The organism is uncultured Microbulbifer sp., from assembly GCF_947498635.1.
GTDB lineage: Bacteria > Pseudomonadota > Gammaproteobacteria > Pseudomonadales > Cellvibrionaceae > Microbulbifer > Microbulbifer echini.
Genome location: NZ_CANMKV010000002.1, coordinates 115,057 through 172,727 on the forward strand (window position 1 = coordinate 115,057; position 57,671 = coordinate 172,727).

Sequence of the window (57,671 nt, forward strand, 5' to 3'; positions counted from 1 at the left end):
GGCAGTTACCCGGATGCCATCGCTTTCGCCGTGCTTTTGATGAATTTTGCCGCACCCACGATCGACAATTACACCCTGCCACGCACCTATGGCCATAAGCGGGCACGTCGCGCCACCGATCTGGAGGAGCACTGATGCTCAAGCAGTCTATGGCCACCAATGCCGTTGTGCTGACCCTGTTCGCCCTGATCACCGCCGGCACTTTGGCAGTGACCCAAATTACCACCCGCGAGCCTATCGAGCGCGCCATACGCGCGGCCTCAGCCAAGGCATTGCTGGAGATCATCCCCCTCGACAGGCACAGTAATGATCTGCTCGTGGACACCTACCCAATCCCCAAGACCTACTGGAGTCAGCTGGGACTTACCCAGGGGGGCGATATCAACTTGGCGCGCGGCAAGGACGGAAAAATTTCAGCGGTTATTGTCCCGGCGATAGCACCAGACGGCTACTCGGGTCCCATCAAAATGTTGGTGGGTATAAACCGCGATGGCACTATTGCCGGTGTGCGGGTGACCAGCCACAGTGAAACCCCTGGGCTCGGCGATAAAGTGGAGTTGAAGAAAAGCGACTGGATACTCCAGTTCGATGGCCTTTCTCTGAAAAACCCTCCTGTCAGTGAATGGAAGGTACAGAAAGACGGCGGTGTCTTCGACCAATTTACCGGCGCTACCATCACTCCACGCGCAGTCGTCAATGAAGTGCGCCAGGTTTTGGAGTATGTCGCAAAAAACCACCAGCAGATTTTCAATGCGCCAGTATCGAAGCGCGCAGTGGAGGTGGAGAACCCCGAAGTAGAGAACACAGATGGGGCCCAGCCCAAAACGGAGCAGAATTGATGGCAACCCCCGCTTACGCAGAAATTACCCACAATGGGCTCTGGAAAAACAACCCCGCACTGGTTCAACTACTGGGGCTCTGCCCATTGCTGGCCGTTACCGGTTCCGTGGTCAACGCGATTGGCCTCGGCCTCGCCACCACTGGCGTCCTCACCTGCTCCAATCTGGCGGTTTCCTTGGTTCGACGACAAATGCCCGACACCGTGCGTTTGCCCGCGTCGGTCATGATCATCGCCACCTTTGTCACCTGTGTCGAACTATTGATGAAGGCTTTCACTTATGAACTCTACTTGGTACTTGGCATTTTTATTCCGTTGATTGTCACCAACTGTGCCATTCTCGGCCGCGCCGATGCTTTTGCCAGTAAAAATCCGGTCCTGCCATCATTGGTGGATGGTTTTATGATGGGGGTCGGCTTCACGGCAGTTTTGATTGTTATTGGCGCCGTACGGGAGATACTTGGCCAAGGCACACTATTTTCCGATATGGATCTACTGTTAGGCCCCATGGCCAAAGATTGGGGACTGCAATTACTGGGAAGTGACTACCCCGGAGTCTTAGTGGCAGTGCTACCTCCCGGAGCATTTTTGGTGGCGGGACTGTTAATCGCAGCAAAGAACGCCATAGATGCGGGCATTGAACGCCGCCGCAGCCAGCAGATCAAAATTGTGTCTGGCACCAAACGCGTGCGGGTTACCGGAAAAATTTCTTAAAACCTCAGCGGCGGCCCTCATTCTAGGCGGCAATTTTTTAGTGTAATGAATGCTAATCGATTGTCGCCGAGCTATTTCGAGAAAACATTCTCTAACGCTGAGTCAAAATACCCTCCGCTTGACGCCTAGTTCTCCATCTCGCAATGCCCTAAATACCCCGCGAAGAAATTTGCACCAATTTAAGGATCTTCGCGCAAGCGAGTCGCCTATAAAGTGCCTAACTGGTGCAACTTTCATGTAATCAAATGTAATAGCTTTATTGCCTCTTTTTGAATTCGTTTGGCTAGAATGGCACGACCGAACAGCTTGCTAGAACAATCGGTGCCAACGCAAAAAGAACAGGGAAACTGCTATGACTGTAGACAACGGAAAGTCTGATCTGGTCTACCACGGCCGCCGCGCACAGCGTGCCGACAGCCGCCTGCGCCGCAAGGCCATTCTCGAGGCCACCCTGCGACTCATCGTAAAAGAAGGGATTCGCGGTATTCGCCACCGCGCCGTAGCCCGCGAAGCCAATGTGCCCCTGGCTGCAACGACCTACTATTTTAAAGACCTTAACGACTTAATCAGTGACTCATTCACTTATTTTGTCGAACAGGGACTGGAAAGTACGCGTCAACTTCAGGAAGAGAGTTTTAGTGCGGCGCGCAATCTATCAGCCCAAGAGCGCGCATCGAGCAGTAGTCACAAGTTATTAGTACAACAGCTGGCGCGCTTTATCCTGACACATGTTCGCAACCAGGCGGAAGATCGAGACCGCCGCCTTGTCGAACTGGCGTTCCGCAACGAGGCGCTGCGCAATGAGCAGTTGACCCGAGCTGTACGCATGTCGAACCATGCAAGAGAGTCACTGATTCAGGAATTCTTCCACCTGCTGGGTATAACCGATGCAGAGGCTGCCGCACAAATCGCTCATGGCACGATCCTAAAGCTTGAGTACGAGATCCTGAGTAGCTCCATTGCTCTGGACTCCCCATTACTCGAGCGCACAGTGACCATGATGGTACGCGGCCTCATTCCCGCAACGGCTACTCAAATTGCCGAGAGCGCTGCTTACGGCTGAAATCTATGCTGCTCTTCAGGCCGCGGCACAGTGACAGCGCACTGTGCCGCTTCCCGACTTCTCCAGTCACCTGAAGCAATTCAACGGCCTAGGAACAGCTCCCCGACATCGCCGCCACCCACTGGCGCAACAGATCTACCCCCTCCTCATGTACCAGACTGCGTCCCAGTTCCGGCATCATTGCCCCAGGGTCTCTGGACTCCACGCGGAAGTTCAAAATAGAGTGGTCAGGCTCTCCCGGTACTATGGCGAACACCCGCCCCCCGCTGCCAGTACCGGCCGCGACCGGAGGTTTGCACAGCCCCAGTTTACGCCTGTCTGTCTCACTGTAGTGAAGCATCAATCCCGAGGTATCCGCCGCACCGGCCGGATTGTGGCAGTGACCGCAATTGATATCGAGGTAGGCTCGCGCCCTATTCTCCAGAGGTTTCGATGTATCGGCGTAACTGGGCAGGCTGGGTAGTAAGGCCAGTTCGGGAACGCCTCTGAGATAGCCTGCTTTCTGCCAATGCGATAATTGATTCTCTGTCCCGCTAGAGTAGGGATAAGTCCTGTTTAGATGGCGCGCTCTGGGCCCGAGTGGCGAAATTTCCTTTCCGGTGAAGTTATCGGCATGACATCCAGCGCATTGATTGGCATCGGGCACGACATAGGTAAATGTGGAAACGTCCCCAGAATCCGCCACAAGCTTGAGGGGCGTGATATCACCGGCAATTTCATAAACCGCCTCTGTCTGCTCCGCGTTCCAAATATACGGTATCGCCTGCCAGCCATTCTCGCGCTTTACCAGGAGGCGGGTCTCCACCAACCGTACCGCCTGCATATCCAGCGCCTCCCCCCAGCGCCCAACGACATAATCACTGGCAAAACTGTCGGTACGGACAACGGTTTCTCCTGCCCCTCTGGGGTAATAAAAAGTCTTGGTAAGCACCGTGCCCACCGGGTAGTCAAACTGCTCTTCAGCATAGTTTGCTGAAGTCCCCATTGGCATCCACACTGTGCGCAATTTATGCGCATAGTCGGTAAAAAGCCCGGTGTTCAATCCATATGGCAGTACCCGATCATTAGGTATAAAAGCGCCGTCAATAATATTGACCAGATTCCAGTCGCTGAGTCTTTCTGGAATGGTATCCATAGAAAACAGGGTGACCGGGGGGCGATGCTTGTCACAGCCACCAAAGAGAAGAGTCACTGCCCCCATTATTAATAGGAAAACACCACCCCAGGAAACGCTATTATTCATTGCGTCCCTCCAAAGTAGCCAGGTGATCGCCCTCCTTGCGCTCCTCAGGTGCCTCGTCAAAATTCAGAACAATTTGGGGCAACTTTTCCAGATGACATAGATGCGCCGAGATATCGGTGGAAATATTCTGGTAATTATTTAAAAAATCTATATTGAGAATACCCGCTTCGGCATTATCAATGCACAATTTCAAGTGCTCTGGCAGAGATCCATCAGACATTTTTTCACGATCGATAACGCCATCCCAAAGTACATCCGGGAGACTTCCCCCCAATCCAAAACGAGCTAGCCTGAGCGCTTTCAGCTCCAAGTGATCCGGTGCCCCCCCCCCGCCAACAAACTCATTATCATAGATATAAATACCCTCAGGGTATGGGTCAAAATCTACTTGTGTGGATTTATCACTGTAATATCCAGCAGTAAAATAACTGCTTATTACAATGTTCGCGGTATCGTTTTCCGCAATCTTATTGTCAAAAATCTCGACTCGATCATTGGAGTTAATAACAATACCCGAACCCGCCGGAACCGCAGCTACCGGGGTTCCTTCATGCCCAAAGTTTTCTACATTATTTTTGAATATTTTATTTTCATAAATACGCGTACTATGCCCGGGCTGCGGCAAATTGGGCATATTAAAAACCAGAATACCACCCGTATTATTGGTGGCCACATTGCCATAAACATCAGCGCCAATCGTATTCTCTATTTCAATACCTGCCACATTAAATTCAGCTCGATTATTACGCACTACCACATTTCGAGACTGCCCCACATAAATTCCCGCATCCGATGCACCAATAGCTACGGAGCCTTCGACCAGAGTATTTTTTGTCTGCACTGGATAAATACCATAGGCCCCATTTTCGGTAGCCGGCCCATTAGTCCACTCAACACGGATATTGCGAACAACAATATTTTCGCCCTCATTGATCTTTAGAGCATCACCCACAGTGTCCTCTATTGCCAGATTCTCAATTGTGAAATTACTCGCATTGACCAACAATCCCTCAGCACCCTGTATCTGATTTTTAAATGAGAGAATGGATTTATCCATGCCCACACCACGAATAGTGACGTCATCCACATTGAGAGAGAGACTGCGATCAATTTTAAATTCCCCCTCTGGGATGAGAATAATGTCACCGGGTTTGGCGGCTATTAGTTGTCTCAGTAGTTTTTTTTGAAATTCGATAGCAGTTTCTGATTGTCTTGACTGTACTGGATTATCCGGGGCACAGGCCGATGTCAGCAATAAAGAGAGAGCTATCCCAGCGTAGGGCAAGTTCTTCATGGTTCACCTTTTTATTTGAATTATTTTCAGTAGCTACTAAATCAAGTCTTGATGGGTACGAGTGTACCAATTAGGTCGTGCAAAAAATCTTCTATGCAAGCTTCTGCATAGTATCCAACCCCTATCCAGCCTTCAAGGCACTATTATTATCTAACGATCGGGAATAAAAGAGAGAGTTCGCGCCTGGCATTTAAAGCCACAAACAAGCTGAAGGAGTCAGCCCGCCGACCAACTTAGGAAAGTGCCATCCAGATGAATTTTCGCAAATTTTTATTCATGTGTTTCTTTCTCTGCAGTGGATCCATATTCGCTCAGAAGGCCCCCACTCAATACACCCTAAAAATTGAAATCGAAACACCAGAAGGCTGGCAATTTCATACCCAACAGATATTTAGCGACCCCAAGTTAGACATTGACTCCAAACCACTTTCGGCCCAAACGTCCCCAAAGAAATATCAAGCAATACGCTGTGACGGGCCTTGGGGAGCAATAAAATATACGGTTTCACTCTCCAGCGGCCCTGGCGTTAAAATTCTACACCGTGAAGACACAATAATTATTAAAGTGATTGAATACTCCGTCGACAGCAAGGATCAAGTTATCGAGACCATGAGCATTCAATGCATAGATACCGAGCCCACACAAATCATGAATTCAGTTGAGGATGTCAAATTCACAATAGATAAAGAAATTACCGAACAGGTTGAACTTAGCAATGGGTATGTCCTTAAATACCATTTTAAACCCGGTTAACCCCACGATATCCCAAGCTAGTTTCTGTCAATTCCTCCACACCTATAAGCACTTAGGGCTGGGGACTGGGGGCTGGGGGCTGGGGGCTGGGGGCTATGCATCGAAAACAATTACCGCCAAGATTATAATACACTCGACAGAGTGCCATAGCTTGACCCAAAGGCTTATTAATTTATCACTAATAATTCAGAGGCAATCTAACCATTAAGAAAGCGGTTAATCGAAGAATAGGCTTTCATACACGTCTCTCTAACTAAGTCTTCGATATTTAAAAATCCATGTATGGCATCTTCGAAGTGTACATTTTCGGCATGTATCCCTAAGGATTTCACCTTTTCATAGTAAATTTTCCCCTCATCACGCAATGGACAAAATTCAGCGGTGATGACCAAGGTTTGTGGAAGATTAGCGGTGAAGTCCATATGCAATGGGGAAGCTGCCTTTCTGCACTGCCCTTCCCTAAAATACTTATCGAAAAACCAAGTACACATATCAGCCTCTAATAAATAGCCAACGCCATTTTCATTATAGGATTCGTATCTGGCGACATAATCAACACAAGGATAAATAAGAATCTGCTTTTCTATATCAATTCCCCGGTCAAACTGGGCCAGGTGTGACACTGAGGCAGAAAGCGAACCGCCTGCAGAGTCTCCTGCCACAGATAACGTTTTTCGATAGTCAACATTCTGTCGATCTAGAGTCGCCCAGATGCCCCTGACAACGGCACAGGCATCTTCAATATTCGCAGGGTAAAGATTTTCTGGTGCTAGACGATATTCCCCAGCCACCACAATGTGCTGTGTATTTATTGCCATTTTTCGACAAATCGGATCATAGGCCTTAACACTGCCTGCCATGTGTCCACCACCATGGAAATACACCAATACCGGAAGCGTTTGACCTGGATTCGGGTTAAAGATACGCACCGGAACGTTATACCCGGCAGTATATATTTCCGCATCCATCACACAATCAATATCAGGAATATCGGTCACAAACTCCTGTATCAGCATCTCCGTCTTTTCCCGAGAGTCAATAACGCTAAAAGGAAAACCTTTTGCGGAACGCGCCAATAGCACTTCGTTACACTCTCGAAGAAATGCGGAGAGACTTGGATTTACCTTTCTCAACTTAAACCCCCAAAGAAAAAATTTAACAATAAAATCCGCCTGAAAAATTCCTAAATAGAGATATGAAACCTCTAACCTTCAGATCAAAAAAAAGATTATCTTATTTCAAACACTATGCACCTCAAAATAACGCAGAACTTTTTAACTATAAATATCAAGAAATATGGAGAGAGGTGCCAGCCACTAAAAAAGCAGCTGGCGCACAAAATACGATAATAATTTTTTTGGATTCAGAGGGGCTTATTTAATGAAAGACAGGAGCAGAGACATAACTCCAGAACAATACGGTGCCCACCATGATCATTACGGCAATGACCAGGGAAACGGTGATAATCGCACTGGCGAAGAGGAAGCCCCGTTCTTCAGAAACGCCCATCACAATTGGAATGCCCAGATAAAGTAAATAAACCGCATAAGCGACGGCCACTGTAGCCAGTAAAATATCCAGCCATAACACGGGGTAGATTCCAGCGATGCCCGCCAAAAAAATAGGCGTCGCGGTAAACCCAGCGACAACCACCCCCTTCATTGGGTGCGTCTCTGCGCCATAGGTTCTAGCCATCCAGTGGATAAAATAGCCAATCGAGACGACAGCCAATACCATCGTAAAATAAAACACCGCGACTAATTCCAGTGCGCTCTGCCCAGTTATTTTTACCGGCGTTCCGCTACCGATACTCCAACCAACTTGAGTTGTACCGAAATACCAGGCGACTGCAGGAAACAGCGCCAAAATAATGACGTAGGGAATTTGCCGGCGAAGTTTTTTCTCGGGAAGGCTACCGATCAGCTCCCACTGCCTGCGGGGCTGCAGCATAAGGCCGAACATATGGGTCAACATTCTGTTTTCCTCAGGTTCTAGAGAGAACTCTGAGTGCGACCTATCTACTCAAATTGATCTTGAAACAGCCGGTCAATAGGAGGGTACCACTAAAAGGCCACCCACAAAGCTCCAGTGCATTTCTTCTTGTTTCGGAATTATTTGTAGGAGCTACAGTCGTTCAAGTCAACCGCAGAGAAGGAATTGGCGGGAATGCTTACATTCTCGTTTCTCGCGGAAACATTTTTTAATGGTACTTTGATACAAATCAACCCGGCCAGAGCGTGGAGGTTCGTGCAGGGAGTATTTAACGCCGTAACCAGCTGCCGATCCGCAGCCGGTTACCTTTATACCTCGGGTACCACTCACCCATCCAGTTAGAAATTTACAGGGTCAACAGGTTGCATCCAGCCAAAATTGTCCTCGGCACGACCCTCTTGAATATCCAGAAGTGCCTCGCGCAACGCTTTAGCCACAGGCCCCGGAGCCTGGTACAGCTCGTGACAGTGCATTTCATCGCCTATCACACTGATAGGACTGATAATGGCCGCAGTGCCGCAGGCAAAGGCCTCGGTGCAGACCCCAGAAGCGATTTGGCTAAGCAATGTATCAATATGGATAGCACCCTCTACCAAGTCGTAACCCAGTTCCCTGGCCAGCTTCAAGAGCGAATTACGAGTGATACCTTCCAGAATGGAACCGGAGAGCGCCGGCGTATGGAGCTTTCCCTCGATCACTGCAAAGAAATTCATTCCCGAGAGCTCATCCACACGGCTGCGATCAGCGGGGTTCAACCAGAGAGATTGGTCGTAGCCACGCTCCTTGAGACGCCCAACGCTGAGTAGCGAGCCGGCATAATTACCGCCCACTTTGGCATCTCCTGTACCCCCCACAGCCGCACGCGCATCCTCACGCTCTACCCAAAGGCGCATATTGCCGGTGTGGTAGGCCTCTGAGGGGCTGGCGATGACATAGAACTCATAGGATGTGCTGGCTGATACCGTTAGGTCCGCCTGAGTACCGATCAGGAAAGGCCGTAAATAAAGTGACTCACCGCGGTTACCTGGTACCAGGTTGGCACAGTACGCAGCGACAGTGCGCACACCATCGAGAAACAGAGATTCGGGCACGGAGGGCATGCACAGCCGCTTGGCAGAATACGCCATACGCGCCGCATTTTTTTCAGGGCGAAACAACGCAATGCTGCCAGCCGCTGTTCGATAAGCCTTCATACCCTCAAAGCACGACTGGGCGTAATGTAGGACCTTTGCCGCTGGATCTATGGTCAGTGGAGCATAAGGAATTAATTCCCCCTGACTCCAGCAGCCGTCCTGACAGACTGCACGAAACATCACAGGGGCCATTGCCGTCCCGAAGCCCAATCTTTCAGGTACTTCATATCCACGCAGACTCACGGCTACTTCGGGGTCGATATAGATGCTCACCGGCACTCTCCTCTCATTCGAATCGGCTGATTATGGCGCCTGACGGTCAGCAATCCAAATGCACCACCCACAGGCCCCATTGCTTTAGTCATTTTCGCCCAATCAGCACCGCTCTCATAGGATGAAAGTCCAGTTAAAGCGCTCCTAGTCCCTTCGCTTCGGGCTCAACGGATCGACACATAAATTTACCCAATAAACTTTTGGCACTTACTTACCGACCTTCAGCACTGTTATTTCTCTGCAGCTGCTAAACCAAAAGGGTGGTCGCAGGCATGCCGGTAACTCTTTCACCGGTTGGTTGAAGTCTCCGTCACAATCCCTCTGATGACAGACTGTGCTGGCTATACTGTTTAATACGCAGCCAGGAGCGCAAAAATAAGCATCCGGATGCGTCTTCTCTGATCGGCCAAAGAGCAAAATCTATCGTGGCCACAGGGTAGTAACAGAACCACATTTCAGGAGAGAGCTTCCACCATATCAGCCGGTTTACCGGCGATCGGGCGGAGACGAGATCCACACCCTGTGTGACGGCTATGGCCTATTGCACAGCTGTGGGCAAAGTAAACCGGAATGGAAGTGGTTCAATCGTGACACAGATAGATACCAGCAATCGCCTTGCTATCGGCTTGATGTTTACAGCCACAGCACTGCTGTGTAACAGCGCCATTGCCGCAGATGACGCCACTGTAAGCCAGCACTCAAAAGCCCCTCCCCAGGCTTTTATTGAAGCTGCCTCCAAACCCCTGAAAAAAACCCGAAGACAACTGCGCCCCTCTGAAGCCGTCGACTATTATCGCGAACGAATCGAAGAACTGGAGGCCGAACATGGCGCATACGGTGTCGGTATTGATGAACAATTACTAGGACTGGCTACCGCATTGCAAAAAGCCGGTGCGCACGACGAAGCCGCCAGCGAATTCCGCCGCGCAATGTTGGTTAACCGGGTGAATGAAGGGCTGTATTCCCTCAGCCAGATCCCAATGATTGAGCGGCTCATCGAAAGCCAGATAGCTCTAAATCAATGGGAGGACGCGAATGACAACCAGCAGTACCTCTATTGGTTGTACGAAAAAAATTACGGCAAAAAAGATCCACGGATGTTACCGGTAATCAACAATTTGAGTCGCTGGCACCTTCAATCCTATGTTGAGAAAAAAGGCGAAACCCTAGTTGAACACCTGATCAGCGCCACCAAACTCTATACCCTCGCTGTCGACATTATCACTAAGAATTTCGGCTCCAATGATCTGCGTCTAGTAGATGCTTTGCGTGGATTAAAGGCCACCAATTATTACTTGGCCAGGTACAAGGGGGAGGCTCAGGCACCCCTTATCGTTAATACCAGCTTTGGCGCAGGGCCCGATACCCATCAACGCAGTACGGTTGATCACTACCGTATGAAAAGTTTCAACACCGGCAAGAAGGCAATCACTCGACTTGTCGATGTTTACCAGAGAAATCCCAAATCGCCACCAGCCGCATCCGCCAAAGCCAAAGTTGAATTGGGTGACTGGTACATGATGTTCAATAAATGGCACTCCGCCCGGCGGACTTACGGTGAGGCTTATCAGGCCCTTTGGGATAACGGCGCATCCAGAGATGAAATTCAGGATATTTTTGGCCGCCCGATAGCTCTTCCCGCACTGCCCATACTGGAATCGGAGAGCAAGGCCCTGGCGAACTCACACATCACCGTTTCCTACGACGTTACCGCGTTTGGCAAAGCCCGCAACATCAAGATCTTACGCTCCTACCCGTCGGACAAGGTACAGGTTCGCTCTAAAGTGCGAAAAATACTTAAACGCGCCAAATTTCGTCCGCGCTTTGAGGATGGTGAGGCGGTAGAAACCCGCGGCATTGTTCAGCGCTTTGTTTTTGATTGAGGTTTTTTCGTCACAGCGATTAACTGGGGTTGTGGAGAGCGCGCAAATAATCAAATAACAACTACTTTTAAATTTCCACACTAGCCATTTTCCGGGCAGCCAGGGAAACGCAGGTATTTTTTCCTGCGCCTCCCCGGCATAACGCCAAGCCCTTAAGGAGAAAAGAGATGACAACTCGGAAAGCGGTACGAAAAAGTCACCGCCAGGGCATTAGCTGGCACACTCTGTTCTCTATCGCTGTATTGGCTTCAGTGGTTGCCGGATGCAAAAGCCAGCAAACCCAATCGCAACCACCGGCAGCGCCATCGATGCCCTCTTCCAGTTCTCAGTCGCAGTCTCAGTCTCAGTCTCAGTCTCAGTCTCAGTCTCAGTCTCAGTCTCAGTCTCAGAGCAGTGCCTCATCAAGCAGCAGTGCACAGAGCTCCAGCCAGTCACAATCAACCAGTAGCAGTAATAGGCAGTCCAGTAGCCGCTCTTCGAGCCAGCCCAGCGCTAATATGCCAACGGCGCAACGCGAATCACAGCAGAATTCCGGTACAGCATCCAGTGAAAAACAGCGCTCCTCCCGCGAGCGCTCAGCCGGCGAAAACATGCCAGAGGCCGATTCTCGCAGCCGCTCCCCCTCCTCCCCTACCTATAGTGATGCGCAGCAATCTGCAGAGGAACAGCGCATGCCGCCAGATCCTTCCTCTGGGGAAGAGGGCACCCCGCCAGAAGATATCGACTTTTCTGAGGAGGAGCAGGCAGCCTCCGCTTCCAGCGCTTCCTCTAGCAGCAGTTCGAATTCCTCAAGTAGCTCAGCCTCCAGCAGCAGTGCCAGCGCCGGGGGACAACCCGGCGACAGCGCCGCGCGCGCAGGTAGTGCCCCCAATGAATCTCCCCGCTCTACCGCGGAGAGAGTGGCTGATTTGGAGGGTCGCTTTGAATCCACCATGGTGAGCTACGACGGCATGATCCTGCGCGAACGCGACTATGTCCGCAACAGGCCAGGATCTACTGCGGGCGAGGCGGAAGAGGAAGCAATGGATGAAGCACCGCCCGGAGAATCGCTGGAAGACTTGATTGAATCCGCCGAAGCCGAAATCCCAGCACCACCGGGAAGCGGATCGCCCAGCGGTGGTGGCCCACAACAGAACAATTCCAGCGGCCAGGTGACAGGCCCCGGCTTACCCGCAAAAGGCCGTCAGGGAGAATACAACCACAGTGGCTCTCCGCCAGTGGTGCCTGCAGATATTCCCAGTGGCACCGATGACGATGTGGTGGCCCGACAAATTCGTGAAGCGGCCACCCGGGAGAGCGACCCGGAGTTGCGAGAGAAACTCTGGGAAGAGTATCGAAAATATAAAAATGCGACGAAGTAGTTATAGAGGACGCATAGATGGCACTTTTAACTCACAGCAATTTTGGCAGTCTGCTGACAACACAACGCGTCATTCTGTTTACGGGAATACTACTCGCAATTCTGTTTAGCGGGTGTACCACGACAGAGGTGCGCACCACGGCATTTACCCCCCTCACAATTGAGGATAAAAATATTGCAGAAGAGCGCCTGCTCGATGTAGGCGTTATTCAGTTTGACCCAGGCATTGAAGGTATTGAAGTCGATGAGGACACTCTGATTTTTCCAGAGTTACGTCAAGCCGAATCCCGATTTATAGCCGTGACCCTAGCCGACTCGCTACAATCAAGCCTCGGCTGGGGCGCTGTGAGGGTGATCCCCTCAGCCCGCACCAATATCGATGTGACTATTTCTGGGAGGATCCTACAGTCCGACGGGGAAACGCTCACAATGGAAGTTACCGTAACGGATTCCCGTGGTCAGCGTTGGTTCACGAAAGAGTATTCTGAGTACGCATCGCACTACGCCTATGATCGCAAGCATCCTACCGAGGGCGATGCCTTCCAGGGAATCTATAATCGGGTTTCCAATGACATGCTCGAATATCGCCAAGGTTTATCCAACGAACAAATTGTCGAGATACGTACAATTTCTGAAATGCGCTTTGCCAGAAGCTTTTCACCAGAGGCATTCAATCGCTACCTGCAGCAAAGCCAGGAGGGTATCTACTCCCTAAGTGCTCTGCCTGCAGAAAATGACCCCATGCTCGAGAGAGTGCGAAAAATTCGTGAGCGCGACTATTTATTTGTAGACACTCTACAGGAGTACTACGGAACCTTTGCTAAAACAATGGAAGTTCCCTATCAGGAATGGCGTGCGCGCAGCTATGAAGAAGTACGGCAAATGCGTGAGCTGAAACGCAAAGCCCGCAACCACACCATTATGGGTGCCGCCGCCATTATCGGCGGCATCGCCGCGGCAGGCGCCGGCGGTGGCAGCGCTCAGGCAGCGGGTCAAGTCGGCATTGGTGCAGGCGGTTACCTGATAAAAAGTGGCTTCGATCGTCGTGCTGACGCCAAGATGCATTTAGAGGCATTGCAAGAATTAGGTGATTCCATGGAGGCGGAAGTAGAGCCACAGATCGTCGAGCTTGAGGACCGCACAGTAACCCTAAGTGGATCGGTTGAAAATCAGTATCGACAGTGGCGAGAAATTTTAAAGGAAATTTACGAAGCTGAAACCGCTTCTTCCGAAACCAAAATATGAAATTTTACGCATTATTGAGGTAAATCCATTCATTTTTACATTTTGCAAACACCCAAGATCTTCACCGGGTAACTGAATAACACGGCGGAACCACTATGCAGCACCGCAATAACGCCAAGGAAGATTCAACTCCAATCGAGCCCGCTGAATTTAGTTTTGGCGGTGAGGGAGCTCGCACACCAACACGTACTGTTCAGCACGCAGAAAAGCGCAACAAAGACAGTTCCTACTGGCCCCTTATACTTGGAACAATTATGTTCAGCGGATTAGTGGGGGTCTTTTGGGGGTTACCACAAATTGTAGAAACGCCAAAATTACAGTCCGATGAAACGGTATCTGCAACAGCGCAGAATAAGCCAGAAGAAAGTCCCATACCGGCTTCTCCTTATTCAGATGCCGAAATCATGCAACAGCGCAGAGATGTGCAAAAAATATTGCAAGACATTCTCGTGCTTAAGGAGGAACTACAGGAGCGTCAAGTAGAAGTGTGGGCTTTTGAGGATTTTTACGCAGCTGAAGATCTAGCCCTTAAAGCCGATAGTATCTATCGCAAACGGCAATTTATGCAGGCCCTGGAAAAATACCAGGAATCTCTGCAAGCATTGGAAACACTGCGTGATAGCATCCCTGAGCGTATAGAGACACACCTCGCGGAAGGCAATCGGGCGCTGGACACAGGGCATCTCGATGCGGCCATTGATGAGTTCAACCTGGTACTGACCATCTCAAGAGATCACCCCAGAGGTCTTAAAGGGCTGGAGCGTTCCGATACATTACCATTAGTCTGGTGGTCGTTTATTCAGGGCAAACAAGCCTATCTGGATTCCGATTTAGATCTAGCAAAATCATCCTTGAAAAAAGCACTGTCTATAGACCCAAAAACTGTCCCAGCCCAGGCTTTGCTGGCAAAGGTAGAGATGGAAATAACGGAGAGGGACTATAAGGAAGCGATGTCCGAGGGCTATGCCGCCATCGCTGACAAGAAATACAACTCCGCCAAACAGTTTTTTAATCAGGCACAAGCATTAAAACCCAAAGCCAAGGCGCCAGTAATTGGCCTAAAGCAGGCACGCAATGGCGTCGAACGGGAAAAAATTAACAAACTATTGAGTTTGGCACGCTCACATGAGGAAAAAGAAGATTGGCACGATGCTCTGAGTAGCTATACAACTTTGCTCAAAAAAGATGGGAGCCTGGTTACTGCCGTAACCGGTAAAGCAAGAGCCTCTGCCAGGGCAAAATTAGATGACCAATTACAAGAACTGCTCAAGGATCCCCTCACCTTAAGCGAAGGCAAACGCAATCATTTTGCTCGCAAGGTACTCGCAGATGCAAGAAAGGTGAAATCACAAACACCGCGCCTGGCCACCCAAATAGAAAACCTGGAAAATGCGCTCACCCAATCCCTGATACCACTTCCCGTGCGCTTTAAATCTGACCGAAGCACCAGTGTCACAATTTACCATGTTGGAAGGCTCGGTAATTTCGACCAGCGCGAAATTGCCTTAAAACCCGGTCGTTATACCGCGGTAGGCACCCGCGAAGGATATCGTGATGTCCGTCGTGAATTTATTGTAAAGCCAGGAAAACCTGTCACAGAAGTTGTTATTCAATGCGCCGAGAAAGTAAACGGCGCTAATAATAGCTAAATGCTCGAACCCATAAGGCGAAAGAAAATCTAATAAACAGATATTCGCATAGGGTCTGTCTTGAAATGAATCATCAGATTCATTCATAGGACAAGAAGTGTTCTGTGACAAACGGCTCGCTGATTGCCGTCTCTCCGGTACCAGCGAGCTAAGCTTTATTGCACACAGAAAAGCATCCACCCAAGCTTTGGTATCCACAACACAATAGAGTGTGATCGGCCGATATCAGGGTTATTGCGATAACTCCATAATGAAACAGCAATAGGGAAGCATAAATGGCAGTAAAAGAGGCAGTACCTGCCCAAGATGAGAAATCTGCAATCGATGACTCCCCACTCATCGAACCTATAGGGTTTACGCCTGTTCAGATCAACTCAACCCGCACGCGCTTATTTTTCACGAGGCGTGCCCTGATGGTGGCGGCCTGTTTATTGTTGAGCCTCTTAGTACTGATCTATTTAGTTATCGCACGCTCCCTTATTTTTGAGACTCAGCCGAATAACGCAGAAATCAGCATCAGTGGTTTTGCCTTGCCACTTGGGGATGGGCACCTGGTATTACCAGGTAACTACAGTTACACCATCAGCGCAGATGGTTACCTTTCCAAAAGTGGCGAGGTGGAAGTCAGTAGTGATGGGCACAGCCGCCACACTGTGACTCTGGAAAAACTTCCCGGCCACCTGCAAGTGGAGACTGATCCGTCCGTACCGGTTAAGGTATTAATCAATGGCAGCGAGGTCCCCAATAAAAACGGACTGGTTGAAAACCTAAGTCCGGGCGGGCTGCGGGTTACCGTACTCTCCGATCGCTACCTGCCTTTTACCCGTGAAATTAAAATTGAAGGGCTTGACAACACTTATCGACTGGCAGCCAATCTCCGCCCGGCCTGGGCCAATATCCGGATTAGCAGTAATCCTCCAGGTGCCACAGTCAGCGCCAATGGAAAAGTGTTAGGCACCACCCCCCTCAATACAGAGCTAGTCCAAGGCGATAGGGTTGTCTCTATTTCCCTACCAGAGCATAAAACTGTCGATGTACCTGTGGCTGTTACTGCGGGTGTGGATCAAACTCTTCCCACGGTGAATCTCGGACCCGCCGATGGTCTGCTACGGGTGGTTACCACCCCCGAGGGCGCGGGCGTTACCGTTGATGGTGAATTTCGTGGTCACACTCCACTGGAGCTCGAGCTGACATCGGGGAAAATTCACCGCTTACGTTTTTTTAAGGATGGCTATGCATCGATTGAGCATACCGTAGATCTATCCGCCGGCATGGAGCGCGACCTCAATGTCAATTTAAACGCAGTGTATGGCAGGGTATACGTAACAAGTGTCCCCTCTGATGCAGAAGTGTACATTGATGGACAGTACGCTGGTAAAAGCGGCCAGACGTTCAACCTCCCCGCCAAAAGTCACAATATTGAGGTACGTAAAAACGGCTATAAAGCCTTCGATACCAAGGTAATACCCAGCGCCAAATTGGAACAGACCGTACGGGCCGTATTATTGACCAGAGAGCAGGCTCGCTGGCAACAGGTTCCCTCTAGTTATCGTCACGGCGCAGGAGGGACCATGAAATTGATGCGACCCAATGCCGTATTTACTATGGGTTCCTCACGTCGTGAACAGGGACGCCGAGCCAATGAGGTAATGCGCCAGGTTTCTCTCAACCGCCCTTTTTATATCGGAGCCACTGAGGTTACCAACCGTGAATTTCGCCGCTTTAAACGCATGCATACCTCTCGACATGTCAACGGGATAAGCCTGGATAATGACAACCTCCCCGTTGTGAGTATCAGCTGGATTGATGCCGCCCTATTCTGCAATTGGCTCAGTGATCGCGATGGCCTAGCACCGGTTTATCTCACCGAGCGTGGACGCATCGTAGGTTTTGATTCTGCGGCAGATGGCTATCGCCTACCCACAGAAGCCGAGTGGGCCTGGTTGGCCCGCTATGATAAAGGCACCATGCGCAAATACCCCTGGGGCAACGAACTCCCTATCGGTGCCAACTCCGGAAACTACGCCGATAGTCACGCAGCCAAACTAGTACCGGCTGTTTTACGTACCTATAGCGATCGCTATGCCGCAACAGCGCCGGTTGGTAGTTACAGCCCGAACCCCCTCGGTATTTATGACCTGGGCGGCAATGTTTCAGAGTGGATTCACGATCTTTATACCATTGGCACTGGGCTCTCATCGCGCCTGGAAGAAAACCCGGTGGGGCCTCAGGATGGTGACTACCATGTAATTCGCGGCTCCAGTTGGCGACATTCAGGTTTGACCGAATTACGGCTTTCTTACCGCGACTATGGTGAAGGTCCTCGCAATGATATTGGTTTCAGAGTGGCGCGCTGGATCAATTAAGGGAAAAACATGTTTAGGATCCTTTTAATACTCATCACTTTTTTTTCAGCATATTTGGTTGCTGAGGAACAGCAAGACAACGATAAAATTTCTGTTGCTCAGGTGAATAAAGAAAAACCAGACAAAAATAAAAATAAGCGCCGCAGTAATTCTGACGACTACAAATCCTCAGAGGAGATATCCGAGGATTTATCCGTTGCCTATCCAGTGGACATTTAGAGAAGCAGCCAAGAGCACCATCATGAAATTTAAATCTTCCGACTTTATTTTCCAGGTATTCGCGCTGCTGGGCTCAGTTATCCTTGTTCACGCGATTTACGTAGCCATCATCCGGCCCAATGCAGATGCTTTGATCGAAGAGCAGCTCGCCCGGGAAGCTGCAGGGGAAACCTACGTACAACAGCGCTCAATCTATATCGTAATGAGGGATTATGAACAAGAGGCCTGTTTTGTATTGATGCTTTGGGCTATGGCCATCATGGGCTTAAAAGCACACAAAAGCATCCGCGAGCGCAAGCTACTCAATAAGGCTCTGCTCAATATTAGTGAGGGCACGCCCATACTGCCTGAGGATACCCGTGATCTCTCTCGCCCTATTCAGGCTCTCCCCGAGGAAGAGCGAAGTTTCCTGGTGCCCAGGGCCCTACTGACCGCCCTACAAAGATTCGGCTCGACCAAAAATGTTGCTGCGGTATCCAATTCGATAAAAGAAGTGTGTGAAACCGAAGGTGACCGTCTCGACTCCGAACTGGCGATGGTGCGTTATATCACTTGGGCAATTCCCTCAATCGGGTTTATTGGCACAGTACGCGGCATCGGCGAGGCCCTAGCCCAGGCTCACAAGGCCGTTGAAGGTGATATTGCCGGGGTCACCGTTAGCTTGGGGGTCGCCTTTAACTCCACATTTATCGCCTTGGTAATTAGTATCGTCATCATGTTTTTTACCCACCAGTTACAGCTGATGCAAGAGAGACTGGTACTGGACACACAGAGCTATTGCGATAACCGCCTACTGAGATTTCTCAAAATCAGTTAACCGTCATCAAGAATCACTATCTCCGATATTGGCCGTGAGGAATACTCCATGGGACAAGGCGTCCTTGAAATCAATGACTGTGGTTTAAGGGTTTTTATCGGCACTACCGAAGTTCTGGAAAGTCCCGGCATTGCCGTCATTGAACCCAGCCGGGTTCACATAGGCACCTCCGCGCAAATGCGTGCGCGCAGCCACCCTACTCAGGTCAACAATCAGTTCTGGCGAAGACTCAGCCTTGAATCGTTGAAATCAGCCAATCAGCGCTGCCGTCATCACGCCGACCTCGCCTACTGCCATCTACAGGAAATAGCCGAACACTGTGACCTTCCCGAGGAGCTGGTATTGGCGGTTCCGGGTAACTTTACCCGTGAACAGCTGGCTCTATTGCTTGGAATTATCAATGAAAGTGATATGAATGTCGTTGGAATGGTTGATTCAGCAAGCGCTGCGATCGGTGATCTGGCGCCCTCCGGCCTGCAAATCTATGTTGAGTTGCAACTGCATCAGACGCTGGTTTCCCGCGTCATAGTGGAGCAACACGCCACTGTAAAGTCTGCCGAGAGTGTTGCTGATGCTGGCTTAAATCACTTCCAAGAGGCCTGGGCACGGGTATTTACCGATGCATTTGTTATGCAGTGCCGCTTTGACCCGCTCCATTCGGGTGAGTCTGAACAACAACTTTACGATCTGATGCCCCAATGGGTAAATTGCGCAATGCACCAGGGTGAAGTGTTAGCGGAACTTGATGATCGCACTGCAAAAGTATCTTTACGCCAACTTCAAGATGCCTCCGCCCCCATTCTCTCTCGGGTACGAGCCATGATCGAGAACCATGCGGAAAGCGATAGCGTGAGCTTTATTTCCCATCGTTGGGCCGACATTCCCGGAGGCTTACAGCTGGTGCAGCGAATGTATCTTCTTTGCAGAGACAGCATCGCCCAATCGATTAAAAATCGGTGGAAAGAGTTACGCAGCGACGATTCCACGCTGCGCCTTGTCAACAGCATCAGTGCGGTTCCGGAAAGCAAAATCACCGTGCGCCTGGACACGCCTAAAGAAGCGGCAGCAACGCACTTATTATTTGGCCATCGCGCTCTTGCTGCACAACAGCCTCTCTTTGTTTTCTGGCATGAAGATAAATTCAAGGTAACCCCCACACCTCCTGACCACCCTGCGGCAACGGTCACCAACCATGCCGGCCGTTTGGCACTAAGGGTCGATGCGGGTATCCACCTGATGCTGAATGGTGAGGAAATTGCCGCTCCGGTTAATCTCAATGCCGGAGATAGGATTGGTATTGCGGATAGACAGGATGTCATAACCGCAATCAGCGTGGAACGCTATGAGACGTAAAAATCGGCGTTTCTCCACCTTTAGCCTCTCCTTTCTTGACATCATGTCTTGTGGATTTGGTGCCGTTGCCCTGATTTTCCTGATTATCAAGCACGGCTCTGATCACGAGATAGAAGTGGAAACCGAAGACCTCAGCGCCGAGGTCAACCTGCTTCAAGAAGAGGTTGAATTTGGTGAAGAACACCTTGTTCAGGCCCGCAATACACTGGACATCGTTAGCGATGAATTGGTTGATGCCCAGGGATTAGCACGCCGAATACTGGAACAAATTCAGGACGTGAAAGGAAATATCGCAGAAATAGACAGCGTCGACGAACAGGAAGATATAAAAAGGCTGCAAGATAAACTAAAAAAACTGGAGCAGGCCAAAAAAAATCTGGAAGAGGAAAACAAAAAGCTCGGAAATAATGTGCGTAAATATGTTGGCGATGGCGATCGTCAATATCTCACAGGACTTCGGCTTGGAGGCAATCGAATCCTGATCCTCCTCGACGCTTCTGCTTCGATGCTCGGTGATGAACTTATCAAGGTTATTCGCGCCCGCAACATGTCTTCAAGGGTAAAACGACAAACAGAAAAATGGCGCCGAGCAATCAATACCGTCTCCTGGCTCACCGCCCAGTTGCCTCCAGATAGTCAGTACCAGATCTATACTTTCAATACATCTTTTCGCGCCGTCATTGCCGGAACGGAAGATCGCTGGCTCAATGTGGATGATCGCGACCAGCTGGACAAGGCCATCAAGGGATTGGACGAAGTTGTGCCTGAGCATGGCACCAGTTTGGAAAGAGTATTCAATGCCATTCACGCTATGAAATCTTTACCCGACAACATTATTTTGATTACCGATGGCTTGCCCACCCAGGGCATGAAGCCCCCCAGAGGTGCCACAGTATCCGGCAGAGAGCGGCGTAATCTGTTTAAACGAGCGGTGAAAGTTCTTCCCAGAAATGTGCCGGTTAACATAATACTGACCCCAATGGAGGGAGACCCTTTTGCCGCCAGTGAATTCTGGAAGCTGGCAATGCAAACACAGGGCTCTTTTTTGGCACCATCGAGGGACTGGCCATGATCAGCTCTTCAAAAAAGAGACGGCAGGAAGAATTCAGCATCTCTTTTCTGGATGTAATCTGCTGTGGTTTTGGAGCCATTGTTCTATTACTGATGATTGCCAAAACTGCCGAGCCTATTGTTTTAGAAGAGGCCGAGATAGACCTGGAAGCGCAGGTTATCGAGTTGCAACAACAACTTGCTCAGATTCGTGGCGAAACCACCATTCTTAATCGCGACCTTAATGCCAAACGTGAACAGATCGATATTGAACACAAACGCATAGCCAACCTACGTGGAGAACTGGAAGCTCTACAGGCTGTTTACGCCAGTAAAACCGAAGGTCAGAGTGAAGAAGGGAAATTAAAAGGTAAGTTAACCATAGCCCTACAGTCAATGACCGATGAAATGCGGCGCCTGCTTGGGGAAAATTACCAACGCAAGAATAATGTTATCGGTGGCATACCCGTCGACAGTGAGTACATCCTTTTTATTATTGATACATCCGGCAGTATGTTTAACTACGGATGGGATCGTATGATGTCAGAAATGGTCAATACCCTGGATCTCTACCCCAATGTCAAAGGTATTCAGGTAATGAATGACATGGGAGATTACATGTTTTTCAATTACCGTAATAAATGGATCCCAGACACACCTGGACGTCGTCAGGCAATTCTTCAACGACTTAAGACCTGGAATCCTTTTAGTAATTCCAGTCCTGTAGAAGGTATTCAAAAAGCGGTACGCAGCTTTTACGATCCCAGCAAAAAAATCAGTATTTATGTGCTCGGGGATGAGTTCACAGGAAAGTCAATACGTAATGTCATGCTCGCCGTAGATCGCGTCAATGCTCAGCATGGTGAGGGAAAACGCAATATTCGTATCCACGCAGTGGGGTTCCCCATACAGTTCTCACGACCTCCCCATTTACAAACCACCGGTCTTCGCTTTGCCGCCTTAATGCGAGAATTAACCTACCGCAACGGTGGCACTTTTGTTGGTCTTAATGATTTTCGCTAGCTGATTTACACCAGGAGTCATTCATGATGTACAGGATAAAGGAGGCTTCCACATTTCATCTGGCGATTGTGGTCATTATCTCCGTATTACTCGCAGCTTGTTCACATACCGTGCAGGTTGAAGGGCGATACCCCTCTCCAGTAGGACAGCAGCTTCCTCTCTCTGTGGGCATTTACCTCAGTGAGGATTTTAAAAATTATACCTACCAAGAAGAAAGTGAAGATCGGGAGGAATGGAAAATAAATACTGGCAGAGCCCAGGAAAGCCTCTTTGAGACAGTACTCGGCTCTATGTTTCTAAATACGGTCTCTCTATCGGAGTACCCCCAGGATCTGCCCGCCAATGTAGAACTTGTCATAGTCCCCGAGGTGAGAGAGTTGCAATTCACCATGCCCCGGGAGACCAGAGTTAATATTTTTGAGGTTTGGATCAAGTATGACATGAATGCCTATGATTCCCGCGGAAATCAGGTAGCTAGTTGGGTAATCACAGCCTACGGAAAAACCCCTACAGCGTTTTTACAATCTCAGGAAAAAGCACTCACTCAAGCTATCAACATCGCCTTGCGCGACGCCGGAGCAACCCTTTATACAGGTTTTGGGAAAGTACCTGAATTACAGGCATTTCTCTCAGGAAAACTCAGGTCCGCCTCATTGCAAGAATTCAAAGTGAAGTCCATCAAGGCTGAATAGAGGATTATATCGTGTTCAAGCCATTCATTGTTTTAATTCTGATATTCCTCAGCGGCTGCACCACTGTCGTTATTGATGAATACAGACGTAGTGACGGTGAGCTCGCTGCTGGGGACTCCGTGGTAATTTTGGGCCGACGCCATTCTAGTGACTATGAAACTGAACCCAATCTTATCGCCTGTGTAGGCCGGGAATTACATAACCCGGAGATGGGGGTTAATATTATTCCTGAGAAGGAATTTGTCGACATAATGTATCCCTGGTTCGAGCCGCGAACTGCTCCTATGCATGTGCGTTCACTGGATCGCCTGATGGAAAATAGAGAGGTCAGGGAGAAAATGGAGGCCTACGGGGTGAAGTACATTGTGTGGATAGACGGCTCCACTGAAACCACTGCCAGCGCGGGTTCTATAAGCTGTACTATCAGTACCGGTGGAGCCGGTTGTTTTGGCTTCGGGACCTGGGACAAGGAATCCGATTATGAGGCCTCTGTGTGGGATTTCCGCGATCGGGAACTTTCCGGCAAACTCAGTGCGGATGCCAAAGGCACCTCCTATATGCCAGCTATCGTTATCCCGATCCCTCTCATTGCCAGAGTACAAAACAATGCTTGTAAAGGCATGGCGGTACAACTTCAACAATTCCTAATACCCGCAGCAGCAACCAGTTCATAAATAATAAACAAGCAGGGAGGCTGAGGTAATGCAATATTTGGTAAGACTGTGCGTCGCTCTATTGTTCACAGTATGTGCGGCCTGCGCATTCAATCCGGCCACCAACCGCCCGGATCTGGTTTTAATGTCCGAAGACAAGGAGATTTCCATTGGCAAGGAGATGCATGAAAAGCTGATCGAAAGTACTCCAATTTATCGGGACCCCGTGCTTGCCGCCTATGTAGATCACGTAGGGCAAAAGATTGCAGTGGCCAGTGATAGACCCGATATCAAGTACCATTTCACCATCATCGACAGCCAGGATATCAATGCCTTCGCTCTGCCGGGCGGCTATGTCTATATCAATCGCGGCCTACTTACCTACCTCCACTCCGAAGCAGAAATGGCCGCGGTGCTTGCCCATGAAATTGGACATATCACCGCACGCCATGCGGTTCGCCAAAAAACAGCCTCCACGGGCGCGAGTGCCGCATCGGTATTATCTGTGCTCGTCACCGGTAGTCGCGTTGTTGGTGATGCCGCCAATCTGTGGAGCACCGCAGCAGTAAAAGGCTATGGAAGAGAAATGGAATTGGAAGCAGACCGCTTTGGAGCCCAGTATATGTTCAAGGCCGGTTATGATCCAGAAGCCATGATCAGTGTCATCGGCATACTTAAGGATCAGGAAACGTTTGCTCGCCGACGAGCAAGGATTGAAGGTAAAAAACCACAGACCTATCATGGTGTTTTCTCCACCCACCCCCGTAACGACATTCGTCTACAGGAAGTCGTCAAAGCAGCTGGCACCCTACCAGCAGAAAACAAGGACATTAAGGTCGCCTACTATCGTGAAAAAACAGATGGTTTGATTTACGGCGATAATGCCAGGCAATCCAACAAGAACCGCTTTAACCACAAGCGCCTCGGATTCTCCCTCCTATTTCCCGATGGCTGGACAGTGGCCAATGAACGCTCCTCTATCGTCGGCACCGCCCCTGACAATTCAGCCAAAATTACTATTAAGGTTGCGAAACGCGATGGGAACCAGCCCGCCGATATGGCATTGCGAGAAGAATATGATTCAAATAAATTTGAACAAAGTGAAAAGCTAGATCAATACCAGCTTGAGGGTTACACCGGCAAAATATCCAGTTCCAAGAAGAAAGGCCTGGACCCAGACCGAGTAGCCATTATCTATTATGGTAGCCGTCAATTTATGCTTGAGGGGAAAATTATTGATACAGAGTCCCAGGAAAAGGACCATCTTGAACATTATGACACGCTATTTTTAACCAGTATCCGTAGCTTTCGTCCCCTGCGTAAAACCGATATTGTAGAAAAAGATATTAGGCGCCTTCACTATGTAAAAGCCAATGAAAAAACCACTTTCTCTTCTTTAGCCAAGCATATGGAAATTGGAGAGTATGCAGAGGAGCAGCTTCGCCTTCTAAATGGTTATTATCCACGGGGCGAACCCGAACCCGGTGAGTGGATAAAAATAGTGAAGTAAAAAAAACGACATCCTCAGAAATATATTTTGCACTTATGTAAATATTCTGTATATATTTCTTAGCCCCATAACAAGACTGCCCATTAAGTAAAGTTATATTCAGTAACTTTTAGATTCATGAGTACCAAAAAGGGACCAATGGACTCTATTCTAAAAAACCTTATAAATAATCTATAAAAGCAACCATAAATATAACAATAGGAGACAAACATGAATGGCATGATGATGCAGTCTCAATTGACCCTCACCGGTATTATGCAACATGCACTGAGTAATTCACCTGATAGTGAAATTGTCTCTGTTACTCAGGATAATCCACAGTTTCGTTATACCTATAGAGATGCTTTTAGGCGTTCCGCACAGCTCGCCCAGGCACTGTCTCGGCTCGGCGCCAATCGTGGAGACCGTATCGGCACGCTTGCCTGGAATGATCATCGCCATTTCGAACTCTATTATGCCACTTCGTGCAGTGGGCTGGTTTGTCACACTATCAACCCACGTCTATTTCCAGAACAAATTCACTACATCATCGAACATGCCGAAGACCGCTGGCTATTTGTAGACCCTATGTTTGTCCCATTGATAAACAAAATGGCGGATAGGTTTACCAACCTTGAGGGTATTATTGTATTGACCGATAGGGCAAATATGCCCGAAAGTCAGCTGTCCAATTATTTCTGCTATGAAGAATTCCTCTGTAGCCACTCTGGTGATTTCCACTGGCCTGAATTGAGTGAGCAAAGTGCGGCGGCACTCTGCTATACCTCTGGTACCACCGGCAATCCCAAGGGGGTGCTCTACTCTCACCGCGCTATGACCCTACATACTTACGGGGTTCTCCTGCCGGATGTTTTTGCCATTCGCCACAATGAAGCCATTTTGCCCGTTGTCCCCATGTTTCACGTCAATGCCTGGTCCATCCCCTATGCGGCACCAGCCGTCGGCGCCAAGCTGGTTTTGCCTGGCCACAAAATGGGCTGTGGCGAAACACTCTGCAAACTTATGCAGCAGGAATCGGTCAACATCGCTGCGGGTGTCCCTACCGTCTGGCTCGCACTACTCAAATATTTACGCGAAAGTGAAGAAACGATTTCCAGCCTCAATCGTGTAGTTGTCGGCGGCTCCGCCTGTCCATGGAGCATTATGGAAGAGTTCGAGGATAGACATGGTGTCTACACACATCATGCCTGGGGCATGACAGAGATGAGCCCACTCGGCACTTACAATGCACGAGTAGATCCCAGGTTGCCGGCAGCACAAGCCAAAACTCTTCGCCTCAAACAGGGGCGAGCAGGGTTTGGAGTGGAAATGCGTATCGTCGATCCTCTCGGAAGCCCACTACCCCATGACGGTATCGAATTTGGCGCATTACAAGTGCGGGGCCCCTGGGTTTGCGAACGCTATTATAAAGCGCAGGAATGCGCCCTCACTCCCGACGGTTGGTTTGATACCGGCGACGTAGCGACGATTGATCCTTTAGGCTACCTGAGCATTACTGATCGCACCAAAGATGTGATTAAATCCGGAGGTGAATGGATTTCCTCTATTGAGCTGGAAAACTTCGCGATGACCCTGGATGGCGTTGCCGAGGCAGCAGTCATCGGAGTCCCCCATGAAAAATGGACCGAGCGGCCGCTATTGATTGTGGTGCCCGAAGCGGAAAGTAGGCCCGAGCCCAAGAAGATACTAAACGCCTACCAAGGACGCTTTGCAAAGTGGTGGATTCCCGACGACTGCGTCATTTCCCTGGAGCTACCCCATTCGGCTACGGGTAAGATCAGTAAAAAAGACTTACGTGAACAATTTTCTCAACATCTCTGGTCACAAGCAATGTCCGTATAAGGCCCCCTGAGAATCAATCCATAACCGGGCACTGAGCCCGGTTTCTTTTTTAAAAAACCCAACGGCAATTCAAAAATGTCTTATGTTTCACACTCTCTCTCGATATACTGGCACTGATATATCCCTGTCATATTTTTTTGCTAGAAAGTTTCCCACATTAATTTGGGACGCCTTGCAAATGTTCAAAAAAATCCTATCTACATTATTAATCATTGGCTCTACCGTCGCGAGTATCACCTGTGCCGAAAGTACAGGTAGTGGGTCCAAGCACCCGCTAATCATTGCTCACCGAGGTGCATCCGCTTATTTGCCAGAGCACACACTAGAAGCTAAAGCCATGGCTTATGCCATGCGCCCAGATTATATCGAGCAAGACCTAGTACTTAGCAAAGACAATCACTTGATTGTTATGCACGACATCTACCTCGATAGCACGACCAATGTAGCTGATGTCTTTCCGGGCCGGGCTCGTGAGGATGGCCACTATTACACCATCGATTTCACCCTTGAAGAGCTAAAAAAGCTGCAGGTCAGCGAAGCCTTTACCATGGGAGAAAACGGCCCCCAGGCAAAATATCCAAACCGTTTTCCCCTGTGGAAATCCAGCTTCCAACTTTCCACTTTCGAAGAGGAGTTAGAGCTGATACAGGGCTTAAACAAATCCCTCGGCTACGAGATCGGTATTTACCCCGAAATAAAAAAGCCCTACTTTCATCACTGGGAAGGCAGAGATATCGCCGCTGAAGCTTTACAAACACTCAAAGAATATGGCTATACCGATAAACAGCAAAAGGTGTTCTTGCAGTGTTTTGATGCTGAGGAATTACAAAGAATAAAATTTGAGTTAATGCCCGCCCTGGGTCTAGATCTGTCACTCGTTCAACTAATCGCCGCCACCAGCTGGGGAGAAAAACTCGTTGAGGTTGACGGTACTCTTCAAAATTATGATTACGATTGGATGTTAGAGAGGGGTGGCTTACGTAAAATAGCCAACTATGCCGACGGTATCGGACCTTGGTACCCCATGCTGATAGAAATTGAAGATGGTCAACCAAGGGCCAATAATGTGGTACGCCGTGCGCATCAAAGAGACTTGCAGGTTCATCCCTACACATTCCGTGCTGATCCGGCACAGCTACCGGAACAATTCGAGAGCTTTAATCAATTTTTACATTTTGCAGCCTATCAACTGCGTGTAGACGGAATTTTTACCGATCAGCCTGATCAGGCTGTCAATTACCTATCCCGCCCCCGCCCGAGAAAGGCTGAATACTGAATCTGTATCAAAAAAATGGCCGCTTGCGCGGCCATTTTTTTAATCGAACTTAGAGAAATCTGCAGACCGCTTTTCCATAAATGCGGTTGCCGCCTCTTTAAATTCTGCAGAGGTTAAACGATCCTGGAAATGACGCCCCTCTTCCTTAATAAATTCAAGTCCCTTTTCCTGAGTCGCCCGACGCAGTAACTGCTTGGATAAACGTACTGCGGCCGGTGCCTTGGCTGCCAGCTGGGCGGCCACTTCACGCGCCCGTACAATTGCCTGCTCCGGCTCCACGGCGGCATTGCAAATACCAATATCCACCGCTTCCTGCGCCGAAAACTTTTTGCCCAAAAGCAATAATTCAGAGGCTTTGGCATGACCGGCAATACGGGGCAGCAGGTAGCTGGAGCCGTACTCAGGACAGAGCCCCAAATTGACAAAAGGCATCTGGAACATTGCATCGTGCCCGGCAAACGACAGATCACAATGCAACAACATAGTGGTACCAATACCCACCGCAGGGCCATTCACGGCAGCGACCACTGGCTTTGGAAAGTTGTAGAGGGCACTCATAAACTGAAAAACAGGAGAGCCCTCACCCTCAGCAGAGCCACTGAGGAAATCCGTCAAGTCATTACCACTGGTAAAAATACCCTCGGCACCGGTGATAATAGCTACGCGAATCTCACTATTATTCGCAGCACTATTCAGTAGCTCTGCCATGGCGGTGTACATGACCATGGTCAGGGCATTCTTGCGCTCCGGACGATTGATAGTAATTTCTAGGATACGCTCATTTACCTGGGCCTGAATTTCCGCACACGCGCTTTGCATAATGTTCTCCGGGTTGGATTCATTTGGGACTGAGAGACTGCCGCTGTTGGCCTAAAGCAGAGTTGCGCGTGGACGCAAAACGCCTGTTATAAATACCGGGACACAAATCAAAACATCGCTTGTGACATAAGCTGCGAATAGGTTTGATTGCAGCTAATTCACACTAAAGTCCCGCAGGGGCCCGTGAAGGGAAGCAACTTTGAGCCCGTTAGTTTGCACTTCAAACGCTTTTAAACCGGTAAATAGCCGCGAACCACTCATTACAGGCGATTCATATTAACCGCTATCCCCACTTAGGCGAGTTCATAAACAACCACATTCGTTGACGGGAATAGCCCGGTGAAGTCCGATCACCGAGCTAAACAGGCGCTATTCAACTTCATCCAATTAAAACTTTGCTGCCGAGTACCTGCGCAAGGGTTGACACATGCAGTGCACGCCACCACCACCAGGAGTGATCATCGAGATATCCGGGTCAATAACCTCGAAGCCATGGGCACGACATTTTTCAGCAAGATCTGTATTGGCCTTCGGCAGCATCACACGGTCGTTGCCCAGGGCCACTACATTAACCCCCAGCTCTAGAACTTGCGGGAATGGAATATCGATAATTTCTATATTGCGACTCTTAAACCACTGCACCAGTTCCGGCTCTACCGCATCGACACAGATTGCCGCCAGTTTTTCAGCCAGCATCGCAACCATGACATCGATATGCAGGAAGAAGGGATCAAACTGGTAGCCTTTTACCTCCCAGCCCTCCTTTTCCACCCAGCGCTTCATCTGCGCAAAACCTTGGGGACTGGTGCGCTCCCCGGAATAACCGCACAAAATCACGCCCGGCTCCAGCACCATAAAATCGCCACCTTCTAGGGAGCCCGCAGTGATTACATCGTAAATGGGAATATCCAGTTCCGCATATTTCTTTATGATCGGAGCCCACTCCCCCCGACGCCAGGGGCTGTACATCTGAGTCACAATTGGCCCCCAAGGCGTCATCACTGAGGAATCACGTCCATAGATCTGGTAAGGCAGGCTGCTATCCGCTGGGATGAGATGAGTGTTGACCCCCGCTTGACGATAGGCGTCCAGCATTTCCCCGTGCTGTGCCTCAGCCACTTTATGGTCGAACTGCATTCCCAGGCGCTCTGCACGGCGGGCACTGGCATTCCCCGTGCGCCAGCTAAAATTATCCACAGGACCGATAAGTACATCGCGCAGCACGCCGTACTCTGAATCCATCCCCCAGTTTGTAAGCGGAGTTGTACCGCCGTTATCCTTGCGGTACTTCAAAGTAAATTCACTCATCTGATTTATCCAAATCTCTTCTCATATAGGGACTCAGCCATCTCGGCAGAGCGCGCTCAATATTCTCTTTTGCCGGTATCAACCCAGCTCCGCACTATTGAGCATCGAGTGTAATAAGACATTACAACCGGCTTCCAGATGACCCGGCTCGGCCGACTCTGCCTCATTGTGCGAAAGCCCACCTGCACAGGGCACAAAGATCATCGATACCGGGGCAACCCGGGAGACATAAACGGAATCGTGTCCGGCTCCGGAAACCATCTTGCGATGACTGTAGCCCAAACTCTGTACCGCACTATCCACCGCTTCGATGCAACCACTATCAAAAGCCACCGGCGGTGAGAACCACTCCTCGCGAATATCAACGGCAACACCGCAGGCCTCCTGCACTTGTTTCGCCACCCGGTAAAGGGTGCGGTGTAAGTGTTCCAACCCCTCCGGCGTCGGGTGACGTAAGTCGAGTGCCAATACAACTTTTTCCGGCACCGTATTACGGCTACCCGGCGACGCGCGCAGGTCGCCACAGGTAATTCGAGCATCTTCGGAGTAAGCCCTAACTTCTCCGTAGAGCATTTCGCACAGCCACGCCATAGCTTGTACCGGGTCGCGCCGATCTTCCATCGGAGTGGGCCCCGCATGGCAGGGGGTCCCAAAGAAAATCACATCGTACCAGCGGATTCCCTGAACACCGGTTACGACACCTATCACCTGATCCTGCTTTTCCAGAATGGGCCCCTGCTCAATATGCGCTTCGAAAGCCGCTTTGATTGGTGTTGGCTGAACCGCTTCATCCCCCAAATAGCCGATGCGCTCCAGCTCTTGCCCAATGGTGATCCCAGACTTATCCATACGACTGTGGCCATACTCGAGGCTAAATTCCCCGGCCCAAACGCCTGATCCAACCATGGCCGGAGAGAAGCGAGCGCCCTCCTCATTGGTCCACACCACCACTTCCAGCGGCGCTTTGGTCTGGACCCCATTATCCACAAGGGTGCGCAGCACTTCGAGACCGGCCAATACACCATATACCCCATCGAACTTGCCGCCAGTCGGCTGAGTATCCAGGTGCGATCCAGTAATTATCGCAGGCAGGTTATTGTCGGTACCGGCCCGGCGGGCAAAGATATTACCCATGCGATCCACTCGGATTTCACAGCCAATTTCCCGGCACCAGCGCACGAATAGATCGCGCCCTTTGCGATCCTCATCGGTTAGTGCCTGCCGATTACAGCCGCCGGCAGGGGTTGCGCCTATTTCAGCCATTTCCATCAGGCTCCGCCAGAGACGTGCGCCGTCGATACGCAATTGTTGAGGGGGATTTTCCATTCAATAAACTCCGGACCTAATATTCAGGATCATACTAATCACTTTGCCAAAAGATATGTTTTGATCCTGGCAGATTAAAGAGAGCATTATTTCGCCACTGATCAAAACTCGACCAATAAATCGCTTAAATGACGTTCACCTATCGCTCATACCTGAAAATAGACGAACTTCTGGAGTGCCAGAACCCACTATCCAATGGCCCTGAGCACGATGAACTTTTGTTTATTGTGATACACCAGAGCTACGAGCTGTGGTTCAAGCAGATGTTACATGAACTGGACTTCTGGTGTGGCTGTACAATACCGGCGGTCACAACCGCGCCCTGCACACCCTAAAGCGGATGAATACGATCTATCGTTCCCTGATCCAATAAGTGGATATCCTTGAACCCCTGACGCTACTCGCGTTTCTCTACCAAGCCAAAGATCCAAAAAACTGAAACACTATAACCGCGCTCATGCCTTTGCCGGCGTTTTTCTAAGCGCCTGGAAGCTCCGAACTTAGGGGACACATTCCTGAAGCTTCTGCCTGAAGAGCGGCACCAGGTAACCCAGAGTGCACTGGACAGGGATTTTAGCCAAATTGCCAAACCCTTTCCCGAGGCTCAGAAAATACAGGTCGATATCGACTCCGCTTTGCCGCAGTGGCGCTATCGCGCATGTGAAGATGGTAAAGCGGACAATAGGCAGTAAAGGGGGTACAAGGGGATCAAGTGGTTTGGGCTACCTGCAGAGCAGCCCGTACAAAGCGGTTTTTGCGGACCTTTGGGCAATCGTGCCGAACTCTGACAAACCCAAGGAAGGTGCGGTCTGAGGCAATAAATATACAGCGGCTGCAACACAGCCTTAGGTCATACAGACATAAAAAAAGCCAGCAATTTGCTGGCTCTTCTCTCTGCAGTGGCGGGCTTACTTCTCGAAAGGTACCAGGGATACCTGAATAGCCGGGCTCACTTCCTTCGCAGCATCTGCGATCTGCACATAGGTGTCCGCACTGGACTTGTTGTGTGCACGCACAATCACCATAGCCTGAGGGTTCTCGGCGTACAGCTGGGCGATACGAGCGCGAACAGCACGGCTGTCAATGCGACTGCCAGCCAGGCTAATATCATCGTTAGCGTTTACCACCAACAGGATGTTCTGTTTGTCAGTATCGGGCGGGGTGTCCTGAGTCTGATTCGGATCAGGTACATTTACGTCCAACGCTTTCTCTTTAACAAAGGACGCCGTTACGATAAAGAAGATCAACATGATAAACACTACGTCCAGCATGGGCGTGAGGTCGATATCCGCCTTTTCCTCTTCTACGGCCTTTCCGCGTCGTCTACTCATAAAACACCGTGCAGTTATCAAATACCAAGGGTGCCGGTTTAACCGGTCTCATCTGGTGGGCAAGATTGCCGCGAATCGACAGGCATTGCAAGCACAACCTATAACCAGGGGAAATAGTCCTTTAAAATCAACAAATTACAAAGTTACCCTCAGGCAACCAGATCATTTTTTAACCGAAATGTCCGACTAGCGCTGCTCCAAGTAATTCTGATAATCCGGCACTTCCCGGTCAAATGTCCGCTCCATTAGGGACGACTGAATCATCATATCGGCACTGCTCGAATTACAGGCAACAGGGATATTCCAAACCGCCGCAATACGCAGCAACGCCTTCACATCCGGGTCATGGGGCATGGGTTCAAAGGGGTCCCAAAAGAAGACCAACAGGTCCACCCGTCCCTCAGCAATACGCGCTCCCAATTGCTGGTCTCCCCCTAAAGGACCGCTCAATAATTTCTCTACCTTTAAGCCAGTAGTCTCTTCTATCTTGCCGCCCGTCGTGCCTGTGGCCAGCAAGCTGTGTTTTTCCAGCAACGAACGGTGCCTAAGGCACCACTGGATCATGGCTTTCTTGCGATTATCGTGGGCTACCAGAGCGACACGTTTACTCGCGGGCAGCGCCTTAAAAATATATTCCATGCAAACCTCAGTACAACGTTACGCCTTTGATCTTACGCCTTTATAGTATCCCAACCTCATAAAACTTGTTCTTGATGCCCCCAGCAAGCCCGCGCGAATAGCACCAAGAAACCTCAGAATAAATCGGAAATTCGTCTGCAGCCCTCAATAACTGCTTTCGAAGTCCTCTCTATTAGGGATTTATTCTGAGAGACCTAAATTGCTACCCACAGAAATGTATTCACCCCGGTATAATGTAAAAAATCTCGTACCTAAATAAGGAGTGAATATGAGTGTAGGGGCCTGGGAGCCACAGGTGGGTGGCCAGCAAGAAGAAAACCATCGGGAATTCGACCGGGATCAACTGCAGAGGCTTATTAGTGCCGCTCTATCTGATAACGCCCTGAGCGGCGCACTGAAAGAGGAAGACTTAAACTCTTCTCAGCTTATCCGCCTGCCTGCACAACAGTGGCTAGAGGAAAGCCAGCATTGGAACAACGAGCAGCTGTGGCAATTAATACGCTTCTTTACCATTGCGGAAATGGAATTGCCCGGTTGGGACGCCGGAGCTGAGTCTGCAGTCATTCCCTTGGCCAAAGAACTTCGCAAACGCAAAGCCCCTCTGCAACGCGAACAACTTCTCTGGCTGCGCCAACATTCCAATAATCGCTATCTACCTTACGGGCCACTATAGCCGGCCGAAACAACAAGACTCGGTGATGGAGTCCTAAAACACTCTATCACCAAAGTCTTCATGTATTGCCATCAGATCCTGTAAACGGTACACCGTATTCCCCAAACCTCGATAACTCCGCAGCCTCAATTACCGGTTTCAGCCTGCTCCTCCACTATCGATAGTGAATCGCCAGCCAACGTTAATCCTTTCCCATAGACCTCCTCGGGAATCATTCGCGGCAATCGTCAAGTTACATATTGGATACCGATCCATGACTATCACATGCTGTAAACCATAAAGGACCAACCGTTCTAAAATAGAAATTTGTCACTAGATAGCAAAAGGCACTTATTCAGAACGGCTGGGCTTAAATCAAGTTGCGCAAACCAAAGCTATTCTCCCCCTAAATACTCAGCGAATACCCACTAACTTTTTCCAATCCACTTAAAAGCTTAAACGGCCTCTAAATAATTCCGTGGTGCCTCTGGCTTTCAGAGATACCCAAATCTGTAAAGGCCGTCACAAAATTTGTTTCGCTGGCCTCTAGGCAACATAAAGTCATCCAAAATCGGCTGCAACCGGAAAATAGCCCTATAGATAAAATGGCTATGTCTGCAATCAAGCCTCTTACGCTCCCAGTTGAGGGACCGATGAATACATGGAAAGCTTTATCGAACACCGAGAGGCTACAACACCCGCATAGAAAATGCGGGGGAGCTGGAGTTATTGGAGGCTCTTTAACTACAAAGCGAATCGAGCAGGCCTGTTTTTGCCCAGCCTCCGCCTAAAAAAACAGAAATACGGCATTACAACTTGAAAGCCTAGTTAACGACACCCTCATTCGTGGGGCCACAGACAACCGTCGATTACTGTCCGTAAAGTTTTGTTAACCCGATTTCCCCCATCTAAGCAAGGAACACCGGTCAATATTCCGCTAAAGTCACAGCCACAAATACACACCACTCGTTAATCGCTCACGTAAAAAAGCACCCGTCAATAATCCATAGAAAATCACTCAACTATTCACTTGTATTTACACATACCGGTTAACTCTCTCCGAGATAAAAAACACACTTTTACTGTTCGACACTCGCGACTCCATCTTGGAAAGCTCTCCATTTGGGCCTTTAAATTGGAAATATATAAAAAAAAACCATTTTTTTTACATTAAATAGCAAAAATCCCCATAAAACACTTGCATTTAGGTATGCAAATAAGCTGCAATTAGCGCCGCTCACTTGGGGGGACTCACTATCAATTGTTTTCTGCCGAAAACAGGCGTCTTCGGCGGTGCATTTCACCGTGAAGATGGCTGAGAATAATTGATAGGAATGCCCCCATTTAACAAAACAATACTTTTTCAGGGATATTTAAATGGCTACAAAAAAAGCACCTGCAGTCGCCACTAGCGATGTTGCACAAATGGAAGCGGAGCTGCGCTCCCTTACCGCCAAACTGGAAACTGCCCGTCTCAAGCAAGAGAAGGACACAGCCGCTAAAGCAGAAAAGTTGGCAAATAGTGCCAAGAAAGCTGCAGCGAAAGCGAAAGCAACTCAAGATAAAGTTGCTACCGTACGCGCTAAGAAGAAAACCCCCGCACAGCAAAGCCAGCTGAAAAAAGCTCGCGAAGCTGCCGCAGAGGCCAAAACAGCCGCTGCTGAGGCCAAGACTGCCGCTGCAGAAGCTAAAGATGAGCTGGCAACCCTTAAAGCGGCCAACAAGCTTGCCGCTAAAGTCGCCAAGATTGTCGCCAAAGAAGAAGCGGCAATTGCCAAGAAGCTAGCCGCTGACGAGAAGAAAAAAGCTGCAGCTGAAGCCAAAAAAGCTGGCGCTACTGCCAAAAAGAAAAAAGCTACTACCGCAAAGAAAAAGCCTGGCCGCCCAGCCAAGGCTGCTAGTGCCGCGAAAAAGCCCGGCCGTCCGCCCAAAGCTGCTACCACTGCCTCTGAAGAATCCAAAAAGAAGCCTGGCCGCCCCGCTAAAAGCGAAGAAGCCAAGAAAAAGCCTGGTCGTCCCAAGAAAACTGAAAGCGCAGCCGCAGCAACTGAAGCTGCTCCTGTAAAGCGCGGCCGCGGCCGTCCGCCTAAGGCAGAAATCGCGAAAAAGAAGCCCGGTCGCCCGGCTAAAAGCGAAGAAGCAAAGAAAAAGCCTGGGCGCCCCAAAAAAGCTGAGGCCGCAGCCCCAGCAACAACTGATGCTGCTCCTGTAAAGCGCGGTCGCGGTCGTCCGCCCAAGGCAAAGTAACACAGCCTATTAGCTGGAGCCCCTGCTTCAGCTAACTAGACCCCGGCAAGTCCGGGGTCTTAGCCCCCTCACTCTCCACGCCCCCTGCTAAGCCAGCTCCCTTGTACACGGTGGTCCTCCCCTAGGAACAACACACAATCTGCCCATGTGGGCATATCAAGCATCAGATTTCGCGTTATCCGCTCGTAGTGCTCAATAAAGCGGTCCAACTCAACATCTTGCATCCCCGCCCCAGTCCGATCACGCAATTTTTTCTCTTGTAGTTTACGCCACATAAAAATAGCCTCCATACCTGGCGCGCGCAGCATCACCATAGTATCTATCCAGTTAAACAACTCACGGTAGGGTCCCTCCAGCTGCCGGTTGATAAACTCTCTCCAAACCCCAGAAGCATCTTCCGATCCCTCCAATGAATTAATAGGCTGTAAAGGGGTTGCCGATGGCCTTGCCCCAAGGCACCAACCTTCAAGCAGGACAATATCTACCCTTCCTTTATGCACTGGCCATAAATCCTTGGGCACCCTTTCATCCTTCGATTTATCAAAACGTGGTAGGGGTATCCGGGATTGCTCATTGGATTTACAAAGCGCAGCTAAAGTCTCCATGCCCAATGGCACATCGTGAGTACCCGGTACTCCGCGAGTGCGCAAAAGCGGGTGAATTTCGTGCGAGAGTTGACGTCGCTGGGACTGAGTCAGGTAGATATCGTCCAGGGAAAAGGTGCAACAGTTGAACCCCAGTTGTACAAGAGCTTGGCCAATAAACTCGGCCAACGTGGATTTACCCGTGCCCTGGCCACCACTAATTCCTACAACCAAAGTGTTGTTCGTTTGATGACTCTCAGCCAGCCATATTGCCAAAGGTAGGTAATAGGCCTCTATATCCCGATAAAATTCTGCCGGCAACCGGTGCTGCTGAATAAAGTCCTCAATCATCGAGCGCAGCCGTCCTTCGGCGAGTCTACGGCTGCGACCGGTAATTTCTCCCGGCCAGTGATTCATCCCCATAATTTCCGTCCAGACAAAGAAACGGGGGCTATAGCCCCCGAAAGTTGTGATCACAAAACCTATTCACCCAAGCAAAATTTACTGCATTTGGGAAGTTGCCATATTCCTCCAGGAAAATTTCTCCCGCAAATGCCCCGGCAAAACTAAAAGCACCGGGGTCACCAATAGTGTGAGCAGCGTGGAAAAGGACAAGCCATATACAATCGCGCTAGCTAGCTTGACCCAGAATGAAGCGATTACACCGTCGACCACAATATTTCGCCCCACCATATCCACACTCACCCCGAGAGCAAGTGGCAACAAACCCAGAATGGTGGTCGCGGTGGTGAGAAATACCGGACGCAACCGTTGGGTGGATGCCTTGAGTGCCGCCTGTGCCGTAGTAAGTTCCGGCTCACTCTTGCGCACAAAGTTGTAGGTATCAATCAATACAATATTGTTGTTAACCACAATGCCCGCGAGCGCAACGATTCCTACCCCGGTCATAATGACACTGAACGTACTTTGGCTGAGCAACAGACCCAGAATCACACCAATCGTCGACATAATTACTGAAGACAGGATCAACAATGATTGATAAAAGCTGTTGAACTGAGTCACCAGCAGGATAAACATCAGAAATAGAGCAAGCAGAAAAGCAACGCCTAAAAACTGAAAGGACTCACTCTGTTCTTCATCGGCGCCACGAAAAAGTAGCTCCACACTCGGATTTACCGGATTTTTCTCGAGCCAAGCCCGTATTTCTTTCACCTTATCATCCGGCAGTATTCCCTCCTGAGCATCGGCTTTAATCTGCATGCGGGTAATACCATCAATCCGTTCAATCTTGTCCACTTTAGGCATAGCCGCCTTGTGTACAAAACTGCTGATGGGTACGGTGCCGCGAGGAGTATTTACCTTGAGTTGATCCAGCGCAGCGATACCTCTAGCACTTTGTGGATAACGAATACGGATATCCACCTCCTCATCGGTATCATCGGGACGATATTCCGCTACACGCACACCATTGGTGACCAGCTGCACCGCACGCCCGACTTCGGTAAGGTCTGCCCCATAAAGTGCCGCCTTGGCGCGATCCACCCGCACTTCCCATTGAATACCCGGTAGTGGAGCGGTATTGACAATATCCCGCAAACCATTGAAATCATCTTCCATGGCCCGGTGCAAACGCCAAGTTTCCGCCAATAGTTGCTCGTAATCCTGTCCGCGCAATTCCAACACAATATCCTTACCCACCGGCGGCCCACCCTCCATAACATTGGCTGTCACCTTGATGCCGGCAAAATCGGCTGTGCGCGAGCGAATATCCGCAAAGACTTCACGGCTGCGTCGCTCGCGCTCTTCAGCGGGTAATAATTCCACCAACATATTGGCAATCTGATCTGGCGCGCGATCAGAGTTCCCGGAAATACCACCGGAACCAATGGTCGTATGGGCAATTCTTACTTCGGGAATACTGAGAACGGCTTTTTCCACCTGAGCCACAAGGACCTTCTTTTCCGCCATGGACAAATTGCCCTGGGCCCGTATCTCCACATTGCCGTATTGCTCTTCGGTTTCTGTAAAAAATTCAACCCCGGCCCCATAGCGACCAAACGCAATAAAAATGGCAACCAGTAGGAAAATGGTGGTGGCAAACGCCATGGCTGGACGCCGGAGAACAAATGCCAGTAGGCGGGCATAGTAGCCAGTAATTCCCGGCAATTTCGTGGGCTGCCCCTCCTCTAACTGTTTTAGGTAACTGCGTGTTGAGGAGGTCAGGTTACTCTTACCGAAAAGAGAGCCCAACACCGGGGCAAAAAAGAGCGCGTATAAAAGCGATCCCGCCAATACCGCAAATACGGTAACCGGCAGATAACGCATAAACTCTCCAACGACCCCCGGCCAGAGCATGATCGGCAGAAAAGCGGCGAGCGTGGTCGCCGTAGAGGCCACCACCGGCCAAAACATCCGGCTGACAGAAGCGATGTACGCGTTGCGGGCGGACATGCCCTCCGCCATCTTGCGATCGGCAAATTCGGTGATCACGATGGAGCCATCGATCAACATGCCGAGAGCCAGCAACATGCCGAACATCACCATAAAATTGAAAGAGTAACCAAGATACCAAGTGACTATAGAGCCAAATAACAGTGAGAACGGCACCCCCAGCCCCACCAAGATACCGGAGCGGAAACCTAGTGCCGCCACCACAATAATCATGACCAGCAGCATCGCGGTGAGAATATTGCCCTGCATCTCACTGACCATATCCCGCGCAAAATTGGATTGGTCGAAGACAAATTCCACATCCACACCGCGAGGCAGCGCGCCCATCTCTGCCAGCACTACCGCTCTAACCCGGTCGGCCACATTGACAGAGCTGGCGTCGTTGCGCTTTTCAACATTAATCGCCAGGCCGGGGCGACCGTTGATACTGGTATAACTCACCGCATCCTTAAAGGTGCGTCGAATATCGGTGACATCGCCCAAGGTCACCACTCCATCTGTGGAATTTTTCAGGGGGATCTCATAGACATCTTGTGCGTTCTCGATCAGGCCCGGAACCTTGACGGAAAAACGCCCCCGATTCGTATCCAACTCACCCGCTGGAATTAACAGGTTATTACCCAGTACCGCATTGATCAGCTCGGCACTGGTGACCTGATAGTGTTCCAGGCGCACGGGATCAATAATTGCTTCAACCACCTCCTCGCGATTCCCGTGTAAATCCGCACTTAGCACATCACTGATATTTTCAATTTTGCGCTTTAGCTGTTGGGCACTGCTGAGTAATACCCGCTCGCTGACTTTTTCTCCCGAAAGAGTAACCACAATCGTGGGAAAAGGTTGGGCCGATGCCTCTTCAACCACTGGCTCCTCCGCATCTCGCGGCAATTGTGCGCGGGCACGTTCCACGGCGTTGCGAATATCATCTACCGCATCATCCACATCAATCGCAGAGTCAAATTCCACCACAATATAAGCCAGGGACTCGCGGGCTACCGCAATCACCTCGACAACGCCCTCCACTGCGCGGATTTCCTGCTCCAGGGGACGGACCAGTAAACGTACTCCATCCTCGGGGGAAATCCCCTCATGGGTCACCTGGACCATAACAAATGGTGGATTTACTTCAGGACTGGACTCAATCGTCATAGCGCCACGAGCAACAAGCCCCACCAAGACAATCAGTAACATCAGGCAAATAGCACTGCGATTGCGCTCAATCGCACTCTCCAATAATTTCATCGCTATTTGCCCTCTTGTGGGGATTGCTCCTGGGAAGCGGGCATTAATACCGGCTCGGGGGCAACATCGAAAGGCAGGGACGGCTCCTCACCTTTTGGCTCGGGGAAGTACATATCGACACGAACAATATCCCCCTGACTCACATATTCCTGACCGACGGTAATCAGTGTGACCGGGTCCGGAAGACCACTCACCCAAACACCCTCCTCACCATCACCTACCAGAGTGACATTAATAAAATGGACCTGGTTATTCTCGTCGAGGGTACGCACACCCAGAGTCCCACGATCATCCAGCGTCAGCAGAGAAGAATTTATGTAGTGTGCCAGCACTTCCCCAGTGGGTAGGGCCAAGCGGCCACTCAATCCCCCGCGCAGTAGAATACCGGGATTGTTCACCGCCACTTCAACCCGGTAGGCCCGGGTAATCTCTTGGGCCTGCTGGCTGATATAGCGCAGTTTGCCCTGCACAGGAATACCCCGCTGTAACTGCGCACTGGCGGGACCCGCGGGAATCAAGTTGCCCACCTGGTTTTCCGAAACCTCGCCAACCACCAGTAACGGGTCCAGGTCCAGCAGGGTCGCGCACTCTTCTCCCCGCCGGATAAAGTCACCCAGCTCCACGGCACGCTGATTTACGACGCCATCGAAAGGTGCGCGGATTTTCAGGTTATCCACCATCACCTTCGCCTGGGTAAAATCCGCCCTCGCCTGAGCCAGAGCCACCCCCTGTTGGGCCATGGCTGTATCCGACTGCAGCCCTTTTTTCTTCAAGCGCTCGGCGCCGGTATAGTCCAGCTTCGCTTTATGCAGTGCCGCTTTGGCGAGGGCCAGTTTTTCCAGGCGGTCCTCTGCCTCAATTTCACAAATCACCGCCCCCTTTTGCACCAAGCTGCCCTCAGGAACTGGAAGCCGGGAAATAACACCGTCCAATTCCGCTCTCAGGCGCACACTGCGATTTGCTTCGGTATGGCCATTGACCAACACCCGCGTTGCATAGGACTGTGCCTCGATGCGCCGGGCCTGAACCCGCATCGCAACCTCCGAAGCAGGCCCCTCTTTTTCGTCGCTCACGGCACTGTTGCTCTTTTCCTCCTCTGGCAGCACTACCCCACTGAATAGCCAGACAATGGCCAGCAGGGTGACGAGCAGAGCGATTCGATAATTTCGGTTAGACCAGATAGATACCAGTGCACGCATAAATAGAAACCTGTGAGGCACAAATAAAGCTGCCGGCAAAAGCGCTGGGCGGCGATTTGAGTAGACCAAATTTTACACAGCCCCGTCTTATTCCTGAATTGAATTCTTATGGAAATAGATCAGCCGACAAACTTAGGAGGCCAGTAACCACTGAGAGGCCGAGTCCATTCAGTATAAGAAGGAGCACCCCTTATGGGGCAACGCTACGAAAATTTGCGAAGATAAAGGGCGGAGGGTAGCCAGACCCAGTCTGAGGCTCTGGCTCAGTGGTGTTTTTGGAAATTAAGAGAGCATGGATTCCAGAAAACCTAGCATATCCGACTCATCATCGATCAATTCACCGGAACCAAATTCCGCATTCCAATCGAGAAGAATGCGCGCCAAGGCCCGAGCCTGAGCGGCCAGCGCTGTCAATTCCTGCCGGCAATTCTTCGGCCCCGTGTACAACTTTAACTTGCGATGGCTATCCGCAAGCTGGTGGGCGGGATACTTGGAGCGGTACACCTCCAGCTTCCAGCGCAACGAATGCACCATATTGCGATAAAACGTTAATTTTGCGGGAAGCTGCAACAGGGAGAAGTCCTCCAAGTCACCAAACAGGGTGCAATCGAGCCCCAACACCTGGGTTTCACGGCTATTGTGGGCGGCAAAGACATTGGCACTACGGGGCTCCGCCAACAACATCGAAAGATCACCAAATAATTCTCCCGGCCGGATAACCGCCAGGGTGCGCTCGCCGGAGCTTCTATCCCCTTGACTGGCGGCCTCGACCTGTACCTGCAATTCACCGCGCAACAGGAAAAAAACCCACTGATCGACGTCCCCGGCGCGCAACAGTTGCTCCCCCGGCTCCAGGCTCAGGAGTCGGGAGCGCTTTAGCAGCACATCGTATTGCCATTCACTTGCCGCACGAATGTCACGAAAAAGATGAATGACATTTAGCAGTCTATCCACGGCTTCCCGTGGGTAGTCAATAAGGGGTTTAATTTCCATACATACCGCAAAATTAGTGAAAACCATTCCATTTTTCGCTAAGTGCCGCAAATGCCACTCAACGATGCGCGATTCTAAACGATATCGGTCTGCCCCACCCAACAATGGGTATGACAATCGTTTCCCGCCGTAGGCTCTCAATGCCCTGAGTGGGGACATTCTAACCGCTCCAGGCTTGAACTCCATTGCAGTTGCAGTAGAGTTAGGCGAAGTGTTGAGCACAGTGTGCTCGCTCACACTTTAAATGCGCACTCTTTCATCTGACGTGTGTGCACTGGGGAGGGGCCCCTCAATCTTAATTACCGGAGCCTGTGTGTCCGGACATTCAGACACCATAGAACAATGAAATCGATAAAAATTGTCTTCTCACTTTGGGTGTTTTCATTTGCTGTAACTGTATCAGCGGCACCACTCTTAAATGGCCTTGCGCTCGAACAACAGTTCAATAAAGAGCTCTATATCGCCGCTATCTACTCGGAAAACCTCTCGAACGACTCCGCCGGGCTGCTCAACAGTGACATTCCGCGCCGCCTGGAAGTGCGAGTATTGGCCAATAGCCTGCCCGCACGCCGTTTCCGTAACCAGTGGATGGAAAGTATTGCGATCAACAACAGCGGCAATACCTTGAGCAGCCAGGCGGAGACTATGGTGACTTTCGCCAACCTGTTTAAAGGCCGCTTGCACCGGGGGGATCAGTTAGCCATCGACTTCGCCGCAGACACCGGGATTACCACTGTTTCTCTCAACGGAATCACCCTGGGAGAGATTGCCGACCCAGCTTTCTTCAACACCCTAATGCGCGCCTGGATTGGCCCCGTACCTCCCTCAACAGATTTTCGCGACGGCCTCCTCGCCGCCGGTGATATCCCCGCTGCTCTGCGCACCAGTTTCGAAGCCCTAGAACCCACCAGTGAGCGCATCGCCGAACTGCAGTTAAAACAAATTGGCCAAGAAGAGGCCCTCGCCGCAACACAGACGCCCGAGAAAGACGAAGAATTATCCAAACCGAACCTGGTTGATGTCGATCTCGCCCCGCCCACAATGACCTTGAGCCCGGCGGTTCCCGCTACTTCTGAAGCCTTGGAAATCGTTGCGGAAAGTACACAGCAGGCTGCCCAGGCGGCCAGCGCCAATTCACTGGCGGAGGGAGAGCCCCTCGAACAACAAGGCAACAGTAACAGCGAGCCGACGAAATTGGCCGCAATCAGTCCCGGAAATGCAGCGGCCGCAGAAATCGATGAGGAGTTTGAAGAGGAAGAAGAGGCGCCTCTAACAGCTGGTATGATTCTCGCCCGCCAAATTTACGCCTCCACTCTACTGCGCCATACCTACAACCATATTCGCTACCCCAAGCGTGCCCAGGAACGTGGCCAGGAAGGCAGTGTACGCCTGAATGTGGTCATCAACTCCCGCGGCGAAGTGCAGGAGATCCTCGCGGTGCAAGAATCCCGTTTCGGCACCCTTAATCGTGAAGCCCAAGCAGCAGTGAAAAGGGCGGCCCCCTACCCGGCCGTGCCCTCGCAATTGGGTGAGGAGACGTTCAGTTTCTCCCTGCCAATTACCTTTAACCTACCGGATTGAGCCGCTCTCTTGTTAAAGCCCCACTGTGTGGGGCTTTTTATTACCCTGGCCGATGAACCCGACACACAATACTCGCGTCGACACCTCCACTGACCAAGTATTTCACAGACTCGCATCCGCCATTGGCCGCAGCCCATCCGCGGCTAAACGCAGCGGCCTTGCCTAACCTCACGGTCACCTTTTACCATGTAGGTTTGATTCAATTGAACAAAATTTAGCCAGAAGAGCCGAAATGAAAAAACTATTATTACCTGTCGCCATTGCGGGCATCCTCGCCGGCACCCAGCTTTCCCTGATCGCACACGCCCACGATCACAGCGGCTCCGGCCACCACAAGGCCGCAACGGAACAGGAACAACTCACCTCTGGAATCGACCTTAGCGCCATGGATACCAGTGTGCGCCCACAGGATGACTTCTTTGCTTATGTTAACGGCACCTGGCTTGAGAACACCGAAATTCCCGCCGACAAATCCCGCTGGGGCGGTTTCTCAATCCTGAGAGACAAGAGCACAGAACAGGTTAAAGCACTGATTATGGAGGCCGGCAAAGGCGCCAGCAGCGCCGATGCCAAGCAGATTGGCGACCTCTACAACAGCTTTATGAATGAAAAGCTGGTTGAGAAAAAAGGTATCACCGCTGTCTCCGCCGAACTCGCCAAAGTCGATGCGATTAAGACCCGCAAAGATCTGACCGATTTCTTCGCCTACGCCGATACCGCCGGTTATAACGTCCCCTTCGGCGGCACTATTTATCAGGACCTCAAACAGGTCGAAAACTACATCACCTTCCTGTGGCAGGCCGGCCTGGGCCTGCCGGATCGCGACTACTACTTCGAGGATACCGAGAAGAGTGAAGGGCTGCGCAAAGCCTATAAAGAGTACTTGGTGCAACTGCAGGAGCTGGCCGACCTCGATCAGGCCGAGGAATTCTCCGACAAGGTTTTCAAGCTGGAGAAAAGCCTGGCCGAACACCACCGCACCCGCCTGGATAACCGCGATCCCGACAAGTACTACAACAAGAAATCCGCTGCCGAGCTGAAAAAGCTGATGCCCGCCGTGGACTGGGACAGCTACCTGAAAACGGCCAAACTGGCCAAGGCCGACAGCTTTATCGTGGGCCAACCAGAGTACCTGGAAGCCGCCAACCAAATCATTGTCGATACCGACATGGCCACTTGGAAACGCTACCTGAAGGTCAAGGTACTCTCTGCCATGGCACCTTACATGCACAGTGAGATCGCCCAGGCGCACTTCGATTTTTACAGCACCAAGCTGCACGGCGTAGAGCAGATGGAGCCCCGCTGGAAGCGCGGTGTGCAATTTGTTAATGGCGCCGTAGGTGAGCTTGTAGGCAAGCGCTATGTAGAAAAACATTTCCCACCGGAAGCCAAGGCCCGTATGACCGTGCTGGTGGACAACCTTAAAGCCGCCTATCGCGAATCCATCGAATCCCTGGAATGGATGAGTGAAGACACTCGTAAACAGGCCCTGTTTAAACTGGAAAACTTCACCACCAAAATCGGCTACCCGGACAAGTGGCGCGACTACTCCGCCCTTGAGGTGGAAGCCGACAATTTAGTGGCTAATGTGCTCGCCGCCAACCTGTTTGAGGCGAGCTACGAACGCAAGAAGCTGGGCAAACCCATCGACCGCGGCGAGTGGGGCATGAGTCCACAGACTGTGAATGCCTACTACAACCCGGCAATGAACGAGATCGTTTTCCCCGCCGCCATTCTGCAGCCGCCCTTCTTTAGTGTGAACGCGGATGATGCCGTGAACTACGGCGGTATCGGCGGTGTTATTGGTCATGAAATTGGCCACGGCTTCGATGATAAAGGTAGCAAGTTCGACGGCAGAGGCTATCTGAATAATTGGTGGACCGATTCCGACCGCAGTAACTTTGAAAACCTGACCGGCAGACTGGTTTCCCAATACGACGCCTATGAGCCTCTGGATGGGGAGCACATCAACGGCAAGCTGACCCTGGGTGAGAATATCGGCGACCTGTCCGGCCTGGGCATTGCCTATAAAGCCTACAAAATGTCCCTGAACGGCAAAGAAGCCCCAGTCATCGACGGCTTCAGCGGCGATCAGCGCGTATTTATGGGCTGGGCGCAGGTATGGCGTAGTAAGATCCGCGATGAAGCTCTGAGCGGCCGTATGAAAGTGGATACCCACTCTCCCGCGGAATACCGGGTAAAGGGCGTTCTGCCCAATATCGAAGCCTTCTACGACGCTTTTGATGTAAAAGAGGGCGACGGTATGTATTTGCCTGAAGAGGAGCGGGTGAAAATCTGGTAAGAGGCAAAAAAAAATCCGGCTATTTGTTGCCGGGTTAATCGCACCACCCACCACCGGCCGTTTCTGCGGCCGGTGGTGCCCTGTCGGAACTTCCCCGCGCAGCCTTGCTGTTCTCTTCTTTATCACTACTTCGACTATTTTTGCCTAGCCGTACCACTTATTTCGTTGTCACTACAAGCTGGACAACACAGTGCGCCAATGGCTTAAGATTGACCGCGTGCTTTTAAAAGAGATAACGCCAATGGCCCATCGCACCCAATTCCAGCTGCTCACCAGCCGCCGCTTTCTGCCGTTTTTTATTACCCAGTTTCTGGGCGCTTTCAACGATAACGTGTATAAAAATGCACTGATCGTCATGATCGCCTTTCGCCTGGTGGAGAGCGAAGCCAACGCGCTGATCAATCTCGCCGCCGGCCTGTTTATCCTGCCCTTTTTCTTATTTTCCGCCTCTGCCGGCCAGCTGGCGGACAAATTCGACAAAAGCCGCTTAATTAGACTCATCAAATTCGGCGAGATCCTTATTGGCGCCCTGGGCGTCGGCGCCCTCTACAGTGGCAGCCATATCTTTTGCCTCGCTGTGCTTTTCCTACTCGGCATACAGTCGGCATTCTTTGGCCCGGTGAAGTACGCCATCCTTCCCCAGGCCCTGAAACGCTCCGAGCTGGTTGGCGGCAACGCCCTAGTGGAAATGGGTACTTTTGTGGGTATCCTGGCCGGCACTATCGTCGGCGGTTTGCTTGCAGGACTCACCGGACAGGGAGAACACGGTCTCTTCTATCTTGGCTTGATTATTATGGGGGCCGCCACTTTTGGTTATCTGTCGAGCCGCTGGATTCCACAGAGTCCTGCGCCAACACCAAACCTGCGAATAAACCCCAACCCCATCACGCAAACCAGCAAGATTCTCAGTACCACCGCCAAAACCCCATCCATTTTTTACGCGATTATTGGCATCTCCTGGTTCTGGTTACTGGGCGCGGCCTACCTGACACAGATTCCCAGTTTCACCAAAAATGTACTGGGAGGAGATGAATCCCTCGTCACTCTGTTGCTGAGCGCCTTTACTATTGGCATTGCCCTGGGCTCCATGCTGTGTGAGCGTCTGTCCGACGGCCATATCGAACTGGGCTTGGTTCCACTGGGCGCCGCCGGGCTCACCCTTGCCGGTATCGCTCTGTCTATCGCCGGAGGCAGCTTTACGGAATTGCAGCATCCCACCCTGACAGCGTTCTTCAGCAGTGACGGCGCCATCGCAATTCTCACCTGTATCGTCCTGTTAGGTATTTTTGGCGGCCTCTATATTGTGCCCTTATACGCAATGATGCAGGACCGCTCGCCTCGTGAGATTCGCGCACAGATTATCTCGGTCAACAATATCCTCAATGCCCTGTTTATGGTGGTCTCGGCGCTACTCGGTATTCTCTTCCTGAATATTCTGGATGCGACAATCCCGCAGTTTTTCCTAATCATCGCCTTGATGAATGCCGCCGTAGCCATCTTTGTCTTCACCAAAGTACCCGAATTTGCTATGCGCCTTCTTATCTGGATGCTCTCCCACACAATGTATCGGGTGAAACATCAGGGGCTGGAGCGGATTCCTGCAGAGGGCCCGGCATTGATTGTGTGCAACCATGTGAGTTATGTGGATGCCCTGCTTCTGGCCGGTGCCGTGCGCCGACCAATTCGCTTTATCATGTACAAGCCGATTTATGAAATCCCGGTGCTGCACTTTATTTTCCGCACTGGGCGCGCTATCCCCATCTGCTCCAAATCGCAAGATCCCGTGGGCTATGAACAGGCATTTAGAGAGATTGAGCAGGGGTTAAAAAATGATGATCTGCTGTGCATTTTTCCCGAGGGACAGCTCACCAAGGATGGCGAATTACAGCCATTCAAAGCAGGGATTGAAAAGATCCTGGAACGCACTCCGGTACCGGTAATTCCCATGGCCTTACGGGGGCTGTGGGGAAGCTTTTTCAGCCATAAAGGCGGCCACGCTTTTAGCACTTGGCCGAAGCGCTTCTGGTCCAGGATCTGCGTGGTGGCCGGCACCCCGGTTGAGGCACCCGAAGCCAAGGCGCAGACCCTACACGATGAGGTTCTGGAGCTTCGCGGGAAGCGGCGATAGTCCTGGGACGGGGTTGGTAATCAGCCCCGTACGTTTTTTTACGCCAGCACAAACTGGCCCCGCCAACTAACCTATCCACTCCCTGCTAAGCTGACTTTTATTATCACGCCCCCAGTAGTCAGCGCAGATTTTGAAAAATACCTGGTGGGCCCTGTTCGCTCATTCCTCACTGGCGGACGCCAATGGCTCAGCACAACCAATTCGCACTTCTGTCCAAGCGCCGCTTCCTACCACTATTTCTCTCCCTGACAAGTGCCGCTTTCAATGACAATATTTTCAAAAATGCTCTTCTGGTCATGCTGGCATTCCGTCTGGCGGAAGCGGAGGCCAACGCCTTAATCAATCTGGCCACCGGTTTTTACATATTACCTTACTTTCTATTTTCGGTAACCGCTGGGCAGCTGGCCGATAAATACGATAAGAGCCGGATTATCAGGATCCTGAAGTTGGCGGAAATTATTATCGTCGTATTCGGAGCCTACTCACTGATTTACAACAACCAGGTGCTGAACTTTGTGGTGCTGTTCCTCCTGGCAGCTCACACGGCGATCTTTAGCCCCGTGCAATATGCCCTTTTGCCCCAGCACCTGAAGCGTAGAGAATTAATGGGCGGCAATGGCCTGGCACAAATGGGTTCTTTTGCCGGGGTACTCTCCGGTACTATCGCCGGTACCCTATTGGCAGGCGATACAAAACCAGGGGAATCGGGCCTCGCCGAGTTGAGTGTAATCATGGCAATGGTTGCGATATTGGGTTATCTCGCCAGCCGTATGATCCCTCCGGCAACGCCTCCAGCCCCCAAATTGCACATCGACTGGAACCCTATCTCGCAAGCTTGGCGCATTCTGCGTCTGACCATGAAGAACCCTTCTGTCTTCTATGCGATTCTTGCATGCTCCTGGTTCTGGCTGGTGAGCTCCACTTACCTGGCACAGGTACCCAGTCTCACCAAAAATGTACTAGGTGCCAGCGAGCCGGTCATCACGATTATTCTGTGCTGCCTGTCCATTGGCGTCGCAACGGGGTCACTTATGTGTGAGGCGCTTTCCCGGGGGCGTATCACATTTGGCATAGTACCGATTGGAGCGCTGGGTATTACATTAGCCGGCCTGGGCCTCGGTATTACCGTGGATCAATTTGAAACTCTGTCCGGGGCATCTGTCACTGAGTATTTACGCAGTGATGGCGCCTACGCAGTGCTGATATATACCACTCTCCTGGGTATTTTCGGGGGGATTTTTATCGTTCCTCTATATGCAATTATGCAGGACAGGACCGATAGTACTGTGCGTGCACAGGTTCTCTCCCTCAACAATGTGTTGAACGCTCTATTTATTGCCTCTATTTCGGTGTTAAGTATTTTTCTTCTGGATGTACTGAAAATCACAATCCCACAACTGTATATCCTGATGGCAGTGCTAAATGTCGTGGTAATGGCTTTTCTCTTTGTCAAACTGCCCCAATTCATTGTGCACTTATTCCTCTGGCTCTCCTCGCATTTACTGGCTCGCACTAGCTATGCCCACCTGGATCGTATCCCGAAAAATGGTTCCGTCATGCTGGCCTGCAATCCCGCCGGGAAACTGACATCGGTGTTGCTTATGGATTCCCTGCCGAGATCCGTACGATTCATTATTCCCGAATTTTTATATAGGGCGCCTTTACTGCATTTTATTTTTAAGTATTACGGTACTGCCCCTATTGTTTATGAACTACCACTGAAAAGTGTCAATCTGCGCAGTGAAATACAACAGGCCCAGGCTGACGGGGATTTACTATGCTTTTTTCCCGGCTTAGACGCAGATAGCAGCCAAGTCCACTCCGCAGGGGCATTGTTACAAGCAATTTTAACGGACACAGTTACCTCGATAACGCCACTTTACCTGTGTGAATCGCCCCACGAAAAGCCAGGTAGCTGTAATCGCAGCAGGTTTAATTTCGTTCCCAAGATACACATCCGTGTCGGGCGAGCTCTCAGCGCAAAGGATTTCATCGGTTCACCCCTAACGGATCAGTATTCCAAAATGTAATATCCGCAACGCAGGTTTGGCATCCGTTATGAATCGGGGGATAACCCATTGATGCCGTACAAAGCTGCCCCGCAAGACCAACAGCGGATGGCTCAAAACCAATTTAAACTGCTCGGCAAGCGACACTTTCTCCCACTTTTCATCACTCAAGTACCCGGAGTATTTAACGATAACCTGCACAAAATGCACTGATCATCATGCTGGTGTTCCGCATGGCGGAGAGCGAAGCAACACCCTGATCAAAGCCTCCCCACCAACACCAAAATTACCTATCCCCTGGAATCCATTGGCACATACCATGCGAGTCATGTACTCGGTATGGCAAACACCCTCGGTGTTTTATTACATGATCGCCATCTCGTGGCTCTGGCTAATATCCACTGCCTTCTTAACCCAAATTCCCAACTTTAAACACGATGTTCTCGGTAGTAGCGGAGAGGTGGTCACTCTGCTGCTGTGCAGCTTCACCGCGGGAACGCCCCTGGGCTCAATGTTGTGCAATTGGTTATCCCGAGGGCTTATCGAGCCAGGGCTAGTGCCGCTAGGTGCTATTGGCATTACCTGCGCAGGCTTGGCGCTGGGTTTTTCTTCCAGTCACTTCCACACGCTCTCCAATACAGGCCTAATTCCGTTTTTTAACAGTCCCCGCTCTTATTTTAATCTGCTGTATATGGCGCTTTTTTCTTAATGTCCTGGTTGTCGCTGGACAACCGGTAGAGGGGATCGATACCGGCGCGGAGAACCTGCAGAGGCGGGTGCGAGACTTGAAAGAGAACTAATCGGGGAGCTTCCCCCTCAACCATTTCGACCGGCAAAGGGGAGATGGGGAAATTCTGCGTTAGAGGATACCCGCACTACATCGCGGGTATCCTGGTAAATTTAAGCGATCTTCGCTGAGGTCTCAGATGCAGCGCTGCTCTTTCTCATTAACCACAGTGCCCCGATCAGAACCAGAGCCTGCAGACCAATACCCTGCCAGGTGGAATAGATACCCAGCCAGTCGAAGCTGAACTGCACCGGTAGCGGGGATATTCCAATCCAGGCCGCTTCCTGTAGTGCCGCCACCGCCTTGCCTGCGAGGACAAATGACAGCGCCAGCAACACGTAGGTGGTCGCGGTGAAGAATTGGCCTATGGGCAGGCGCACCGAGTAGCGCACCAGGACAAAGCCCAGTACCGCAAGCAGTGCTATACCAGCACCGATCCCCATCCACAGAGTGCTGTAGTGGCCGGTGGAAGTCTGTGCCAACAGGGATTGATAAAACAGAATAGTCTCGAAAATCTCGCGATACACCGCGATAAATGCCAGCCCCGCAATCCCCCAGAGCGCACCAGTGCTCAGGCTGCGATCGATGCTGTCACGGATGTACTTTTGCCATTCGTCGGCTTGGGTCTTGCTGTGCATCCAGAAGCCGACATAGAAAAGCACCACCGCAGCCAACATCGCGGCAACACCTTCCATTACCTCGCGGCTGGCACCGCTGATAGAAATCAGGCTCTGGGCAGCAACCCAAGTGGCAAAGCCCGCAGCGAAGGCGGCAATCCAGCCGATATGCACAAATTTAAGCACATCGCGGCGGCCGGTTTTTACCAGAATCGTGGTCAGGGCAAGCACTACCAGCAACGCCTCCAATCCCTCGCGCAAAAGAATCACCAAGCTGGCAATAAAAAGTGCGGCGCCGGATAAGTTGTTCTCTTCCATCAGCGACTCTGCCTGGGCCAACTGCCCCAGGATCATATCGACCTGTGCCTGCACCAGTTCGGGATCGCTGTCAGCATTCAGCTGCGCGCGCAGGCCCAGCAGCTCACGCTCGGTGGCCAGGCGCAGGTCTGTATCCAGAGAGTCGAGGGCATTTTCCGCCATCTCGAAGCCATCCAGATAAGCACTGATCGCAAGAGTGCGGGCGTTGACGAAATCGCCCTCTTGATAGGCCGCCAGGGAGGCCTCCAGTTGGGTCCGTGCCACATCGATCGGGGCACTGCTTTCTGTGGTTTCTGGAGCAAACAGAGCGCTCGGATCCGCGCGCAGTGCCGCCACAGCCTGGGTACTGATCTCCGGGCGGTCATTGCGCAGAACCTGCGGGCTGTACATGATCAGGTCTTTCAAACCCGGCCTAGCTTCATCCCCAGCAAAACTCTCTCCGATAAATGCCTGACTGCCCACGTAGAAAGCCAGGGACCAGCGCTGTTGTTCGGTGAGGTTTGCAAAAGCGGTCATGGCGGTGCCATCAATACCGTTACTGATCGCATCGTAGAGCCCCAGCAGAGAGCGATTTTCCGCGCGCTCGCGCTCGTGGAAATTTGTTGGCGCGGGCTCCAGGCCTGCCGCCATAGGGCCATCGCCCTTACCTTCCACACCGTGACAGGCGATACACTGGGCTTGATAGAGCGCGTGAGTTTCCTCCTGACTGAGCAGGGCGCGCGGTAGGGACAGGGCCGGAGCAATAGAGAGCAAGCCCTGACGCAACTTGGCCGTGTGCTTCTGCACTTCCTCGATACCGGCTTTGCGCTGAATAGCCCCCTGCAGAGCTTGGGCCTCAGCGCGAATTACGCTTGCCTCGGCGGAGTCTGCCAACCGCTGGCCACGATCGATCAGCAACTCGGCGAACTCCTCCATCTCAGCGTACTCATCGGCATTAACGATCTCCCCCCTGGCTACTGCCTCCGGGTAATCCACACCAATATACTCCGCCATCTGCATTAATTGGCGCAGCTCCTGTTCAGAGAGGCCCGCTTGTTGGGCCTTGGCGGGGATTATCGTAATGGCCAGCAGCGCCACAAACAGGCGAGCCAGGTATAGGGAAAGGCGCATGGAGGGTCCTTTTCAGTTGCCGCAATCAGAATTAGTAATGTGGCGCATAATATAATTGATAATCATTCTCACAATAAAGCCCGCACTGAAACTTACAAAAATCTTGCAATTTGCATTGTGCACAACTAAATTTTGCACAATGAAAATCAATGGAGCACCCCATGACCGACCTCTACACAATTCCCGTGAAAACCGCCAGCGGTGAGACCGCTTCCCTGGAAGATTACAAAGGCAAGCTGATCCTTGTGGTCAATACCGCCAGCAAATGCGGCTTTACCAAGCAATACAAGGGCCTTGAAGCTCTCTACGATCAATATAAAGACCGCGGCCTGACCGTCCTCGGCTTTCCCTGTAACCAGTTCGGCAAACAGGAACCTGGCAGTGACGACGAGATCCAGGAGTTCTGTGAGCTGAATTTTGGCGTCAGCTTTCCCGTATACGCCAAGCTGGACGTCAATGGCCCCTCGGCTCACCCCCTGTTTGTCGAGCTGAAGAAGCGCGCTCCAGGTCTTCTCGGCACTGAGGGCATCAAATGGAACTTCACCAAATTCCTGATCAGTAAGGATGGTAAAGAGGTCAAACGCTACGCGCCAAAAGACACTCCAGAATCCCTGCAGGAAGAAATCGAACGGATGCTGTAACTGTGATTTGTGATGATGATTCCGAGCTGGCCCTCAACCGTCAGCTCTGTTTTGCCCTCTACGCCGCATCCAGGGCCATGACCAAAGCTTACCAACCCATGCTGCGAGATCTCGGCATCACCTACCCTCAGTATCTGGTACTGATGGTGCTGTGGGAGTGGGTCGGTGAAAATGGTCATGAAAGTGGGAGCAGTGACGATAGGAGTCTCGGTGCCTTGGGACAGCGCCTGATGCTCGACTCCGGCACCCTCACACCTCTGTTAAAACGCATGGAACAGCGCGGTTTGGTGGAAAGAGCGCGGGCGCCATGGGACGAGCGCATCACCCTAATCAACGCCACCGCTATCGGGCTGGCACTGAAGCCCAGAGCCAAGCAGTGGGTTCAGCAACATATGCAGGGTTCTGCCATCAGTCGTGCCGAAGTGGAACAACTCCATGGCGATATCTGGCACTTCCTGCGCAAGCTGGAAGCAGTAAAACCTCATGGACCTGAGCAAGGGCCGGAAAGATAACAACAGAACCCCCGGCCTGACCCCAAGCCCTCCCCAAGGGGGCAAAACACCTACCTAAACGGCATCAAATTAGGACAAATCAATCACACAATGATAAATATCACGAAATATTAGGACGGGCATTGACCGCAAGATCAAATAACATCCATAATGTGCGAAATCCAGTCCGAAGCCGGTATCACCAAACATGAAGACTGACCACAGCCTATTTAGCCCTCCGCACTGCGCCCTAGCTTTCTCGCTACGACTGCCCCTACGCGGCATATAATTTTTCTCCCTTCACCCCAAACAGAATTCCCGACTTTATTTGGACGGTGCCTAGACAGCGGCGAAGCCCCTTGTTTAGCCTCGAAACAAATAAGGAGAAGAAACGAAAATGAGCACGAAAAAAGATAAGTTAGTCATTTTTGATACGACTCTGCGCGATGGTGAGCAGAGTCCCGGCGCCTCTATGACGAAAGAGGAAAAGGTACGCATTGCCCGTATGCTAGAGCGCATGCGCGTGGACGTGATCGAAGCCGGCTTTGCCATCGCCAGCCCCGGCGATTTCGAGGCTGTACAGGCCGTGGCGGAGGCCGTGACCGAATCCCGTGTCTGCAGCCTGGCCCGCGCCGTGAACGGCGACATCATCCGCGCCGGTGAAGCCCTGAAAAAGGCCAATGCCTCCCGCATTCACACATTTATCGCCACCTCACCAATCCACATGCAGTACAAGCTGCAGATGGATCCTGAAGATGTGCTGCAACAGGCCGTAAAGGCGGTAAAAACTGCGCGGCAGTTTACCGATGATGTGGAATTTTCCCTGGAGGATGGCAGCCGCTCCGAACCAGAATTTATGTACCGTATTATTGAAGCGGTCATCGCCGCCGGTGCCGGCACCATCAATATTCCCGATACCGTCGGCTACGGAGAGCCCGGCGAGTATGGAGCCATGTTCCGCCGGGTCATCGAAAGTGTGCCCAATTCCGACAAGGCCATCTTTTCCACCCACTGTCACAACGACCTGGGCCTCGCCGTGGCCAACTCCCTGTCCGCCGTTATGAACGGTGTGCGCCAGGTTGAGTGCACCATCAACGGCCTGGGCGAGCGCGCCGGCAACGCCTCCCTCGAGGAAATCGTTATGGCGGTTCAGACCCGCCAGGACCTCTACCCGGTAGACACCGGCATCGACACCCACCATATCGTACCCACTTCGCGTATGGTCTCCTCGGTAACCGGTTTTCCGGTGCAACCCAACAAAGCCATCGTTGGCGCCAATGCTTTTGCGCACGAATCCGGCATTCACCAAGATGGGGTGCTCAAGCATCGCGAAACCTATGAAATCATGCGCGCCGAGGATGTGGGTTGGGGGCAAAATCGCCTGGTACTGGGCAAACACTCCGGCCGCGCGGCGGTGCGCGCCCGCTACGAGGAGCTGGGCATCACCTTTTCCGATGGCGAGGAGTTCCGACAGGTCTTCCTACGCTTTAAGGATCTGGCCGATAAAAAACACGAAATTTTTGACGAAGACCTGCACTCTCTCGTGACCCTGTGCGAGACACCATCGGAGCGCTTCCAACTGATAGATCTGGATGTGCGCACCAAAATCGGTAGTGCCCCTCAGGCCTTTGTCCGTTTGTCGATTGACGGTGAACCCCACCAGATCGAAGCTAAAGGCGGCGGCCCGGTGGATGCCACCTTCAAAGCCATAGAGCATATCGTCAACAGTGGCGCCGATTTGAAACTGTATTCTGTCAACGCCGTGACCCAGGGCACCGACTCCCAGGGGTCGGTAACTGTGCGCCTGGAGAAAGACGGCCGCCTGGTCAATGGTGTGGGCGCCGATACCGATATTTTGATTGCCTCGGCACAAGCCTACATGGATGCGTTAAACTTGCTGGCCATTAGTGCGAGTAAGAAACAGGGCGTGTAAGTGAACGAGCTGCAGCGAGCGGAATATCTGTCGGTACTTGGTGTAGCCAGTTATGTGCCGCGCTTTCTATTGCCGCTCGCACCCGAGCCCCGCCAGGCCCAGCTGCCTACGGTAGAGCCCGCCTCCAATGAGACTCCAGCGCAACCTCTCCGGGGCAACCCCCTGCCCCAATCGACGGCGCAGATTATCGAGACCCCGGCCGCGAAAGAGGGGAATCCGGTAGCGGCGGAGATCAGTGCATTAACCCATGCGGCAACTCTACAAACACCGATAAAACCCGCTGTGGCTGCCCCCGTGACGGCACCGCAACAGCGAGTGCAACCCTTTGTACTCAACTGCTGGCGCATCGGCGAAGCTCTGCTGGCGGTAGACAGCCACGAGCCCGGTGCCGCGCTGCCCTTGGACGCCCTGTTCGGCAATATCATACGCGCCCTCAACTGGCACGAACTGCCGCGGCAGCAAGAGCGGTTGCACTGGCCCATGGCGGAAAACCGCTTTGGGCCCGCAGCGGATGCCACCGAGGCACGCGACACTTTCTCCAGCTGGCTGGAAGCCTCCTGCTCCCGCAATCCGGTGAAATCCATCTGGCTGATGGGCCAGGAGGCACGGGAATACTGTGCCCCCCTGACCCTAGATAAAGACATCAACGATTGGGGCGGAGTGCGTGTTCTACCCATGCCGAGCTTGTCCCAACTGTTACAACAACCGGAGCGCAAGCGCGATCTGTGGCAGCTGCTGCGCAAAACCTACCCGGTTGAGAC

The 57,671-nt window shown here is 51.3% G+C and carries 49 protein-coding genes (2 of these 49 only partly in view); 34 read left to right on the top strand and 15 right to left on the bottom strand.

Going from position 1 to position 57,671, the window contains the following annotated elements:
* The 4 genes from rsxD to Q1A69_RS01740 all read left to right on the top strand — a co-directional run.
* Positions 1-135, top strand: partial view of an electron transport complex subunit RsxD gene (gene rsxD / locus Q1A69_RS01725; RefSeq protein ID WP_299580158.1) — the end only. It extends 918 nt beyond the left edge of the window; the window shows 135 of its 1,053 coding nt (coding positions 919-1,053); its start codon lies beyond the left edge, outside the window; its stop codon occupies positions 133-135.
* A complete protein-coding gene (rsxG, locus tag Q1A69_RS01730; protein WP_299580161.1) occupies positions 135-839 on the top strand; it encodes an electron transport complex subunit RsxG in 705 nt (234 codons plus the stop codon). Before rsxD ends, rsxG begins: the two co-directional genes overlap by 1 nt.
* Entirely contained in the window at positions 839-1,552 is a 714-nt protein-coding gene (locus Q1A69_RS01735; protein WP_299580164.1) for an electron transport complex subunit E, read from the top strand. The genes rsxG and Q1A69_RS01735 overlap by 1 nt, the downstream gene beginning before the upstream one ends.
* 352 nt (positions 1,553-1,904) lie before the next feature.
* A complete protein-coding gene (locus Q1A69_RS01740; protein ID WP_299580166.1) occupies positions 1,905-2,615 on the top strand; it encodes a TetR/AcrR family transcriptional regulator in 711 nt (236 codons plus the stop codon).
* An 88-nt stretch (positions 2,616-2,703) separates the two neighbouring features.
* On the opposite strand, the gene Q1A69_RS01745 is transcribed toward Q1A69_RS01740, so the two are convergent.
* Entirely contained in the window at positions 2,704-3,858 is a 1,155-nt protein-coding gene (locus Q1A69_RS01745; protein ID WP_299580169.1) for an SO2930 family diheme c-type cytochrome, read from the bottom strand.
* On the bottom strand, positions 3,851-5,152 hold the full coding sequence (locus tag Q1A69_RS01750) for a parallel beta-helix domain-containing protein (protein ID WP_299580172.1): 1,302 nt from the start codon (positions 5,150-5,152) through the stop codon (positions 3,851-3,853). Before Q1A69_RS01750 ends, Q1A69_RS01745 begins: the two co-directional genes overlap by 8 nt.
* Positions 5,153-5,404: 252 nt before the next feature.
* Between Q1A69_RS01750 and Q1A69_RS01755 the strand changes: the two genes are divergently transcribed.
* Positions 5,405-5,905: a hypothetical protein gene (locus tag Q1A69_RS01755; protein ID WP_299580176.1), complete on the top strand. Its 501-nt coding sequence runs from the start codon at positions 5,405-5,407 to the stop codon at positions 5,903-5,905.
* Positions 5,906-6,102: 197 nt separating this feature from the next.
* Here Q1A69_RS01755 and Q1A69_RS01760 read toward each other — a convergent pair whose 3' ends face one another.
* Positions 6,103-7,038 carry an alpha/beta hydrolase gene (locus tag Q1A69_RS01760; protein WP_299580179.1) on the bottom strand — a complete coding sequence of 312 codons (936 nt, stop codon included), beginning with the start codon at positions 7,036-7,038 and terminating at the stop codon, positions 6,103-6,105.
* Positions 7,039-7,100: 62 nt separating this feature from the next.
* Here Q1A69_RS01760 and Q1A69_RS01765 point away from each other — a divergent pair, with 62 nt between their 5' ends.
* On the top strand, positions 7,101-7,286 hold the full coding sequence (locus Q1A69_RS01765; protein WP_299580182.1) for a hypothetical protein: 186 nt from the start codon (positions 7,101-7,103) through the stop codon (positions 7,284-7,286).
* On the opposite strand, the gene Q1A69_RS01770 is transcribed toward Q1A69_RS01765, so the two are convergent.
* Positions 7,283-7,879 (bottom strand): Yip1 family protein, encoded by a 597-nt coding sequence (locus Q1A69_RS01770; RefSeq protein ID WP_299580185.1) that lies wholly within the window; start codon positions 7,877-7,879, stop codon positions 7,283-7,285. The genes Q1A69_RS01765 and Q1A69_RS01770 overlap by 4 nt on opposite strands.
* Before the next feature lie 356 nt (positions 7,880-8,235).
* On the bottom strand, positions 8,236-9,303 hold the full coding sequence (locus tag Q1A69_RS01775) for a branched-chain amino acid aminotransferase (RefSeq protein ID WP_299580188.1): 1,068 nt from the start codon (positions 9,301-9,303) through the stop codon (positions 8,236-8,238).
* A gap of 587 nt (positions 9,304-9,890) precedes the next feature.
* Here Q1A69_RS01775 and Q1A69_RS01780 point away from each other — a divergent pair.
* The 15 genes from Q1A69_RS01780 (at position 9,891) to glpQ (ending at position 28,241) form a co-directional block, all read left to right on the top strand.
* The gene (locus Q1A69_RS01780; RefSeq protein ID WP_299580191.1) at positions 9,891-11,186 is read left to right on the top strand and encodes a tetratricopeptide repeat protein; all 1,296 of its coding nucleotides are present in this window, start codon (positions 9,891-9,893) and stop codon (positions 11,184-11,186) included.
* 167 nt (positions 11,187-11,353) lie between these two features.
* On the top strand, positions 11,354-12,547 hold the full coding sequence (locus Q1A69_RS01785; RefSeq protein ID WP_299580195.1) for a hypothetical protein: 1,194 nt from the start codon (positions 11,354-11,356) through the stop codon (positions 12,545-12,547).
* 17 nt (positions 12,548-12,564) lie between these two features.
* Entirely contained in the window at positions 12,565-13,791 is a 1,227-nt protein-coding gene (locus Q1A69_RS01790; RefSeq protein ID WP_299580198.1) for a hypothetical protein, read from the top strand.
* 95 nt (positions 13,792-13,886) lie between these two features.
* A complete protein-coding gene (locus Q1A69_RS01795) occupies positions 13,887-15,440 on the top strand; it encodes a hypothetical protein (protein ID WP_299580201.1) in 1,554 nt (517 codons plus the stop codon).
* A 275-nt stretch (positions 15,441-15,715) separates the two neighbouring features.
* Positions 15,716-17,806 (top strand): SUMF1/EgtB/PvdO family nonheme iron enzyme, encoded by a 2,091-nt coding sequence (locus Q1A69_RS01800; protein WP_299580204.1) that lies wholly within the window; start codon positions 15,716-15,718, stop codon positions 17,804-17,806.
* A 9-nt stretch (positions 17,807-17,815) separates the two neighbouring features.
* The gene (locus tag Q1A69_RS01805) at positions 17,816-18,025 is read left to right on the top strand and encodes a hypothetical protein (protein WP_299580206.1); all 210 of its coding nucleotides are present in this window, start codon (positions 17,816-17,818) and stop codon (positions 18,023-18,025) included.
* Positions 18,026-18,047: 22 nt separating this feature from the next.
* Positions 18,048-18,842, top strand: coding sequence for a MotA/TolQ/ExbB proton channel family protein (locus tag Q1A69_RS01810; protein WP_299580209.1), 795 nt, complete (start codon positions 18,048-18,050; stop codon positions 18,840-18,842).
* 48 nt (positions 18,843-18,890) lie between these two features.
* A complete protein-coding gene (locus Q1A69_RS01815; RefSeq protein ID WP_299580212.1) occupies positions 18,891-20,195 on the top strand; it encodes a hypothetical protein in 1,305 nt (434 codons plus the stop codon).
* Positions 20,185-21,267 (top strand): VWA domain-containing protein, encoded by a 1,083-nt coding sequence (locus Q1A69_RS01820; RefSeq protein WP_299580215.1) that lies wholly within the window; start codon positions 20,185-20,187, stop codon positions 21,265-21,267. The genes Q1A69_RS01815 and Q1A69_RS01820 overlap by 11 nt, the downstream gene beginning before the upstream one ends.
* The gene (locus Q1A69_RS01825) at positions 21,264-22,268 is read left to right on the top strand and encodes a VWA domain-containing protein (protein ID WP_299580218.1); all 1,005 of its coding nucleotides are present in this window, start codon (positions 21,264-21,266) and stop codon (positions 22,266-22,268) included. The genes Q1A69_RS01820 and Q1A69_RS01825 overlap by 4 nt, the downstream gene beginning before the upstream one ends.
* 23 nt (positions 22,269-22,291) lie before the next feature.
* Positions 22,292-22,960, top strand: a complete 669-nt coding sequence (locus tag Q1A69_RS01830; protein ID WP_299580221.1) for a hypothetical protein — start codon at positions 22,292-22,294, stop codon at positions 22,958-22,960.
* Positions 22,961-22,971: 11 nt separating this feature from the next.
* Positions 22,972-23,634 (top strand): hypothetical protein, encoded by a 663-nt coding sequence (locus tag Q1A69_RS01835; RefSeq protein WP_299580224.1) that lies wholly within the window; start codon positions 22,972-22,974, stop codon positions 23,632-23,634.
* A 28-nt stretch (positions 23,635-23,662) separates the two neighbouring features.
* Positions 23,663-25,123 (top strand): M48 family metalloprotease, encoded by a 1,461-nt coding sequence (locus Q1A69_RS01840; RefSeq protein ID WP_299580227.1) that lies wholly within the window; start codon positions 23,663-23,665, stop codon positions 25,121-25,123.
* Between the two features lie 210 nt (positions 25,124-25,333).
* On the top strand, positions 25,334-26,965 hold the full coding sequence (locus Q1A69_RS01845; RefSeq protein WP_299580230.1) for a long-chain fatty acid--CoA ligase: 1,632 nt from the start codon (positions 25,334-25,336) through the stop codon (positions 26,963-26,965).
* A gap of 178 nt (positions 26,966-27,143) precedes the next feature.
* The gene (gene glpQ / locus Q1A69_RS01850; protein ID WP_299580233.1) at positions 27,144-28,241 is read left to right on the top strand and encodes a glycerophosphodiester phosphodiesterase; all 1,098 of its coding nucleotides are present in this window, start codon (positions 27,144-27,146) and stop codon (positions 28,239-28,241) included.
* Positions 28,242-28,280: 39 nt separating this feature from the next.
* Here the strand turns inward: glpQ and Q1A69_RS01855 are convergent, their stop codons facing one another.
* The 3 genes from Q1A69_RS01855 to Q1A69_RS01865 form a co-directional block, all read right to left on the bottom strand.
* On the bottom strand, positions 28,281-29,060 hold the full coding sequence (locus Q1A69_RS01855; protein ID WP_299580236.1) for an enoyl-CoA hydratase: 780 nt from the start codon (positions 29,058-29,060) through the stop codon (positions 28,281-28,283).
* Positions 29,061-29,447: 387 nt separating this feature from the next.
* Positions 29,448-30,368, bottom strand: coding sequence for an arginine deiminase family protein (locus Q1A69_RS01860; protein ID WP_299580239.1), 921 nt, complete (start codon positions 30,366-30,368; stop codon positions 29,448-29,450).
* Between the two features lie 78 nt (positions 30,369-30,446).
* Positions 30,447-31,694, bottom strand: coding sequence for a Zn-dependent hydrolase (locus Q1A69_RS01865; RefSeq protein WP_299580242.1), 1,248 nt, complete (start codon positions 31,692-31,694; stop codon positions 30,447-30,449).
* A 128-nt stretch (positions 31,695-31,822) separates the two neighbouring features.
* Here Q1A69_RS01865 and Q1A69_RS01870 point away from each other — a divergent pair, with 128 nt between their 5' ends.
* Together Q1A69_RS01870 and Q1A69_RS01875 are read left to right on the top strand one after the other, a co-directional pair.
* Positions 31,823-32,029 carry a tryptophan 2,3-dioxygenase family protein gene (locus Q1A69_RS01870; protein WP_299580245.1) on the top strand — a complete coding sequence of 69 codons (207 nt, stop codon included), beginning with the start codon at positions 31,823-31,825 and terminating at the stop codon, positions 32,027-32,029.
* A gap of 331 nt (positions 32,030-32,360) precedes the next feature.
* The gene (locus Q1A69_RS01875) at positions 32,361-32,507 is read left to right on the top strand and encodes a hypothetical protein (RefSeq protein WP_299580248.1); all 147 of its coding nucleotides are present in this window, start codon (positions 32,361-32,363) and stop codon (positions 32,505-32,507) included.
* Between the two features lie 95 nt (positions 32,508-32,602).
* Here Q1A69_RS01875 and Q1A69_RS01880 read toward each other — a convergent pair whose 3' ends face one another.
* Complete coding sequence (locus Q1A69_RS01880; protein WP_299580252.1) at positions 32,603-33,025, bottom strand: biopolymer transporter ExbD; 423 nt, start codon at positions 33,023-33,025, stop codon at positions 32,603-32,605.
* A gap of 186 nt (positions 33,026-33,211) precedes the next feature.
* Positions 33,212-33,664 (bottom strand): methylglyoxal synthase, encoded by a 453-nt coding sequence (locus tag Q1A69_RS01885; protein WP_299580255.1) that lies wholly within the window; start codon positions 33,662-33,664, stop codon positions 33,212-33,214.
* A 268-nt stretch (positions 33,665-33,932) separates the two neighbouring features.
* On the opposite strand from Q1A69_RS01885, the gene Q1A69_RS01890 reads away from it, so the two are divergent.
* Together Q1A69_RS01890 and Q1A69_RS01895 are read left to right on the top strand one after the other, a co-directional pair.
* On the top strand, positions 33,933-34,337 hold the full coding sequence (locus Q1A69_RS01890) for a hypothetical protein (protein WP_299580258.1): 405 nt from the start codon (positions 33,933-33,935) through the stop codon (positions 34,335-34,337).
* Positions 34,338-35,693: 1,356 nt separating this feature from the next.
* Positions 35,694-36,563: a hypothetical protein gene (locus Q1A69_RS01895; RefSeq protein ID WP_299580261.1), complete on the top strand. Its 870-nt coding sequence runs from the start codon at positions 35,694-35,696 to the stop codon at positions 36,561-36,563.
* A 68-nt stretch (positions 36,564-36,631) separates the two neighbouring features.
* Here Q1A69_RS01895 and Q1A69_RS01900 read toward each other — a convergent pair whose 3' ends face one another.
* The 4 genes from Q1A69_RS01900 to Q1A69_RS01915 all read right to left on the bottom strand — a co-directional run bounded on the left by Q1A69_RS01900 (position 36,632) and on the right by Q1A69_RS01915 (position 42,993).
* Complete coding sequence (locus Q1A69_RS01900; protein WP_299580264.1) at positions 36,632-37,624, bottom strand: phosphoribulokinase; 993 nt, start codon at positions 37,622-37,624, stop codon at positions 36,632-36,634.
* 24 nt (positions 37,625-37,648) lie between these two features.
* Positions 37,649-40,801 carry an efflux RND transporter permease subunit gene (locus Q1A69_RS01905; RefSeq protein ID WP_299580267.1) on the bottom strand — a complete coding sequence of 1,051 codons (3,153 nt, stop codon included), beginning with the start codon at positions 40,799-40,801 and terminating at the stop codon, positions 37,649-37,651.
* 2 nt (positions 40,802-40,803) lie between these two features.
* On the bottom strand, positions 40,804-42,000 hold the full coding sequence (locus Q1A69_RS01910) for an efflux RND transporter periplasmic adaptor subunit (RefSeq protein WP_299580270.1): 1,197 nt from the start codon (positions 41,998-42,000) through the stop codon (positions 40,804-40,806).
* A gap of 282 nt (positions 42,001-42,282) precedes the next feature.
* Complete coding sequence (locus tag Q1A69_RS01915) at positions 42,283-42,993, bottom strand: cyclic nucleotide-binding domain-containing protein (protein WP_299580272.1); 711 nt, start codon at positions 42,991-42,993, stop codon at positions 42,283-42,285.
* A 342-nt stretch (positions 42,994-43,335) separates the two neighbouring features.
* Here Q1A69_RS01915 and Q1A69_RS01920 point away from each other — a divergent pair, with 342 nt between their 5' ends.
* The 5 genes from Q1A69_RS01920 to Q1A69_RS01940 all read left to right on the top strand — a co-directional run bounded on the left by Q1A69_RS01920 (position 43,336) and on the right by Q1A69_RS01940 (position 51,722).
* Complete coding sequence (locus tag Q1A69_RS01920) at positions 43,336-44,574, top strand: TonB family protein (protein WP_299580274.1); 1,239 nt, start codon at positions 43,336-43,338, stop codon at positions 44,572-44,574.
* A gap of 232 nt (positions 44,575-44,806) precedes the next feature.
* On the top strand, positions 44,807-46,876 hold the full coding sequence (locus Q1A69_RS01925) for a M13-type metalloendopeptidase (protein WP_299580277.1): 2,070 nt from the start codon (positions 44,807-44,809) through the stop codon (positions 46,874-46,876).
* Between the two features lie 241 nt (positions 46,877-47,117).
* Positions 47,118-49,004 carry an MFS transporter gene (locus tag Q1A69_RS01930; protein WP_299580280.1) on the top strand — a complete coding sequence of 629 codons (1,887 nt, stop codon included), beginning with the start codon at positions 47,118-47,120 and terminating at the stop codon, positions 49,002-49,004.
* 182 nt (positions 49,005-49,186) lie between these two features.
* The gene (locus Q1A69_RS01935; protein ID WP_299580283.1) at positions 49,187-51,034 is read left to right on the top strand and encodes an MFS transporter; all 1,848 of its coding nucleotides are present in this window, start codon (positions 49,187-49,189) and stop codon (positions 51,032-51,034) included.
* A 346-nt stretch (positions 51,035-51,380) separates the two neighbouring features.
* Positions 51,381-51,722: a hypothetical protein gene (locus Q1A69_RS01940; RefSeq protein ID WP_299580286.1), complete on the top strand. Its 342-nt coding sequence runs from the start codon at positions 51,381-51,383 to the stop codon at positions 51,720-51,722.
* Between the two features lie 191 nt (positions 51,723-51,913).
* Here the strand turns inward: Q1A69_RS01940 and Q1A69_RS01945 are convergent, their stop codons facing one another.
* Entirely contained in the window at positions 51,914-53,845 is a 1,932-nt protein-coding gene (locus Q1A69_RS01945; protein ID WP_299580289.1) for a cytochrome c/FTR1 family iron permease, read from the bottom strand.
* 161 nt (positions 53,846-54,006) lie between these two features.
* Here Q1A69_RS01945 and Q1A69_RS01950 point away from each other — a divergent pair, with 161 nt between their 5' ends.
* From Q1A69_RS01950 to Q1A69_RS01965, 4 genes are all read left to right on the top strand, one after another.
* Positions 54,007-54,486: a glutathione peroxidase gene (locus Q1A69_RS01950; protein ID WP_299580292.1), complete on the top strand. Its 480-nt coding sequence runs from the start codon at positions 54,007-54,009 to the stop codon at positions 54,484-54,486.
* Positions 54,487-54,488: 2 nt separating this feature from the next.
* Positions 54,489-54,998, top strand: coding sequence for a MarR family transcriptional regulator (locus Q1A69_RS01955; protein ID WP_299580295.1), 510 nt, complete (start codon positions 54,489-54,491; stop codon positions 54,996-54,998).
* A 376-nt stretch (positions 54,999-55,374) separates the two neighbouring features.
* Complete coding sequence (locus tag Q1A69_RS01960) at positions 55,375-56,910, top strand: 2-isopropylmalate synthase (protein WP_299580298.1); 1,536 nt, start codon at positions 55,375-55,377, stop codon at positions 56,908-56,910.
* Positions 56,911-57,671 carry the 5' portion of a hypothetical protein gene (locus Q1A69_RS01965; RefSeq protein ID WP_299580301.1) on the top strand. Its footprint extends 13 nt past the window's final position, so the window shows 761 of its 774 coding nt (coding positions 1-761); the start codon lies at positions 56,911-56,913; the stop codon falls past the right edge of the window.

What these genes read in the sequence shown, in the direction of transcription:
- Q1A69_RS01810 (WP_299580209.1), top strand. Translation starts at nt 18,048, where the DNA reads ATGAAATTTAAATCTTCCGACTTTATTTTCCAGGTATTCGCGCTGCTG.
- Q1A69_RS01815 (WP_299580212.1), top strand. Translation starts at nt 18,891, where the DNA reads ATGGGACAAGGCGTCCTTGAAATCAATGACTGTGGTTTAAGGGTTTTT.
- Q1A69_RS01880 (WP_299580252.1), bottom strand. Translation starts at nt 33,025, where the DNA reads ATGAGTAGACGACGCGGAAAGGCCGTAGAAGAGGAAAAGGCGGATATC.
- Q1A69_RS01855 (WP_299580236.1), bottom strand. Translation starts at nt 29,060, where the DNA reads ATGCAAAGCGCGTGTGCGGAAATTCAGGCCCAGGTAAATGAGCGTATC.
- Q1A69_RS01770 (WP_299580185.1), bottom strand. Translation starts at nt 7,879, where the DNA reads ATGTTGACCCATATGTTCGGCCTTATGCTGCAGCCCCGCAGGCAGTGG.
- Q1A69_RS01895 (WP_299580261.1), top strand. Translation starts at nt 35,694, where the DNA reads ATGGCTACAAAAAAAGCACCTGCAGTCGCCACTAGCGATGTTGCACAA.
- Q1A69_RS01910 (WP_299580270.1), bottom strand. Translation starts at nt 42,000, where the DNA reads ATGCGTGCACTGGTATCTATCTGGTCTAACCGAAATTATCGAATCGCT.
- Q1A69_RS01795 (WP_299580201.1), top strand. Translation starts at nt 13,887, where the DNA reads ATGCAGCACCGCAATAACGCCAAGGAAGATTCAACTCCAATCGAGCCC.
- Q1A69_RS01845 (WP_299580230.1), top strand. Translation starts at nt 25,334, where the DNA reads ATGAATGGCATGATGATGCAGTCTCAATTGACCCTCACCGGTATTATG.
- Q1A69_RS01830 (WP_299580221.1), top strand. Translation starts at nt 22,292, where the DNA reads ATGATGTACAGGATAAAGGAGGCTTCCACATTTCATCTGGCGATTGTG.
- Q1A69_RS01950 (WP_299580292.1), top strand. Translation starts at nt 54,007, where the DNA reads ATGACCGACCTCTACACAATTCCCGTGAAAACCGCCAGCGGTGAGACC.
- Q1A69_RS01925 (WP_299580277.1), top strand. Translation starts at nt 44,807, where the DNA reads ATGAAAAAACTATTATTACCTGTCGCCATTGCGGGCATCCTCGCCGGC.
- Q1A69_RS01940 (WP_299580286.1), top strand. Translation starts at nt 51,381, where the DNA reads ATGATCGCCATCTCGTGGCTCTGGCTAATATCCACTGCCTTCTTAACC.
- rsxG (WP_299580161.1), top strand. Translation starts at nt 135, where the DNA reads ATGCTCAAGCAGTCTATGGCCACCAATGCCGTTGTGCTGACCCTGTTC.
- Q1A69_RS01920 (WP_299580274.1), top strand. Translation starts at nt 43,336, where the DNA reads ATGAAATCGATAAAAATTGTCTTCTCACTTTGGGTGTTTTCATTTGCT.
- Q1A69_RS01890 (WP_299580258.1), top strand. Translation starts at nt 33,933, where the DNA reads ATGAGTGTAGGGGCCTGGGAGCCACAGGTGGGTGGCCAGCAAGAAGAA.
- Q1A69_RS01790 (WP_299580198.1), top strand. Translation starts at nt 12,565, where the DNA reads ATGGCACTTTTAACTCACAGCAATTTTGGCAGTCTGCTGACAACACAA.
- Q1A69_RS01820 (WP_299580215.1), top strand. Translation starts at nt 20,185, where the DNA reads ATGAGACGTAAAAATCGGCGTTTCTCCACCTTTAGCCTCTCCTTTCTT.
- Q1A69_RS01745 (WP_299580169.1), bottom strand. Translation starts at nt 3,858, where the DNA reads ATGAATAATAGCGTTTCCTGGGGTGGTGTTTTCCTATTAATAATGGGG.
- Q1A69_RS01870 (WP_299580245.1), top strand. Translation starts at nt 31,823, where the DNA reads ATGACGTTCACCTATCGCTCATACCTGAAAATAGACGAACTTCTGGAG.
- Q1A69_RS01960 (WP_299580298.1), top strand. Translation starts at nt 55,375, where the DNA reads ATGAGCACGAAAAAAGATAAGTTAGTCATTTTTGATACGACTCTGCGC.
- Q1A69_RS01905 (WP_299580267.1), bottom strand. Translation starts at nt 40,801, where the DNA reads ATGAAATTATTGGAGAGTGCGATTGAGCGCAATCGCAGTGCTATTTGC.
- Q1A69_RS01840 (WP_299580227.1), top strand. Translation starts at nt 23,663, where the DNA reads ATGCAATATTTGGTAAGACTGTGCGTCGCTCTATTGTTCACAGTATGT.
- Q1A69_RS01865 (WP_299580242.1), bottom strand. Translation starts at nt 31,694, where the DNA reads ATGGAAAATCCCCCTCAACAATTGCGTATCGACGGCGCACGTCTCTGG.
- Q1A69_RS01885 (WP_299580255.1), bottom strand. Translation starts at nt 33,664, where the DNA reads ATGGAATATATTTTTAAGGCGCTGCCCGCGAGTAAACGTGTCGCTCTG.
- Q1A69_RS01740 (WP_299580166.1), top strand. Translation starts at nt 1,905, where the DNA reads ATGACTGTAGACAACGGAAAGTCTGATCTGGTCTACCACGGCCGCCGC.
- Q1A69_RS01915 (WP_299580272.1), bottom strand. Translation starts at nt 42,993, where the DNA reads ATGGAAATTAAACCCCTTATTGACTACCCACGGGAAGCCGTGGATAGA.
- Q1A69_RS01750 (WP_299580172.1), bottom strand. Translation starts at nt 5,152, where the DNA reads ATGAAGAACTTGCCCTACGCTGGGATAGCTCTCTCTTTATTGCTGACA.
- Q1A69_RS01945 (WP_299580289.1), bottom strand. Translation starts at nt 53,845, where the DNA reads ATGCGCCTTTCCCTATACCTGGCTCGCCTGTTTGTGGCGCTGCTGGCC.
- Q1A69_RS01930 (WP_299580280.1), top strand. Translation starts at nt 47,118, where the DNA reads ATGGCCCATCGCACCCAATTCCAGCTGCTCACCAGCCGCCGCTTTCTG.
- Q1A69_RS01755 (WP_299580176.1), top strand. Translation starts at nt 5,405, where the DNA reads ATGAATTTTCGCAAATTTTTATTCATGTGTTTCTTTCTCTGCAGTGGA.
- Q1A69_RS01735 (WP_299580164.1), top strand. Translation starts at nt 839, where the DNA reads ATGGCAACCCCCGCTTACGCAGAAATTACCCACAATGGGCTCTGGAAA.
- Q1A69_RS01805 (WP_299580206.1), top strand. Translation starts at nt 17,816, where the DNA reads ATGTTTAGGATCCTTTTAATACTCATCACTTTTTTTTCAGCATATTTG.
- Q1A69_RS01935 (WP_299580283.1), top strand. Translation starts at nt 49,187, where the DNA reads ATGGCTCAGCACAACCAATTCGCACTTCTGTCCAAGCGCCGCTTCCTA.
- Q1A69_RS01800 (WP_299580204.1), top strand. Translation starts at nt 15,716, where the DNA reads ATGGCAGTAAAAGAGGCAGTACCTGCCCAAGATGAGAAATCTGCAATC.
- Q1A69_RS01860 (WP_299580239.1), bottom strand. Translation starts at nt 30,368, where the DNA reads ATGAGTGAATTTACTTTGAAGTACCGCAAGGATAACGGCGGTACAACT.
- Q1A69_RS01875 (WP_299580248.1), top strand. Translation starts at nt 32,361, where the DNA reads ATGGTAAAGCGGACAATAGGCAGTAAAGGGGGTACAAGGGGATCAAGT.
- Q1A69_RS01785 (WP_299580195.1), top strand. Translation starts at nt 11,354, where the DNA reads ATGACAACTCGGAAAGCGGTACGAAAAAGTCACCGCCAGGGCATTAGC.
- glpQ (WP_299580233.1), top strand. Translation starts at nt 27,144, where the DNA reads ATGTTCAAAAAAATCCTATCTACATTATTAATCATTGGCTCTACCGTC.
- Q1A69_RS01765 (WP_299580182.1), top strand. Translation starts at nt 7,101, where the DNA reads ATGAAACCTCTAACCTTCAGATCAAAAAAAAGATTATCTTATTTCAAA.
- Q1A69_RS01825 (WP_299580218.1), top strand. Translation starts at nt 21,264, where the DNA reads ATGATCAGCTCTTCAAAAAAGAGACGGCAGGAAGAATTCAGCATCTCT.